The 56,869-nt window shown below is 74.5% G+C and carries 49 protein-coding genes and 1 riboswitch (2 of these 50 running past the window's edge); of the genes, 24 read left to right on the top strand and 25 right to left on the bottom strand.

Annotation, left to right across the window (positions count from 1 at the left end; genetic code table 11):
- The 11 genes from IH25_RS0116050 to IH25_RS0116000 form a co-directional block, all read right to left on the bottom strand.
- Window positions 1–1,131 carry the 5' portion of a putative baseplate assembly protein gene (locus tag IH25_RS0116050; RefSeq protein WP_030609673.1) on the bottom strand. The gene continues 831 nt to the left of window position 1, outside the view, so the window shows 1,131 of its 1,962 coding nt (coding positions 1–1,131); it begins with the start codon at window positions 1,129–1,131; its stop codon lies off the left edge, out of view.
- Entirely contained in the window at window positions 1,131–1,553 is a 423-nt protein-coding gene (locus tag IH25_RS0116045; protein ID WP_030609671.1) for a GPW/gp25 family protein, read from the bottom strand. Before IH25_RS0116045 ends, IH25_RS0116050 begins: the two co-directional genes overlap by 1 nt.
- Window positions 1,553–1,861 (bottom strand): PAAR domain-containing protein, encoded by a 309-nt coding sequence (locus tag IH25_RS0116040; RefSeq protein WP_030609668.1) that lies wholly within the window; start codon window positions 1,859–1,861, stop codon window positions 1,553–1,555. The genes IH25_RS0116045 and IH25_RS0116040 overlap by 1 nt, the downstream gene beginning before the upstream one ends.
- Window positions 1,862–1,907: 46 nt before the next feature.
- A complete protein-coding gene (locus IH25_RS0116035; RefSeq protein WP_030609664.1) occupies window positions 1,908–3,731 on the bottom strand; it encodes a VgrG-related protein in 1,824 nt (607 codons plus the stop codon).
- A complete protein-coding gene (locus IH25_RS0116030) occupies window positions 3,728–4,450 on the bottom strand; it encodes a CIS tube protein (protein ID WP_030609661.1) in 723 nt (240 codons plus the stop codon). Before IH25_RS0116030 ends, IH25_RS0116035 begins: the two co-directional genes overlap by 4 nt.
- A 64-nt stretch (window positions 4,451–4,514) precedes the next feature.
- Entirely contained in the window at window positions 4,515–4,940 is a 426-nt protein-coding gene (locus IH25_RS0116025) for a phage tail protein (RefSeq protein ID WP_030609658.1), read from the bottom strand.
- Between the two features lie 110 nt (window positions 4,941–5,050).
- Window positions 5,051–8,392, bottom strand: coding sequence for a hypothetical protein (locus IH25_RS38570; RefSeq protein WP_157846977.1), 3,342 nt, complete (start codon window positions 8,390–8,392; stop codon window positions 5,051–5,053).
- Window positions 8,393–8,396: 4 nt separating this feature from the next.
- Window positions 8,397–8,555 carry a DUF6760 family protein gene (locus tag IH25_RS41650; protein WP_167346025.1) on the bottom strand — a complete coding sequence of 53 codons (159 nt, stop codon included), beginning with the start codon at window positions 8,553–8,555 and terminating at the stop codon, window positions 8,397–8,399.
- Complete coding sequence (locus IH25_RS0116010) at window positions 8,552–9,055, bottom strand: zinc-ribbon domain-containing protein (RefSeq protein ID WP_030609655.1); 504 nt, start codon at window positions 9,053–9,055, stop codon at window positions 8,552–8,554. Before IH25_RS0116010 ends, IH25_RS41650 begins: the two co-directional genes overlap by 4 nt.
- Complete coding sequence (locus tag IH25_RS0116005) at window positions 9,052–9,492, bottom strand: phage tail protein (RefSeq protein ID WP_030609652.1); 441 nt, start codon at window positions 9,490–9,492, stop codon at window positions 9,052–9,054. The genes IH25_RS0116010 and IH25_RS0116005 overlap by 4 nt, the downstream gene beginning before the upstream one ends.
- A 53-nt stretch (window positions 9,493–9,545) precedes the next feature.
- Window positions 9,546–11,105 carry a phage tail sheath family protein gene (locus tag IH25_RS0116000; RefSeq protein ID WP_030609649.1) on the bottom strand — a complete coding sequence of 520 codons (1,560 nt, stop codon included), beginning with the start codon at window positions 11,103–11,105 and terminating at the stop codon, window positions 9,546–9,548.
- 259 nt (window positions 11,106–11,364) lie between these two features.
- Here IH25_RS0116000 and IH25_RS43210 point away from each other — a divergent pair, with 259 nt between their 5' ends.
- Complete coding sequence (locus IH25_RS43210) at window positions 11,365–13,608, top strand: eCIS core domain-containing protein (protein ID WP_051753953.1); 2,244 nt, start codon at window positions 11,365–11,367, stop codon at window positions 13,606–13,608.
- 33 nt (window positions 13,609–13,641) lie between these two features.
- On the opposite strand, the gene IH25_RS0115990 is transcribed toward IH25_RS43210, so the two are convergent.
- The 4 genes from IH25_RS0115990 to IH25_RS0115975 form a co-directional block, all read right to left on the bottom strand.
- Window positions 13,642–15,720: an AAA family ATPase gene (locus tag IH25_RS0115990; protein WP_030609644.1), complete on the bottom strand. Its 2,079-nt coding sequence runs from the start codon at window positions 15,718–15,720 to the stop codon at window positions 13,642–13,644.
- Between the two features lie 101 nt (window positions 15,721–15,821).
- Entirely contained in the window at window positions 15,822–16,529 is a 708-nt protein-coding gene (locus tag IH25_RS0115985) for a DUF4255 domain-containing protein (RefSeq protein ID WP_030609641.1), read from the bottom strand.
- On the bottom strand, window positions 16,526–19,774 hold the full coding sequence (locus IH25_RS0115980) for a DUF11 domain-containing protein (RefSeq protein WP_209445320.1): 3,249 nt from the start codon (window positions 19,772–19,774) through the stop codon (window positions 16,526–16,528). The genes IH25_RS0115985 and IH25_RS0115980 overlap by 4 nt, the downstream gene beginning before the upstream one ends.
- Window positions 19,775–19,971: 197 nt before the next feature.
- Entirely contained in the window at window positions 19,972–20,694 is a 723-nt protein-coding gene (locus tag IH25_RS0115975; RefSeq protein WP_051753952.1) for a helix-turn-helix transcriptional regulator, read from the bottom strand.
- Window positions 20,695–20,895: 201 nt separating this feature from the next.
- On the opposite strand from IH25_RS0115975, the gene IH25_RS0115970 reads away from it, so the two are divergent.
- From IH25_RS0115970 to IH25_RS0115940, 7 genes are all read left to right on the top strand, one after another.
- Entirely contained in the window at window positions 20,896–22,263 is a 1,368-nt protein-coding gene (locus tag IH25_RS0115970; RefSeq protein WP_078844267.1) for a COG1470 family protein, read from the top strand.
- Between the two features lie 301 nt (window positions 22,264–22,564).
- Window positions 22,565–22,921: a MerR family transcriptional regulator gene (locus IH25_RS0115965; protein ID WP_030609629.1), complete on the top strand. Its 357-nt coding sequence runs from the start codon at window positions 22,565–22,567 to the stop codon at window positions 22,919–22,921.
- Between the two features lie 257 nt (window positions 22,922–23,178).
- Complete coding sequence (locus tag IH25_RS0115960) at window positions 23,179–23,382, top strand: cold-shock protein (protein WP_007383480.1); 204 nt, start codon at window positions 23,179–23,181, stop codon at window positions 23,380–23,382.
- Between the two features lie 214 nt (window positions 23,383–23,596).
- Complete coding sequence (locus IH25_RS0115955; RefSeq protein ID WP_030609626.1) at window positions 23,597–25,099, top strand: DEAD/DEAH box helicase; 1,503 nt, start codon at window positions 23,597–23,599, stop codon at window positions 25,097–25,099.
- An 82-nt stretch (window positions 25,100–25,181) separates the two neighbouring features.
- Window positions 25,182–25,481 carry an SCO5918 family protein gene (locus IH25_RS0115950; RefSeq protein WP_030609623.1) on the top strand — a complete coding sequence of 100 codons (300 nt, stop codon included), beginning with the start codon at window positions 25,182–25,184 and terminating at the stop codon, window positions 25,479–25,481.
- A 62-nt stretch (window positions 25,482–25,543) separates the two neighbouring features.
- Window positions 25,544–26,017: a DUF5994 family protein gene (locus IH25_RS0115945; protein ID WP_245172802.1), complete on the top strand. Its 474-nt coding sequence runs from the start codon at window positions 25,544–25,546 to the stop codon at window positions 26,015–26,017.
- A gap of 108 nt (window positions 26,018–26,125) precedes the next feature.
- Window positions 26,126–27,139 (top strand): sigma-70 family RNA polymerase sigma factor, encoded by a 1,014-nt coding sequence (locus tag IH25_RS0115940; RefSeq protein WP_030609618.1) that lies wholly within the window; start codon window positions 26,126–26,128, stop codon window positions 27,137–27,139.
- A gap of 30 nt (window positions 27,140–27,169) precedes the next feature.
- Here IH25_RS0115940 and IH25_RS0115935 read toward each other — a convergent pair whose 3' ends face one another.
- Entirely contained in the window at window positions 27,170–28,456 is a 1,287-nt protein-coding gene (locus tag IH25_RS0115935) for a hypothetical protein (protein WP_030609613.1), read from the bottom strand.
- A 57-nt stretch (window positions 28,457–28,513) separates the two neighbouring features.
- Window positions 28,514–29,011 (bottom strand): SigE family RNA polymerase sigma factor, encoded by a 498-nt coding sequence (locus IH25_RS0115930; protein WP_030609610.1) that lies wholly within the window; start codon window positions 29,009–29,011, stop codon window positions 28,514–28,516.
- A 285-nt stretch (window positions 29,012–29,296) separates the two neighbouring features.
- Here IH25_RS0115930 and ctaD point away from each other — a divergent pair, with 285 nt between their 5' ends.
- Both ctaD and IH25_RS0115920 read left to right on the top strand, forming a co-directional pair.
- A complete protein-coding gene (gene ctaD / locus IH25_RS0115925; protein WP_030609608.1) occupies window positions 29,297–31,018 on the top strand; it encodes an aa3-type cytochrome oxidase subunit I in 1,722 nt (573 codons plus the stop codon).
- Window positions 31,015–31,365 carry a hypothetical protein gene (locus IH25_RS0115920; protein ID WP_051753951.1) on the top strand — a complete coding sequence of 117 codons (351 nt, stop codon included), beginning with the start codon at window positions 31,015–31,017 and terminating at the stop codon, window positions 31,363–31,365. Before ctaD ends, IH25_RS0115920 begins: the two co-directional genes overlap by 4 nt.
- Window positions 31,366–31,402: 37 nt before the next feature.
- On the opposite strand, the gene IH25_RS37560 is transcribed toward IH25_RS0115920, so the two are convergent.
- Window positions 31,403–32,431, bottom strand: a complete 1,029-nt coding sequence (locus tag IH25_RS37560) for a L,D-transpeptidase (RefSeq protein ID WP_245172801.1) — start codon at window positions 32,429–32,431, stop codon at window positions 31,403–31,405.
- Window positions 32,432–32,572: 141 nt separating this feature from the next.
- On the opposite strand from IH25_RS37560, the gene IH25_RS0115910 reads away from it, so the two are divergent.
- A complete protein-coding gene (locus IH25_RS0115910) occupies window positions 32,573–33,091 on the top strand; it encodes a SigE family RNA polymerase sigma factor (protein WP_030609603.1) in 519 nt (172 codons plus the stop codon).
- A complete protein-coding gene (locus tag IH25_RS0115905; RefSeq protein ID WP_030609601.1) occupies window positions 33,081–33,758 on the top strand; it encodes a L,D-transpeptidase in 678 nt (225 codons plus the stop codon). Before IH25_RS0115910 ends, IH25_RS0115905 begins: the two co-directional genes overlap by 11 nt.
- A gap of 73 nt (window positions 33,759–33,831) precedes the next feature.
- On the opposite strand, the gene IH25_RS0115900 is transcribed toward IH25_RS0115905, so the two are convergent.
- Window positions 33,832–34,779 carry an MIP/aquaporin family protein gene (locus IH25_RS0115900; RefSeq protein WP_030609599.1) on the bottom strand — a complete coding sequence of 316 codons (948 nt, stop codon included), beginning with the start codon at window positions 34,777–34,779 and terminating at the stop codon, window positions 33,832–33,834.
- 489 nt (window positions 34,780–35,268) lie between these two features.
- Between IH25_RS0115900 and IH25_RS0115890 the strand changes: the two genes are divergently transcribed.
- Window positions 35,269–36,648 carry a helix-turn-helix transcriptional regulator gene (locus tag IH25_RS0115890; RefSeq protein WP_051753950.1) on the top strand — a complete coding sequence of 460 codons (1,380 nt, stop codon included), beginning with the start codon at window positions 35,269–35,271 and terminating at the stop codon, window positions 36,646–36,648.
- 3 nt (window positions 36,649–36,651) lie between these two features.
- On the opposite strand, the gene IH25_RS0115885 is transcribed toward IH25_RS0115890, so the two are convergent.
- Complete coding sequence (locus IH25_RS0115885) at window positions 36,652–37,452, bottom strand: hypothetical protein (protein WP_030609593.1); 801 nt, start codon at window positions 37,450–37,452, stop codon at window positions 36,652–36,654.
- Between the two features lie 328 nt (window positions 37,453–37,780).
- Here IH25_RS0115885 and thrS point away from each other — a divergent pair, with 328 nt between their 5' ends.
- The 4 genes from thrS to IH25_RS0115865 all read left to right on the top strand — a co-directional run bounded on the left by thrS (window position 37,781) and on the right by IH25_RS0115865 (window position 42,521).
- Entirely contained in the window at window positions 37,781–39,049 is a 1,269-nt protein-coding gene (gene thrS, locus IH25_RS0115880; RefSeq protein ID WP_030609590.1) for a threonine--tRNA ligase, read from the top strand.
- A 31-nt stretch (window positions 39,050–39,080) separates the two neighbouring features.
- On the top strand, window positions 39,081–40,046 hold the full coding sequence (locus IH25_RS0115875; RefSeq protein WP_030609586.1) for a nucleoside hydrolase: 966 nt from the start codon (window positions 39,081–39,083) through the stop codon (window positions 40,044–40,046).
- Between the two features lie 379 nt (window positions 40,047–40,425).
- Window positions 40,426–41,277, top strand: a complete 852-nt coding sequence (locus IH25_RS0115870; protein WP_030609582.1) for an isocitrate lyase/PEP mutase family protein — start codon at window positions 40,426–40,428, stop codon at window positions 41,275–41,277.
- A gap of 164 nt (window positions 41,278–41,441) precedes the next feature.
- Window positions 41,442–42,521, top strand: a complete 1,080-nt coding sequence (locus IH25_RS0115865; protein ID WP_051753949.1) for a bile acid:sodium symporter family protein — start codon at window positions 41,442–41,444, stop codon at window positions 42,519–42,521.
- Here IH25_RS0115865 and nicT read toward each other — a convergent pair.
- Window positions 42,418–43,500 carry a Nickel transporter NicT gene (nicT, locus tag IH25_RS0115860; RefSeq protein ID WP_030609576.1) on the bottom strand — a complete coding sequence of 361 codons (1,083 nt, stop codon included), beginning with the start codon at window positions 43,498–43,500 and terminating at the stop codon, window positions 42,418–42,420. The genes IH25_RS0115865 and nicT overlap by 104 nt on opposite strands.
- Window positions 43,501–43,529: 29 nt before the next feature.
- A riboswitch (cobalamin riboswitch) is annotated at window positions 43,530–43,713 on the bottom strand.
- Between the two features lie 78 nt (window positions 43,714–43,791).
- Between nicT and IH25_RS0115855 the strand changes: the two genes are divergently transcribed.
- Entirely contained in the window at window positions 43,792–44,142 is a 351-nt protein-coding gene (locus IH25_RS0115855) for an ArsR/SmtB family transcription factor (RefSeq protein WP_030609572.1), read from the top strand.
- 78 nt (window positions 44,143–44,220) lie between these two features.
- Entirely contained in the window at window positions 44,221–45,879 is a 1,659-nt protein-coding gene (locus tag IH25_RS0115850; protein ID WP_030609569.1) for a glycoside hydrolase family 13 protein, read from the top strand.
- 24 nt (window positions 45,880–45,903) lie between these two features.
- Here the strand turns inward: IH25_RS0115850 and IH25_RS0115845 are convergent, their stop codons facing one another.
- The 3 genes from IH25_RS0115845 to IH25_RS0115835 form a co-directional block, all read right to left on the bottom strand.
- On the bottom strand, window positions 45,904–46,635 hold the full coding sequence (locus IH25_RS0115845) for a DUF4142 domain-containing protein (RefSeq protein ID WP_391636046.1): 732 nt from the start codon (window positions 46,633–46,635) through the stop codon (window positions 45,904–45,906).
- 238 nt (window positions 46,636–46,873) lie between these two features.
- Complete coding sequence (locus tag IH25_RS0115840; protein WP_030609564.1) at window positions 46,874–48,205, bottom strand: hypothetical protein; 1,332 nt, start codon at window positions 48,203–48,205, stop codon at window positions 46,874–46,876.
- Between the two features lie 101 nt (window positions 48,206–48,306).
- Window positions 48,307–49,470, bottom strand: coding sequence for a PP2C family protein-serine/threonine phosphatase (locus tag IH25_RS0115835; protein ID WP_209445321.1), 1,164 nt, complete (start codon window positions 49,468–49,470; stop codon window positions 48,307–48,309).
- Window positions 49,471–49,634: 164 nt separating this feature from the next.
- Here IH25_RS0115835 and IH25_RS0115830 point away from each other — a divergent pair, with 164 nt between their 5' ends.
- Together IH25_RS0115830 and IH25_RS0115825 are read left to right on the top strand one after the other, a co-directional pair.
- Window positions 49,635–50,117, top strand: coding sequence for a hypothetical protein (locus tag IH25_RS0115830; protein WP_030609557.1), 483 nt, complete (start codon window positions 49,635–49,637; stop codon window positions 50,115–50,117).
- A 310-nt stretch (window positions 50,118–50,427) separates the two neighbouring features.
- Entirely contained in the window at window positions 50,428–51,354 is a 927-nt protein-coding gene (locus tag IH25_RS0115825; protein ID WP_030609555.1) for a hypothetical protein, read from the top strand.
- Window positions 51,355–51,519: 165 nt separating this feature from the next.
- Here the strand turns inward: IH25_RS0115825 and IH25_RS0115820 are convergent, their stop codons facing one another.
- A complete protein-coding gene (locus IH25_RS0115820; RefSeq protein ID WP_030609551.1) occupies window positions 51,520–52,866 on the bottom strand; it encodes an aminotransferase-like domain-containing protein in 1,347 nt (448 codons plus the stop codon).
- 89 nt (window positions 52,867–52,955) lie between these two features.
- Between IH25_RS0115820 and IH25_RS0115815 the strand changes: the two genes are divergently transcribed.
- From IH25_RS0115815 to IH25_RS0115805, 3 genes are all read left to right on the top strand, one after another.
- Complete coding sequence (locus tag IH25_RS0115815) at window positions 52,956–53,744, top strand: alpha/beta fold hydrolase (RefSeq protein WP_030609548.1); 789 nt, start codon at window positions 52,956–52,958, stop codon at window positions 53,742–53,744.
- Between the two features lie 100 nt (window positions 53,745–53,844).
- Window positions 53,845–55,788 carry an FUSC family protein gene (locus IH25_RS0115810; RefSeq protein ID WP_030609545.1) on the top strand — a complete coding sequence of 648 codons (1,944 nt, stop codon included), beginning with the start codon at window positions 53,845–53,847 and terminating at the stop codon, window positions 55,786–55,788.
- A gap of 555 nt (window positions 55,789–56,343) precedes the next feature.
- Window positions 56,344–56,869, top strand: partial view of a VWA domain-containing protein gene (locus IH25_RS0115805; protein WP_457852766.1) — the start only. The gene runs 1,367 nt beyond the window's last position; the window shows 526 of its 1,893 coding nt (coding positions 1–526); the start codon lies at window positions 56,344–56,346; its stop codon lies off the right edge, out of view.

Raw genomic sequence — 56,869 nt, 5'->3', positions numbered from 1 at the left:
CTGGCGCAGTGTGCCGTCCGGTTCGCGCAGCGCGGGCGGGAAGCCGAACTCGCCGGTGGTGGCGTCGACCCGGACGTGCCGGTCGGCGGGTCCGGAGCGGCCGAAGTGCTCGACCACCTCCCAGCGCTCCCAGCCGTCGGCGGTGGACACCTCCACGACCGGGGGTTCGCGGTCGAGCAGGACCGGCGGGCGGCCGAGCCGGAAGGTCTGCCCGGGCACCCCCTCGGAGGTGCCGAGCGGTACGTCGGTGACGGTCTCGGCGTGCTCCACGGTCATGGTGCCGCCCACGGTGAACACCGCGGCCTCGCGCACGGTCGGGGACTCCGAGTAGAACGGCTGGCCCGGCTCCGGCTCGGTGACCCGGCAGCGCAGCCAGCCGGCCCGGGTGCCGCCGATCACCGAGGCGGTGTGCCCGGCCGGGACGTACACGATGACCTCGCCGGGCCGGTTGAGCCCGCCGGTGGTGTCCGCGCCGGTCTCGCACACCCGCCAGCCGCCGCCGTCCCACGCCTCCCACACCAGCGGGGGCTGGCGCGGGTCCACGCCGACGCCCTCCACCCGGCTGTCCAGGCGGACGGCGACGATGCACCGGGGCACGGCCGTCGGCAGGCCGAACAGCAGGGCGTCGCCCGGCTCGGGCGCGGCCTGGAAGCAGGGGATGTCGCGGCCCTCGGAGAGCGTTCCGGTCCGGTCGGTCTGCTCGCCGGTGCGGTGCGCGGTCACCAGGCGGGTCAGCTCGCTGGGCAGGATGTCCAGGTGGTCGGTGGTGGTGAAGACCACGGACTCGTCGCTCTCGCCGCGCGCGGTGGTCACCTCGGTGCCGGTGGGCAGCTCGACGGTGTCGGGCTGCGGTGCCGACAGCCAGAAGTCGACCTCGGCGACGGCGGCGGCCGGCGGGAACAGCCGGATGCCGAGCAGGTCGAGGAAGGCGGTGTAGTTCTTGTCCGGGACCCGGTTCAGCCGGTACAGCAGCTGGTCCACCAGGTAGGCGAACGTCTCGATCAGGGTGACGCCCGGGTCGGAGACGTTGTGGTCGGTCCACTCCGGCGCGCGCTGCTGCACGTACCTCTTGGCCTCGTCGACGAGTTGCTGGAACCGCCGGTCGTCCAGGTTCGGGGAAGGCAGTGCCATCAGGGCGCGCCCCCGTCCTCGGCCCCCTCCTCGGAGGGGATCGTGTAGAAGGGAAAGACCAGGTTGCGCCGGTCGTTGGTGGAGCGCACGGTGTAGTGCACGTCGATGTAGAGGGTGCCGTCCTCGACGGCGTCGAAGGCGACGACCACGTCGTCCACCGAGATGCGCGGCTCCCAGCGTTCCAGGGCCTCGCGCACCTGCTGGGCGATGCGGCCGGCGGTGGCGCCGTCGCCGGGGGCGAAGACGAAGTCGTGGATGCCGCAGCCGAACTCGGGGCGCATGGGGCGCTCGCCGGGCGCGGTGCCGAGCACCAGGCGGATCGCCTCCTCGATCTCCCGCTCCCGTTCGACCAGGGCGATGCCGCCGGTCGGGCCGACCCGCAGCGGGAACGCCCAGCCGCGGCCGATGAACCGCTCGCTCATCACAGGCCCCCGATCAGGACGTTGGGGGCGCCGGTCACGATCATGGCGCCGCACGCGGTCTTGTCGCGCGCCCGCGCGGCGGGCAGCCCGCCGATCAGGACGGTGGCCGCGACCGGGTTGGGCAGGATCACGTTGGCCGGGCCGGTGAGCGCGTGCGGGGGGATCGGGCAGGTGTGCAGGCTGCCGACGACGGCGGCGGGCCGGCCGCCGATCAGCACGCGGGCCACGGTCGCGGCGGCGCCGGGCGGCGGGGTGGCGATCACCCCGCCGTGACTGGTGGGGTCACCGGTACGGGCTGCGGCCGGCATGCGTTGCTCCTCGGAAGGTTCGGGTTGGACTGCTGCTGGTCACGGGTCAGTTGATGCGGATGAGCTTGGCCTTCAGGACGCCGAGCAGGCCGCCGTCGACGGTGACGTCCGAGCTGCCGGTGACGCTCACCGACCGGCCGCCGACCTTCACGCCGACCCGGCCCTGGATGTCCACGTTCCGGCCCGAGACGCTCACATCGCCCCGGCCCGCGTCCAGGGTGATGCCCTTGGCGTCGAGCACGACGGAGGTGAGGGGCTGCCGGCCCCTGGCGTACACCGTCAGCTCGATCCGGTCCCGCCGGTCGTCCAGGAACACTTCGAGGCGCTCGTCGGCGGTCCGCAGGCGCACCCCGGACGGCCCCGGGGCCCTGGCGTCCAGCAGCTCCACCCGGTGCCCGGAACGGGAGACCAGGGAGCGCCGGTTGACCTTGCCGGTGGTGCCGTCGATCAGCGGGACGTCGTGCGGCGAGGGCTTGTCGACGCCGTTGTACAGCCCGCCGATGACGTACGGGCTGTCCAGCAGGCCCTGTTCGAAGCCGACCAGCACCTCGTCGTTGACCTCGGGGCTCACCACGCCTCCGCCGCCCTTGCCGCCCCACTGCACGGTGCGCACCCAGTCGGTGGTGTACGTGTCGTCCAGCCAGGGGAACCGCAGCGTCACCGCGCCGCTCTCCGCGCCGCCCGGCTCGCGCACGTCCGTGACCACGCCGATCGCCAGGCCGGGCATGCGCGGGCCGCGGCTCGGCGCGTTGGCGCCGGTCACCAGGCCGGTCAGGGAGCGGTCGGGGCTGGCGCTCACCCACACCGTGGTCCGGTACCCGCCGTGCGGCTCCAGGACGTGCTGCACGGCCGTCGCCGTGTACTTGCCGGAGAACGCCGGGCCGACGTTGCCGAGCGCCACCGGCTTGCCCGCCCGCAGCCGGGGGTTGCCCTCCGCGACCGCCTCCAGGTCCCCGAACCCGGCGCTCACCTGCGCGGCCACGGCGTCGGCGACGGCGGTCGTCTCGGCCTGGGTGCGGTACGGGGTGTCGGTGACGGTCAGCTTCGACTGCCTGCCGAACCGGGCGGCGAACGCGGGGCTCAGTCCCGGCACCACCGTGTCGCTGTCCACCGACGGCTGCCGGGCCACCAGCGGGCGTTTCGTGGTGACGTCCCAGCCGCGCACCTCCACCTGCGCGGCACCGTCCGCCGCCGACAGCGAGGCCCGCAGCGCCAGCAGGTTCCGCCCGTACTCCAGCACCATCGGGTCCCGGGTCGCCGAGGTCGACGGCGCGGGCGCCCCGGACGCCTTCTTGGGCTTGGTGAACTGGAGCACGCCCTTGTCGTCCACGCGCACCTGCGCGCCGCTCTCGGCCGCGAGGTACTGCAGGAAGTCCCAGTCGGACACGTTCGCCTGGGACAGCTGCCGGTACGTGACCGGCGCGGCCTCCACGGTGCCGCAGGCCAGCCCGGCCCCGGCGGCCACCTTGCGGACGATGGCCGCCGTCGTCATGTTCCGGTACGCCACCACCTTCCGGCCGCGCTGGAGGCGGTGCGCCTTGGAGTAGGCGCGCACCACCGTGAACGAGCCGGTACGGTCCCGGTCCACCTCCAGGGCGGTGACCTCGCCGTCGAAGAGCCGCTCGCGGGCCTGCCCGTTCACCGTCACCACCGACACCCTGAGCGGGGTGCCGATGGTGATGCCGACCGCCCGCAGGAACTCGTGGTCGGGGTCGCGGAAGGTGAGCTGTGCCGCGTCCGGCAGGCCCACGTTCTCGTCCACCACGCAGCTCACCAGCTGGGCGGCCCAGACCTGCGGCAGCTCGCCGGGCGTCTCGATGACGGGGTCCGCCGCGAACGACCGGCCACCCCGCGCCTCGGATGTGCTCACCGCTCCTCCTCACCGCCGGCGTCCCGCAGCCCCGGCACCACCAGTTCGGTGCCGGGCACGAGCGCCATCGGGTCGTCGATTCCGTTCGCCTCCGCGATGACCCGCCAGGCCGTCGCGTCGCCGTACTCCCGCCAGGCCAGCATCGCCAGGCTGTCGCCCGCCACCACGGTGTGCGTGCTGCGGGCGGTGCGCGCGCCGGAGGTGGGGTTCTGGCCCGCCGGGTCGACGCTCGCCTCCTCGATCGACAGCGCGCAGGTGGCCCGCAGTGGTTTTCCGTCCACGTCGAAGAGGGTGTACGACACCGAGAGGCTGGAGAGCACCCCGTCGAACGAGGTGGTCCGCGCGGTGCCCCACTCGAACCGCACCCAGGGGCTGGCCGGCTTCTTCCGGCCCAGGCTGGCCGGGGTCGGCACACACCCCTTCATCAGCTTCTCCACCGCCTGCTCCACGGAGTTGTCGTGGGTGGCGGTGGCGTCCAGGAACACCTCCAGGCTCAGCTCGCGCGGGCCGCTGCCGACGAACTCGGGCAGCGCCGACTGCCCCGCCATCCGGGACGGGGTGCGCCGCCACTCGGTGGTCTTGCGCAGCTCCAGGGTGGAGGGGTTGAACTGGAGGTTCAGCCGCGCGATCGTGCCGCCGGGCTTGGCGCCGACCGAGGCGGGGGGCTCCATCAGGGTCAGCTGGGCCCTGGCCCGGCTGGAACGGATCGCTGGGGACATGCCGGGACTTCCTTTCTCACGGGCCTTACGGGCACGGACGGGTACGGCTCGACGGGCGGGCGGGTCAGGAGGGGCGCAGTCCCTCGTGGGCGATCTCCAGCGTCTCCACGGCCGGTTCGGGGCTGCTGGGGTCGAAGGAGGGCCCCTGCCAGCGCACCGGGACGATCCCGAACACCTGCCAGCTGATGATCGGGGTCAGGTCCGGCCGCAGCGCGACGATCTCGCCGTCCTTGCGCTCCACCCGCTTCAGCGTCTCGTCCAGCCAGCGGCCGATCTTCACCGTGTCGGCGGTGACCGGCCGGGTGAGCGTGATGTTGGACCAGGTCACACGGCCGGGCAGCTGCCAGGTGAAGCCGTTGTTGCCGCCCTCGGCGTAGCTCTCGATCTCCACCTCGGCACCCATGCCGGAGCAGGTGTGGAAGGCGCCCAGGTCGTCACCGCCGATCGCGAGCCGGAAGAACACGCTCGTCGCGAAGATGTTGTCCGTCATCCGTCCGTCATCCGTCCGTCATCCGTGCCGTGGCCCCGGGCGGGCCTTCTTTCCCCGGCGTGGCGTCGTTCATCGGGTCGCCTCATCCATGTCCGTGGTCTGCGGTGGTCTCAGCGGCGTCCGTCGTGCGGACGGCCGGTACGCTCCCGGCCGCGCCGCAGCTCGGCACGGAGCAGCCGGGCCACCGGGTCGATCAGCCGGCGCGCCAGCTCGTCCAGGTCGTGACCGGGGTCGGGCGGGGTCTCGGCGGACCGCCGGACCGCGTTCTTGCCGCCGGACGACGAACGGGACGACGCAGCGGACGCCGAGCCGGACGACTCACCGGACGACGTGCCGGATGACGTTCCGGGCACGGAGGCCGACCGCCGGTGGCCGCGGGTCGGCGCGGCCGGGGTCGTGGCGTCACCGGTGCGCTGCACCACGGGCGCCTTGCCCCCGGTGGCACCGGCCCGCGCGGGGTTCTGCCACCGGACCACGGGCACGGGCGCCGCCGGTGCCGGGGCCGGCACGGCCGGCGGGCGCTCCGCGAGCGGCGGCGCCTGCGGGCCGGACACCGGGAGGGCCCGCGCGGGTACGGACGCGGAGGGGGCGGAGGAGGAGGCGGAGGTGCCCGGCCCCGGTGCCTGCGCGCCAGGCGGTGCGGGGCGGACGACGGGGACGCGCTGGACCGTGGCCGAGGGCCGCGGGCCCGGGCGCGCGGGGTCGGGGGCTCGTACGGCCGCCGGTCCGGGGGCATGGTGAACGGGGCTCCGCGTAACGGGCGGTGACGCGGCCGGGGCCCGCTGGACGGTGGGGGCGGGGGTGCCGGGACCCTCGTGGTGCGCGGCGGCCGGGGCGCCGGGCCAGCGGACCGGCACCACGGGACGGCCGGCGGGACGGGGGGCGGCGGGCGCGGCCGCTGTCTGCGCGGGCCGGGTGTTCAGGGTGAGCGGGCGCGCGGCGAGCAGGGAGAGGGTACGGGGTGCCGCCGGGGCGGTACGGGTCACGGTGAGCGGGGGCTGCCCGGCCGCTCCCGGACGCCGGACGCCCGGACCGCCGGACGTGCCGCCGGCCACGGCCCGCGCGACGACGACGGGGGGCCCGGCGGCGGAGCCGGCCTGCCGCCGCCCGCCGGAACCCGGCCGGGCACCGGGGGCCGTAGCGGGGGATCGCGTGTCTCCTGCCCGGTCCGGGGCCGCCGTAGGGGCCGACGCGCTGCCCGTGCCGGAAGCCTGGGAGGCGGCGGCCGGGCCCTGGGGTGGTGTCACCAGCGGCGTGGCGGGGCCGTCCGCGGAGTGGGTGACCGTCTCCGGGGTGCTCCCGCCGGCGGAGTCCGCCGTCAGAGCGCGCTGCACCACACCCTTGCCCAGCAGCGGCGTGTCCGGACCGCCGCCGGAGTGCGACGGCGCGCCGGCCCCGGGAGCGCGCCCCTCGGCGGAGTCCTCCGCCGGACGACGCTGTACGACGCCCCTCTCGGCCGACGGCGCGTTCCGAGCACTGCCCGAGCGCGACGGCGTACCGGCCCCGGGAGCACGCTCCTCACCGGGACCTCCCGCCGGACGACGCTGTACGGCACCCTTCTCGGCCGACGGCGCGTCCTGAGCGCCCCCGGAGCGCGACGGCCGGCCGGCCTCCGGGGCGCCCGTGTCCGTCCCCGCGCTTCGCCGCACGGTGGGCTTCTCCACCAGGGGCGCGTCGAGGCCGCTTCCGGGACGGGTACCGGCCGCCGGGTCCGCCGCCGCACTCCGCTGCACGACGCCCTTGTCCGACAGGGGTGCGGCCAGGCCGTTTCCGAGGTGAGCACCGGCTTCCGGGGAGCCCCCGCCGGCGGAGTCCGCCGCCAGGCCGCGCCGCACCGGGCCCTCGCCCAGCAGCGGCGCGTCCGGACCGCTTCCGGGGTGCGCCGGGGTACCGGCCCCCGGCCCGCTCCCGTCGGCGGGGTCCGCCGCCGGACGGCGCTGTACGGTGCCGGGGCCCGCCGGCGGAGCGCCCGTGCCGTTGCCTCCGGTCGCGGGCGACGCGGCCCCGGCGGGCGTACGTCCCTGGTCAGGCGTGGCTCCGGGTGCCCGGTCCTGTCGTACCCGAGTACGCCGGTCGCCCCGGCCGCCCGGGATGTCGGCGCTCGGCGGCAGCTCGGGCAGCGGCGCGCCCAGGCCGCCGCGTGCGCGTGCCCCGCTGCGGGCGGGGGTACCGGCGGGCGTGGCGGGGCCGCCCGGGGTGCGCCGGGCCGTGCCCTTCGGCCCGCCGTCGTTCGAGCCCGGCGTGCCGGACGCGCCCTCGGCCTGGCGCTGGACGACGGGGAGCGCCGGGCCGCCCGTACCGGTCGTGGCGCGCTGGACCGGGTTGCCGTCCGTCAGCGGCCGTGCGGTGGGCGGGAGTTCGGTGAGCGGCGCGCCGAGGGGCGCCCGGGTCGCCGTACCCTGCGCGGGGCCGGCCGGGCGGGCCCCCGCCCCGGTGTCGGCGGGCGTCTCGGGGGCCTTGTCCGCGGTGGGGCGGACCGGTGCCTGGGCACCCCTGTCCGGAGCCGGAGCCGCGGCCGGGGCCGGGGCCGGGGCCGGGGCCGGGGGACGCAGTGCGGGGACGCGGCGCACGGGGCCTGCCGGGCGGCGGGCCACGGTCAGCGAGGGGCTCGTCGGACGCGGCCGGACGGCCGGACGGGGCACGTCGGACACGTCGGGTCCGGGCGCACGGGACGCCTGCGGCTGCGCGACCGCGCCCGGGACCGCCGTCACCCGCCGCACCACCGGAATCTCCGGCGCGGTGGGCCGGCTGCCGGGGCCGGCCGGAGTCACCACCGGAGCGGCGCCGGGCTCGGCCGCCCGCTGGACGACGGGAGAGGGCGAGGACAGCACGGCGGGCGAATCGGTGGACGTGAGGGCACGGCTCGACGGGGCGTCACCCGTACGCCTCGCCCCCGCGGCCCCACCACGGGACGCACGGGAAGGCCCTGCGACCGGACCAGCCGGACCGGAGGACATCGCACCGGAGGACGCCGAACCGGAGGACGCTGAGCCGGAAGAAGCGGAATCAGCCGGCACCGGAGCCGGCCCCTCCGGCGCCTCCCCGTCCCCCTCCCGCCGCAGCGCCCGCAGCAGCAGCGGGCCGCCTTCGACGCCGGCGGCCCGAGGGGTGGCCGGGCGGTGGGTGACGCCGTGGACCAGGCCCGTCGGGGCCGTGGGCAGCAGGGCGTGGGCGAGGCCGGAGTCGAACGACGGGTTCTGCCAGGCGGCGAGGCCGGACCGGAAGGCGAGACCGTCGCTGACGCCGAGCGGCGCCCGGGACACGGTCAGCTCCGGCGGCGCGGTACGCCGCCAGCCCCCGTCCCAGTCGGCGGGCACGGAGGCGGCCGGAGCGTCCGGCGCGGCGGCGGCCGGGGCACCGGGCACGGCGGCAGCCGGGGCGCCGTCACGCTCCCCGCGCCGCACGCCCCCCGTCCCGGCGGACCGGCGGCGCAGCCTGTCCCGCCATGCCATGTGCTCAACCGCCTTCGTTCACGCGGGTGTTGATACGGGCGATCTCGGCCACCCACTGCCGTCGTTCGTCATGCGTCAGGTCGAGGATCTCCTCCCTCGACCAGTGGAAGTGATAGGCGATGTACGCGACTTCCTCCCGGAGCCGGGGAAGGGCGTACGTCACGATTCCCCCAGGCGCCCACCCGAGAGGTCGACCTCGAAGCCGCCTTCGCAGTGCGGGCAGGTCACCGCCGCCCGGGTGTGGCCCTCGCTGTTCACGCGGCGGTAGAAGTCCTGGAGGAAGGCGACGTCGGTGGCGTACATCCGTTCCACGATCCCGGCGTGCACATCGGTGATGGTGCCGAGCCGGGTGATCACCTGGCTCAGCAGCACCACGCTCAGGTACGCCGGGTTCTCCTTGACCCGCAGGTCGATCTGCGGCCGCAGCTCGTCCCGGGCCGTGGCCAGGCGCATCGCGCCCTCGCGGTGCACCGTGCCCGCCTCGTCGACGTAGCCGCGCGGCAGCACGAACTCGAACTCGGTGCGCAGCCCGTGCGGTTCCTCGCGGGGCGGCGGGGCCGGGGCGGCGGCGGGGGGCGCCGCCGCCTGCTCGGTCGCCGGGGCGGGCGTGGTCAGCTGGAGGATCTCCTCCAGGTTGCCCGCCGTCACGGTACGACGCCTCATTCGACGATGATCTCCTCGAACACGATGGTGACGGACTCGGTGGCCGCGGCCGACTCGCCGGCCTTGAGGGAGGGGCCCTCCCACTTGGAGGCCCAGCCCTGCATCAGCTGGATACGGCGGACCGTGTTGCCCTCGCTGTCCTTGATCTCGATGGTGAGGTTCTGCCGGGCGGTGTTGACGGCCCCGTTGTTCAGGGTCTCCTTGATCCAGTTGGTGAACTCGCTGCTCTGGTCGAGTCCCCGGGTGATCGTGATCTCACCCGCCTGCCGGCCGCCGGGCTGCTTGCGGATGATCTGCTTGCCCTCCGCGGTGACCTGCTTGACCTCGACGACGTCCTCCTCGACGGTCAACCCGCTGATCTCCTGGATCGACTCGACCAGGTAGCCACCGAGCTGCACGCCGAAGACGTGGGTGGAAAGAGCATCGCCCGTTGCCATGACTGTCTGTCACCTTCCGTTGCTGGACCCGCGGGTCACTGGTCTGGCTCGTCTCACTCGTCGATGAGACTGGTGCTGTCGGAGAACTGGGCCAGCCGGAACACCACGAACTCCGCGGGCTTGACCGGCGAGACGCCGATCTCGCAGACGACCCGGCCCTGGTCGATGGACTCCTGCGGGTTGTTGTCGCGGTCGCACTTGACGTAGAACGCCTCGTCGGCGGTGCGGCCGAACAGCGCGCCCCGGCGCCACTCCTCGGTGAGGAACGCGGTGACGTTGCGCCGGATGCTCGACCACAGCCGGTCGTCGTTCGGCTCGAAGACCACCCACTGGGTGCCCAGGAGGATCGACTCCTCCAGGTAGTTGAAGAGCCGGCGCACGTTCAGGTAGCGCCAGGCCGGGTCGGAGGAGAGGGTGCGGGCGCCCCACACCCGGATGCCCCGGCCCGGGAAGGCGCGTACGCAGTTCACGCCGATCGGGTTGAGCAGGTCCTGCTCGCCCTTGCTGAGCCTGAGCTCCAGGTCGACCGCGCCGCGGATCACCTCGTTGGCGGGCGCCTTGTGCACACCGCGCTCGGCGTCGCTGCGCGCCCACACACCGGCGATGTGACCGCTCGGCGGGACCGTGGTGTTGCGTCCGGCGGCCGGGTCGAAGACCCGCACCCACGGGTAGTAGAGGGCGGCGTACCGGGAGTCGTAGCCCGCCTCGTCGTTGCGCCAGGTGCGCACCTGCTGGGCGTTGAGCCCGGGCGGGGTGTCCAGGACGGCGACCCGGTCGCCCATCTGCTCGCAGTGCGAGATCACGGCGAGCTGCACGGTGCGCACGCCCTCGGCGTCGATGTCGCCGCGCTGGTAGGCGCTCATCAGGTCCGGCACCGCGACCATGGTGATCTCGTCGATGGTCTCCAGACCGCCGAACCCGGTGCGGGCCCCGGCGTCACCGACGTACTCCGACGGGTCGAGGCGGGCCACCGCGCCGTTGCCGGCCGGGGCGGGCGCGGCCGGGGCCTCGGCGAGCGGCACGGTCTGGTTGGCGGGCCGGGTCTGGGTGGCGCCCTGCTGCTCGCTCACCTCGATCAGCCGGGAGCCGCGGGCCTGGGTGACCAGGTAACCCTTGACGTTCTTCCGGGTGGAGGCCTCGTACGTCTCCGCGACCTGGTCGCCCTGGCGGACCAGCACCTTGAAGCGGTCCTCCGGCGGGTTCTCGCCGTCGGCGTCGGCGATCTCCACCGACACGCCGGTGGCGCCCGGCCGGGCCGCGATCAGGAAGCCGCCGAGCTCCACGGGCTGAGCCGCCCGGGTCCCGGGCCGCCCGCCGGCGGCGGCCGCCGGGGCGGAGGCGTCCTCGGCGCTGCCGCCGATGCGCACGATGTACGCGGCGCCGCCGCCGTTGGAGAAGTAGCCGTAGACCGAGTGGGCCAGGTAGGTGCCCTCGGTGAAGCCGCCGAACAGCTGGGTGTACTGGTCCCAGCTGGTGACCAGCGTCGGGGTGTGGAACGGGCCGGTCTCGGCGAACCCGACGAACGCGGCGACGGCGGTGCCGACCCCTTCGATCGGTCGGGCACCGGACTGCACCTCCTCCACGTACACGCCCGGGGTGAGGTACGTCGGCATGCTCGCTCCTTCGGGGTCCTTGCGGGTGGGTCACCTGTGTCCAGGCCGAGTCTGCGGGGCGGACGTGCCGGGGGAACAGGGACGTGCGGACCCGACCGGGGGCAGGACCGCTGCCTTTCCCAGCCCGCCCCGACCGCCCGTCCGCCCTCCGGCCTTGCCCCCGCTCTGCCCCTGCGCCCCTGGACATGCCGGACATCCGGGCGGTGCACTGGGGCCGCCGACGGAGCGGTGCCGGGCCGCGTCAACGAGGGGGCAATCGATGCGGACGTCGAGTTCACGTGCCGAGCAGGCCGAGAACGAGCAGGCGGCGTCCGTTCCGGCCACCACTCGGCAGGTGCCCCCGGCGGGCGCGTCCATGCCGCTCCCGCTCACCGCCGGAACCCTCCTCGCGGTCCAGCGCGGCGCGGGCAACGCCGCGGCCACCGCCATGATCTCCCGCCGGGCCCGTCCGGAGGGCGGAGCGGAGCAGTCCGATCCCGGGGTGCACGAGGTGTTGCGCTCGTCCGGCAAGCCCCTGGCGGCGCCGGTGCGTCAGGACATGGAGGCGCGTTTCGGCACGGACTTCTCCGACGTACGCCTGCACACCGGGCCCGTCGCCGCCCGCTCGGCCCGGGCCATCGGGGCGCGTGCCTACACCTCCGGCAGCCATGTCGTCCTCGGTGACGGCGGCGGCGACAAACACACCCTCGCCCACGAGCTGACGCACGTCGTGCAGCAGCGCCAGGGCCCGGTGGCGGGCACCGAGCACGGTCACGGGCTCAGGATCTCCGACCCGTCGGACCGCTTCGAGCGCGAGGCGGAGGCCAACGCCACCAGGGTGCTGCGCGCTCCGGCCGCGCTCCAAGGGCGCTCGGCCGGCCCGGACGCGCAGGCCCCGGACACCACGTCCGCGCCCGCCGTCCAGCGGATGGAGGCGTCCTCCGGCGCGGGGCCCGCCCCGGACGCGCGGCCGAAGCCCGGCAAGGTGCTCCACCAGCCGGCCTACGCCTCCGGGGACCAGTTCGCCGTCGCCGCGATGCTCATCGCCGACCCGGAGGTCCGCCTCTACGTCACCCACACCCCGGACGAGGAAGGCGTCGCCCGCAAGCTCCAGGAGTTCTACACGCAGTCGGGCATAGCCTCCTCCCGGATCACGCCGGTTCCGGTCGCGGAATCGGACAGCCGCATGACGGCCGTGAAGAAGGCCTCCGGACAGAAGCCCATCGGCGTCGGCGACGCGACGAAGTACGTCGGCGAGAACTTCAGCGAGGAGATGCGCGAGAAGATCCGGGCCGGCTGGGGGCTCGACGGAGACGGGGCGGACCGGGCCGCGGACCCCGTCGAGGAGTGGCTGAGGCTGAAGAACGTGGACGCGAAGGGCAAGCGGGTCGCGGTCCTGTGGTCCAGGTTCAGCGGCAAGGGCGGCGAGGTCCACATCGAGCACGATTCCAGCTACCTCGGCATGGCGCAGATCATCGCCGGACTCGGCAGCCTGGACCTGGTGCTGATCGTGGGTGACGCGGCGCCGAAGAACCGGCAGGGGAGCGCCGCGGGGGGCGAGAAGTCGAAGTACGCGTCCATCGCGGACGCCTACGCCCCGAAGCCCGAAGAGGACGACGCCCACGACGAGGAGATGGGGAGCTTCAACGCCAAGGTCGTCGACCTCACCCAGTTCTGGACCGACGGCGACTTCAAACGCCTCGTCGGTACCACCCGCAACGACCAGTTCCAGGTGTTCGACTACTTGGACCGCAACGCGACCACGCGTCACCTGGGCTTCCGCAGCGGGAACCTCGAAGCGATGGCCCTGATGGGATTCACCGTCCGGTACATGGAGGAGCCCGACAGCTTCGCCGGGGGCAGCCGCATGGAGGCGTGGCACGCCGACGGCGACACCGGCCGCACGCAGACCGGCGGCCTGGCTCCCGGTTACGAACGCATCCGGGTCAGCGCGCCGCCCACCCGCTCCGGCAAGCACCAGAAGTCGCTCCCGGCCGAGGAGCAGACCGAAGCGCAGAAGCACGCCGCATGGCACCAGCAGGACAAGGACGCCTACGGGCCCTTGAAGAGGGCCGGGCAGAGCCCGGAGGGAAGGTCGCTGCCGAAGGGGTTCGCCGAGGAGGACCTCGCGAACATCGACGCCTACCTGCGCACCGGAAAGAGCGAGGAAGGGCTCGCCCCCGAGCTGATCACCGCCATGAAGGAGATCGCCCGGGATTACACCGACGCGCTGAAGGAACTGGACCGGGCCGAGAAGGCGGCGGCGCAAGCGGTCAACGCCGCCAGGAAGGCGGCAGACGACCCCAAGAAGTCCGCCCAGGCCAAGAAGCTCTCACAGCAGAACGCGGAGAAGCGGCTGAGCGAAAAGGACAGCGCCGAGGAACAGTCGCGCACGGTCACCGAAGCGGTGGAGAAGCGATTCCGCGAGCTGTGTGACACCTACGGCCTGCTCGACACCCTCCGGGCACGCAACCTCTTCGCCCAGAACCACGCCCACCTTCTCCCGCCGGACGCCCAGGGCTGACCCCCTCCGCCGGCGTCCGGTCCGGCGTCGCCCTCAGGCGCCCACGGCCTCCGGCAGATAGGGGCCGAACTCGGTCTCCAGGACCAGGCGGCCCAGCTTGCGGTACTCCTGGGCGATCGCCGTCACCACCTGGCTCATGGTGAGCGGTGCCCCGGACTCCGCCGCGAGGTAGGCCGCGGTCACCGCGCAGGCCCGGATCGAGCCGCCGGCCAGCTCGAAGCGGTCGGCGCAGAAGCCGAGGTCCAGGTCGCCGGCCCGGGGCAGACGGTCGCCCAGACAGCGTTCCCACAGGGCGAGCCGCTGGGCGGCGTCGGGCACCGGGAAGTCGGCGATCACGTCCAGCCGGCGGGTGAACGCCTCGTCCAGGTTGGCCCGCAGGTTGGTGGTCAGCACCGCGATCCCGTCGAACGACTCCATGCGCTGGAGCAGGTACGCCGACTCGATGTTGGCGTGCCGGTCGTGCGCGTCCTTCACCTCCGAGCGCTTGCCGAAGATCGCGTCGGCCTCGTCGAAGAGCAGCACGGCGTTGACCGCCGACGCCTCCGTGAAGATCCGCTCCAGGTTCTTCTCGGTCTCGCCCACGTACTTGTCGACCACCGTGGACAGGTCCACCACGTACAGGTCCATGCCCAGGTCCGCCGCGACGACCTCGGCGGACATGGTCTTGCCGGTGCCCGACTCGCCCGCGAACAGCGCGATCACCCCGCGTCCGCGTCCGCCGCCGGGCCGCATCCCCCACTGCCCGAGGACCTGCTCGCGGTGGCGGGCGCGCAGCGCGAGTTCACGCAGCCGCCGGTGGGTGAGCGGTGGGAGCACCAGGTCGTCCCAGCCGACCGAGGGCTCCACCCGGCGGGCCAGCCGGTCCAGGCCCGCGCCGTTCTGCGCGCGTACGGCGGTGCGCAGGTCGTCGGGGTGGACCGGGCGGCCCGCGAGGGCGGCCGTGCGCACGGCGACGTCGGCGGCGCGGCGCACCTGCCCGGAGTCCAGGCGGTGCGCGGCCACCGCCCGGGCCAGTTCCCCGGTGTCACCGGGTACGGAGCCGTCACCGGCGGCCCGCTCCAGGGCGTGTCGCCAGCGGGCCGCCTGCCGCTCGGGCGAGGGCGCCGGCACGGTCAGGACGACGGGGGTGTCGGCGGCCCAGGCCGGGTCCCAGCCGAGGGTGCCGTGCATCAGCAGGGGGATGCCGCGCAGCGCCGTGCACAGCGTGCGCAGCGTGCGGGCCCGTTCGGCGGGTTCGTCGGGCAGGGCCTCCAGCGGGCCGAGGACCACCCCGGCGCCGGTCAGCCGGGCCTCGCGGGCGGCCACCCGCGCCAGCTCCGGGATGTCGCCGGAGCGCCGGGCGAGCGCCGCCGCGTCCAGCACCAGGGGGCGCAGGTCCGCCGCGCCGAGCGCGGCGACGGCCAGGCCGGCGGTGTCGCCCCGGCCGCGCAGCTGGACCAGGCCGCTGCCGGTCCGGGCGGCCGCCGCCGTGCGGCGCACCGCCTCGGGCTCGGCGGTCGGGTCCGCGCGGGCCTCGTCGAGCACGCCCGCCAGCCGGGCGTCGGGCCAGGCGTTGCCGAGGAGATGGGCGGTGACCCGGTCGGGGACCACCAGGAGCCGGGACAACGGCGGCCGTTCCGGCTCGGTGACCTCCACCAGGCCGCCCGCGACCAGCGGGGCGCCGGGGGCGAGCCGGAACCGCGCGGGGGCCGCCCCGGCGAGCCCGCACAGCTCCAGGGCGAGTCCGACGGTGGGCCGGCGGCGGGTCAGGTCGTCGTTGAGGTAGCCGTAGAGCCGCTCGAACCGCGCGTCGAGATCGGGCGCCACCGCGACCAGGAGCAGGTCCAGGTCCAGCGGTGACAGCCCGAACCGCGCGGCGAGGCCGGCGAGGACGGAACCGGCCGGCGGCTGCCAGGGGTCCGGGTCCGGTAGGCCGAGCCCGCCCGGCTCGTCCAGGATGCGGGCCGCCGCCTCGGGGGTGAGGTACTGCCCCCGGTACGGGTCGTCGGGATCGGGATCCCCGGCCCGCCGCACCTGAACGGCCCACCGCACCCGCTCCTCGACGTCCCGCAGCCGCTCCCACAGGGGGTCCACCCGGGTGCCCGGCTCCCCGGCGGCGGCGCGGTCGGTCACGGACGTCCCGGTGGTCTCGTTCGTCTCGGCGCTTTCAGCGCTTTCCGAGGTGTCAGGTGTTTCAGGCGTATCGATCGTCTCGGTCGTCCCGGTCCCGCGGGTCACGGCTGGCGGTCCCCCCGGTGGCGGCGGCGGGCGGGGGCCGGGCCCCGTTCGCGGGGGCCGGCGAAGCCCTGCGGGCCCGGGTCGCTCACCTCCGTGTAGCGCAGCCGCCGCCCGGAGTCCGCCTGCCCGTCGGCGCGCCGGGCGGCGGACCGTACGACGAGTCCCTCGGTGACCGGCGGCGCGACGGCCGTGACCGCCCCGGCGAGCGGCGCCCGCACCCGTACCCCCAGCGACGCCTTCAGTTCGCCGCCGAGCGCCGACCACACATCGGCGGCGGCCGGTACGTCGGCGGCGGCCCCGGCGACGTCCAGGCCCACGGTCAGGCCCAGTTCGGCGAGCGTGCCGGTGAGCAGCCGGGCGGGCAGCGTGTCGACGGCCACCAGGCAGGAGAGCACCTGCGACAGCAGCCGGTGTTCGTCCTGCGGGCGGCTCGCCCACGCCGTGACCAGGTACGTCAGGTCGAACCAGCGGGGCGGGGTGCGCCGCCCCACGAGCTGCCCGTCCGCGTCGTACACCTCCCCCGCGCCGCTGCCGCGCCGGGTGGCGTCCTCCCGGATGTCGTACAGGAAGGCGCAGACCGTGGGCGCGCTGCGGCGCGCGGCCCAGTCCCGGGTGGGGGCGTCGAGGACGACCTCGACGCCCGACGCCTCCAGGCCGGACTCGGCGAGCAGCCGGCGCAGCGCCTCGTCGACCTCGTGGATCACCGGCGGGTCACCTCGTCGGGCGGCTGGATGCTGCCGCTGACCACCAGGAAGTCGGTCTGCACCGGGGAGAATCCGGGGCCCTTGGCGATGATGACGCGGGGCCCGGTCTGGTCCTTGGCGAGGATGAGCAGCTGGCCGATGAACGTGCCGTCGGGCTTGGGGACGGTCGGCGCCGCCGCCGCGGTGATCCCCGGCTTCCAGGTGAACCGGACCGGCACTCCGGGCGGGAAGTCCTTGCCGCGCACGGAAGTGACGAAGCCGGGCTTGCCGATGGGCGGTACGGCGATGATGCGCGGCTGGAGGATGCGCAGCCGCTGCCGGGCGGTGTTGTCCCCGCGGTCGGCGTCCGTGCCGGTGGTGGTGAGCACGCCGGTGACCTGGCCGGTCATCGCCTTCTTGGGGCTGAGGACGACGCGTACGACGGTGCTCGCGCCCGGCGGGAGGTCCGGCAGCGCGCACAGCCAGGAGGCGTCGCAGCCCGGCGGCGGCCCGCTGTCGGGGATCCCGGCGGGCAGCCCGATGCGCAGCCGCAGGCCGGTGGCCAGCGCGTTGCGGCCGTTGCGGACGGTGTACGTCACCACGACCCGTCCGCCGACGTAGCCGGGGTTCGGCTGGGCCGTGACGCGCACGCTGGGCCCGGCCTTCGGCGCCGGCGGCTGCGGCGGCACCGGCGGCACGGTGGGCGGCGGTGTCGGGGCCGGAGTGGCCGGCGGAGGAGTCGGGGTCGGCGTAGGGGTGGGAGTGGGAGTGGGCGTCGGGGTCGGCGGCGGGGCCGTGCGCACCGGCACCACGGTCCGGCCGTCGTTGTCGCTGGGCCGCGGGTCGAGGACCGTACCGGTGACCGACCAGCCGACCGGCGCGTCACCCGGGGTGACCCCGGTGAGCGTGACGTCCACCGGAACGGTCTTGCCGGGCCGCACCACGCCGAGGCCGCACTGGAGGGTCGTGGGGACGCAGGAGCCGTCGGGCCCGGTGATCCGGGTGACGGTGACCCCGGCGGGCGGGGCGATGGTCAGCCGGGTGCCGGGAGAGGCGGCGGGGCCGTTGTTCACCACCTCGACGCGGACCGTGGTCGAGTCGCCGACGGTCACCTCCGGGACGGTGCCGGGTGCCCGGACGGCGAGGTCGACGGACTGCTGGACGCTGGGCTCCTTGTGCCGGCCCGGCAGGTCGTTGGTGAGCTTGGTCAGCTCGCCGGTCACGACGTTCAGCACCTTGAGCTTCTCCGGGCTGTTGACCGGCCGGCTGGGGCGGGAGCTGAGCACCAGGGAGGTGCCGTCGGGCGTCCAGGCGGCGTCCCGGGGCTGGAACGGCCCGGGGTTCTCCGGCAGTGCGCGCAGGCAGGCGTCGGGCACGTCGCGGGCGGAGCCGGGCAGGAGCACCCGGCAGTCCTTGCCGTCCACGGAGGTCACGATGATGCCGTTGTGCTCGCCGGTGTCGACCACACCGCCGCCGTTCTTCCGGTTGAAGGCGATGCTGAGCCCGTCGGGGGAGAACGCGGGGCTGTCGTCGATGACCGCGCAGGTGCCCGGGCAGATCCTCTCGCTCAGGTCGATCTGCTGGGCCGGTTCCTTCACCTCATTCACGGGCACGGTCCAGATGTGCTTGTTGCCGCCGACGCCGTAGACCAGCTTGTTGCGGGTGAAGGCCAGCATGGTGCCGTCGGAGGACCAGGTGGGCTGGGCGTCCTGGCCCGGGAGCTCTGCGTCGGGCCGGACGATCTCGCCGGTGATCTTGCCGGAGGCGACCTCCGCTATGAGCACCTTGCTGGTCGCCGCGGCCCCGTCGGTGCCCGGCGTGATCCGGGTGAAGGCGAGGTACTTGCCGTCCGGGGAGAACGCCGGGTCGGTGTCCCGGACGCCCGGTCCGCGTCCGTCGAGCTTCAGCGCCTCGGGGTGCGTGCCGTCGGCGTCCGCCAGCCAGATCTCCTCGACGCGGCTGCCGGGGTCGCCCAGGAAACGGGTCACCACGATCCGGCGGCCGTCCGGTGTGTAGCTCTGCCGCTCGGTCCACGGGTCGTAGCCGGGCCGGGGCTGGAAGAGCGGGTCCTTGCCCGCGTCGGTGTTGGTGTCGGCCTCCGGATCCTCGTTCAGGATCGTCAGGTTCAGGTCGCGGGGGTCGGCCCCGTCCGCCCGGATGTCCTGGAGCGTCACGGTGTGCGGGCCGTCGGCCGTGATGTGCTCCACCACCGCCCGGCCGCCGTCCAGCGGGCCGAGCCAGGTGGGCGAGGAGACCTCCCGGTTCTCGTCCAGCACCAGTCCCGGTGTCCCGGTGCCGTGCCGCTTGGCGCGGAACACGTGGTCGTAGTTGCCCTCGCACTGGCAGGTGATCTCGGGGCTGAGGAACAGCACCTCGTCCCCGCCCGGCATCCAGGCCGGCGCGTGCGCCCGCCACTCCTCCCGGCCCCCGCCGAGCAGCGGCCCGTCGGTGGTGCCGAGGACGTTGGTCTCCCGCAGCTGGGACCGGTCGCCCTTGGTGGCGGTGTACGCGATGAGGCCGCGGTGGGTGTCGTCGTTCACCGGGTTCCACACCGGTTCGGTGGCCGTGCCGTTCACGGGATCGGTGACCCGGGTGGGGGCGTCCTGGGTGGGGAGGCCCTGCTCGTCCAGCGACCGTACGTAGATCTGCGCGCCGGCCGCCGAGCCCTCGCTACTGGAGTACGCGAGGTGCTTCCCGTCCGGGGAGACCGTCGGGTACGTCTCGTCGGCGGAGGTTTTGGTGAGCTGGGTCGGCCCGGAGCCGTCGGTGCCCACCCGCCACAGATCGCGCTGGGTCTTGCCGTCCGGGCCGCCGGGCGTGGCCGCGTCGAAGACCACGGAGGTGCCGTCCGGCGTCAGCCGGGGGTGGGCCGCGTCCATGCCGAAGGTGAGACGGCTCACGGAACCGTTGGCGGCCCGCAGATAGATCTGCGGGTCCTTCTCGTCGCGGCGGCTGGCGAAGACCAGCTGGTCGCCCAGGGCGGACGGCTGGATGTCGTTGTGGACCGGGACGTCGTTGTAGACCGGGCCCTCGTCGAACAGCGGGACGCTCTTCTTGTTGTCGGAGGTGGGCACGCCGAGACTGCGGTGCCGGGTGCCGGCGAACGCGATCCGGGTCTCCGGGGCCGTGGTGGCCACCCGCGGCGAGGCGTCGGCGGTGCCGTTCTCGCCGGAGGCCGCGGTCGCGACGAGCAGGGGGATCAGCAACAGCGCCGACGCGCCGAGCCGCCCCAGGCGGTACCGCCCGCCGGGGCCAGCGGTTCCCATCAAGGTCCCCCTCGCAGTCTGGTGCGGCAATCCGGGTGTGCCCCCGCCACCCTGTCCCGGGCGCGCGCGAGAACGGGAGGGCGGCGGGGCTATACCCGGGGGAAACGCGCGGTGCGCTTTCGGGCAGCGCGCGTTGCCCGGCCGGACCGCGCCCGTGCCGCCCCGCCGACGCGCGCCGCCCAGGCCGGGTCCTCGTGTCAGATCAGCCCGTTGCGCAGCGCGTAGCCGACCGCGTGGGCCCGGTTGCGCAGCTGGAGCCGGGTGATGACCTCGTGGAGGATGTTCTTGACGGTCCGTTCGGAGTACGAGGTCTTGCGGGCGATCTCGGCGGTGTCCAGGCCCTCCGACACCATCCGCAGCATGTCCGCCTCCCGGGTGGTCAGCGTGGACAGGGACAGCCCCCGCGGATCGAGCGCCGACCGCTGGAGGCCGCCCACGTGGCTGAGGAGCTTGCCGAGCAGGTCGCCGGGCAGGACGCCCTCGCCGTTCGCTATGGCCAGCACGAGCCGCAGCAGCTGGTCCTGGTCGGCCTCGGCGCGCCGCAGCACCGCCGCCACCCCGCACTCGATGACGCGTTGCAGCGAGCCGGAGCCGAGGGTGGCGACCACCAGGCCGGTACGGGTGGCGGTGTTGTGCCGCAGCCGGTGCAGCAGCGCGGCGACGTCGTCGTCGACGTGGTCCACGACCACCAGCGACACCTCGGCCCGCTCGGCGTCGGCGTCGGCGAGCAGGTCGATCTCGGGGCGCTGGCGCAGTTGCTGGACGACGCCCAGGCGCAGCACCGGGTCGGCGGCGTACACGGCCACGGTGACCCGGTCGGGACGGTCGGCGGAAGGGGCCCGGTGCGAGGCCCAGGCCGGGGCCGGCCCAGGGGAGGTGGCGGCGGGCACGGCCGGCCCGCCTTGTTCGAAGCTGGACATGAGGGGTACCTGTCTGATGAGTGCTGGTCGGGTGATGCGAGGGCGGGGACGAGCGCCGCGGGGCGGCGCACCCGGGACAGCGGCCGGTCAACGGTCCGCTGTCCTCGGGGAGTTGATGGGTGACCGCAGGGGCACCACGACTGCCCGGGCATTGCCCTCGCGCTTCTCGCGGGGCGCCCGGGCCCGGTCTACCGTGCTGGCGTGACGCCTTCTGCAGCCTCTTCCAGCCCCGGCGCTCCCGGCCTCGACATTCCGGAAGTGACCGTGGCGCCGGGAGACATCGCCACGACCACCGTGACCGTGCGCAACGACAGCGACATCGTCGAGGCGTACAGCCTGGAGATCGTCGGGGACTGCGCCGCCTGGACCACCGTGGAGCCCGCGCGGGTCTCCCTGTATCCGGGCACCTCGGAGACGGTGACGCTGCGGCTGGAGCCCCCGCGGTCCCCGGAGGTGCGCGCCGGTGCGGTGCCCCTCGGGGTACGGGTGCTGCCGGCCGAGCACCCCGAGTCGGTGCGGGTGCTGGAGACCACCGTGCACATCGGGGCGTTCCACGAGCTGCACAGCGAGCTGGCCCCGCGCCGCCGGCGCGGCTGGCTGCGCGGACGGTACCGGCTGGCGGTGCGCAACCAGGGCAACACCCCGGTGCGGGCCGGCTTCACCGCCGGACAGGCGGGCGAGGAGCTGGCGTTCGCCTTCACGCCGGCGGAACTGCCGCTGGAACCCGGCGAGTCGGCGGAGATCGGCCTGCGGGTGCGCACCGGCAAGCCGGTGTGGTTCGGCGCACCGGTGGTCTGGCCATTCACCGTGGACGCCGCCGAGACCGGCGAGCAGGACGCGCCCCGGCCGGACGAGCCCGCCGTACGGGCGCCGCTGGACGCCGAGTTCGTCCAGATCCCGATCTTCCCGAAGTGGCTGCTCGCCCTGCTCGCGGCGCTGCTCGCGCTGTTGCTGGCCTGGTTCATGCTGGTCCGCCCCGCGGTGCGCAGCGCCGCCAAGGAAGCGGCCACCGAGGCGGTCCAGCCGCGGCCGACACCCGCCGGGGAACAGGGCGGCGACGGGCAGACCCCGGGCACTTCTCCCGGCACGGGTACGGGGACGGGCAAGGGCACGGCGCCCGGCGCCGGTTCCGGAGGCCAGGGCACGGGCGGTCCGGGCGCGACCGGCGGCGACGGCACGTCGGTCGACGACGGGACCGGGCTCGGCGGCGGGCGGCAGACCTCGCAGACCATCGACGTGCAGTCGGCCGGCGGGGAGACGAAGCCGGGCACCTACCAGGTGCCCAAGGACAGCGTCTTCGGGGTCACGGACATCGTCATCGCCAACTTCCAGGGCGACGAGGGACTGATGACGATCACCTTCGGGGACCGCAAGATCACCACCATCGCGCTGGAGACCTTCCGCAACCAGGACTACCACTGGGTGACCCCCATCAAGATCCCCGAGAACGACACCGTGACCGTCGAGGTGACCTGCGAGAAGCCAGGAACTCCGGCGACCGGACGCCAGGCGCAGGGGTGCCACGAGGTCGTGAACGTGAGCGGGGTACTCAGCCGTACCGCCCGGTAACTCCAGCCTCATGCTCTGAGGCATTGTGGCCCGATATTGGGTGTATCTGCCAAGAGTTTGATCTTGTTGCGTCCGGAAACAGCCAGCATGGGACCGAAAACCGCCGCTCCAGGGACCGCGAAGCCGGTCCGGGAGCGGCGGTTCCGTCATGCGCGGCCCGGTGTCCGGTGAGCCGGGCGCCGGGCGCGGCGGGGCCGCGGACGGCGAATCTGTCACGGCGGCACCACATACGCGTACGCGTCGCCCTTAGGGTTGAGGGGACCGGGGACCACACGGACCCTGCCCCCCGACCGAAGGCGCCATGCCCGACAACCCACCCGCCGGCCATCTGGACGACGACGACTACCCCGCCTACACGATGGGCCGCGCCGCCGACCTGCTCGGCACCACGCCCGCGTTCCTCAGGGCCGTCGGCGAGGCGGGGCTGATCACCCCCCTGCGCTCGGAGGGCGGCCACCGGCGCTACTCCCGCCGCCAGTTGCGCATCGCCGCCCGCGCCCGCGAGTTGGTCGGCCAGGGCACCCCCGTCGAGGCCGCGTGCCGCATCATCGACCTGGAGGACCGGCTCGGCGAGGCACTGCGGCACAACGAGGAGCTGCGGCGCGACGAGGAGCCGCGGGGCCGGCCGGACGGGCCCGCCACCGGCGACGGCCGCTGAGCACGGGCGTAAATCTGTTCCCGCCACTGGAGAATTGCCCACGGGGTGCCGAAAGGTTTCCCTACGGAAGCGCGCCAGAATATCGCCCCCACCGGAACCGGGCGACAAAAAAGCCGGGCAGGCGGGGCCGGACCGTGTTACCGTGATAACAGTTGCAGTTTTGATTGCCGGACTTTCCGGGCCCCTTAGGGGTGATCATCGCGGCGACTCGGGATCCGCACAGTGCGGGTCACGGCATGCCCCTAGGGAGATTCAATATGGCATCTGGCACCGTGAAGTGGTTCAACGCGGAAAAGGGCTTCGGCTTCATCGAGCAGGACGGCGGCGGCGCCGACGTGTTCGCGCACTACTCGAACATCGCCACCTCCGGCTTCCGCGAGCTTCAGGAAGGCCAGAAGGTTACCTTCGACGTCACGCAGGGCCAGAAGGGCCCGCAGGCCGAGAACATCGTTCCCGCCTGACGCTGACGCGTTCTACGAGGACGGGGCCCGCGCTCTTGGGGTGCGGGCCCCGGTCCGTATGTCCGGCGGACGCCGGGCCCTTTTACCCGCCGACCAGTCCTTCTACGGCCTTTCGGCTTCTTCTTCGGCTCATTCTTGTGAATTCTGCCGCGGTTGTGCACCGCCGAGAGGAATTCCTCGACACGTGCCGTGCACATCGAGGAGGTTCCTCATCATGAACCGCACCCGTCCTACCCGTGGCGCCGGCGGTACCGGTCGCCGCGGCGGCAACGACTCCGCCCCGTTCCGGTCCGCACGGACCAGCACGCGCGGAAAGGGCCCCCAGGGGAAGAGCCCCGGTGCCCGCCGGGCCCCCAGCGGTGAGTTCGCCCTGCCCGTCACCCTCACCGAGGCGCTGCCGCCGGTGGAGAGCTTCGCCGACCTGGACCTGCCCGCGCCCCTGCGGGACGCGCTGCGCGCCGAAGGCGTGACCGAGCCCTTCCCCATCCAGGCGGCCACGCTGCCGAACACGCTGGCCGGCCGGGACGTCCTGGGCCGCGGCCGTACCGGATCGGGCAAGACCCTCGCCTTCGGTCTCCCCCTGCTGGCCCGCCTGGCCGGACAGCGGGCCGAGCCCCGGCAGCCGCTCGCCCTGATCCTCGTACCCACCCGGGAACTGGCCCAGCAGGTCACCGACGCCCTCGCCCCCTACGCCCGGGCACTGCGCCTGCGCTCGGTCACCGTGGTCGGCGGCATGTCGATCGGCCGCCAGACGGCCGCGCTGCGCGCCGGTGCCGAGATCGTCGTGGCGACCCCCGGACGGCTCAAGGACATCATCGACCGCGGCGGCTGCCTGCTGGACCGCGTGTCCGTCACCGTCCTGGACGAGGCCGACCAGATGACCGACATGGGCTTCATGCCCCAGGTCACCGCCCTGCTCGACCAGGTCCGCCCGGACGGCCAGCGGCTGCTGTTCTCGGCCACCCTCGACCGCAACATCGACCTCCTGGTGCGCCGGTACCTGCACGACCCCGTCGTGCACTCGGTCGACCCGTCGGCGGGCGCGGTCACCACGATGGAACACCACCTGCTGCACGTCCACGACGACGACAAGCACGGCACCGCCACCGAGATCGCCGCCCGCGACGGCCGCGTGATCATGTTCCTGGACACCAAGCACGCGGCGGAGCGGCTGGCCAAGCACCTGCTGTCGGTCGGCGTACGGGCCTCGGCGCTGCACGGCGGCAAGTCCCAGCCGCAGCGCACCCGCACCCTCGCCCAGTTCAAGGACGGCCACGTCACCGTCCTGGTGGCCACCAACGTCGCCGCCCGCGGCCTGCACATCGACGACATCGACCTCGTGGTGAACGTCGACCCGCCCGCCGACCACAAGGACTACCTGCACCGCGGCGGCCGCACCGCCCGCGCCGGCAAGTCCGGCACGGTCGTCACCCTCGTCCTGCCGCACCAGCGGCGCGCCGTGGACCGCCTCATGAACGACGCCGACATCACCGCCCGCACCACCCGCGTACGCCCGGGCGAGCCCGAGCTGAACCGGATCACCGGCGCCCGCACGCCCTCCGGAGTGCCCGTCACGATCGCCGTACCGGCCGCCGAGCGCCCCCAGCGCACCGGCGCCTCCGGAGCCGGCGGACGTGGCCGGGGCGGGCGGTCCCGGCGGGCCCGCGGCCCCCGGCGCGCCCCGACCGGGCGTCCCGCCGCCGAGGGAAACCGCTGACCCGCACGCACCCCGTGACCGCCGGGCGGCCCCGCGCCCCCCGGCGGCCCGTCCCCACCCCGACCGCTCCGCTGGAGGCACCATGCGCTGTGTCATCGCCCGTTTCCCCTTCGACCTGACCAAGTCCGAGGTCGAGCAGTCGATGGAGGGCGTCTCCCCCGAGCCCGCCGTCGGCATCTGCGCGACCGTCGGCGGCCGGGTCTACCCGGTCAAGCAGATCGGGCAGATCATCACCGGACAGGACCGCCGCGACTTCACGGCGGCCGAGGTGAGCCGGGCGCTGACCAGGCTCGGCTTCACCTGCCACGAGGCCGCGGCGGCCCGCCCCCAGGAGTCCCGCGAGTCCTCGGCACTCCCCTGGGCGGACAGCCCGCTGGGCTGACCCACTCCGGCGCCACGACGCAATCGGGCGGCCCGCGGTCCGTCCGGGACGGGATCGTACGCATGGACAGGAACGACAGCTCCGCCGGGCACCCCTCGCCGGCCGGGCCGCACACCTACCGGATGCCCCTGCCCCGGCTCGCCCTGGCCCCGGACGGCGGCCACGGCCCGCTGGACGGCGCCTGGTGGCCGCGCTGTGACGCGCTGGAACTGGAACTGCCGGCCCTGGCCGGCGCCCTGGCCGCCGGTCTCGGCGCGGTCGTCCATGTCACCGTGGACACTGCCGCCTGGCCCGACGTCCCGCACCGGGTGCCGGTCCCCGGCCACCTCATCCTGGTCTCCCTGTCGGCCGTCGACACCGAGGCCCACACCATCACCCTGGACACCGGCGCCGGGGAACAGCGGGCGCTGCTGGTGGTACCGCCCGGCGAACCCGCCGACGCGGCGCGCTGGCTGCTGACCACCGCCGCCGATCCGTGGAACGCCCTGTCCGCCCCGCACATGCTGGCCCTCGCCGACGCCACCTGGGAGCGCTGAGGCGCGCCCGGTGCGCATCCCGGGAGCGGGGCCGGGTACCCGGCGGTCGCTGGAAGCCCGGGCTCTGCGCACAGAGCCGAAGCGACAGGAGTCGGAGGCCGGAAGACCATGCCTGGTCCGGCACGCACCACCACGGCCGACCCGCGGCAGCGCCGCCGCAGCGCGGCCCGGTCCGCCCGCCCGCGGAGCCGGGTCCCCGAAACCGGCGACGAGGCCGATCTGCTCGGCCAGTACCTGAACCAGATCGCCGCGACCCCGCTGCTCGACGCCGAGGACGAAGTCCGCCTCGGCGGGCTCATCGACGCCGGTCAGTACGCCGCCGGGGAACTGGAGCGGGACGACGCGCACCGGCTGCCGGCGCACCGGCGCCGGGAGCTGGAGGCGGCCGTACGGGACGGCCGGCACGCCAAGGACCACATGATCCGGGCCAATCTGCGGCTCGTGGTGTCGATCGCCAAACGGCACGCCCACCGCGGGGTGCCCCTGCTGGACCTCATCCAGGAGGGCAACCTCGGGCTGATACGGGCCGTGGAGAAGTTCGACCACACCAAGGGCTTCAAGTTCTCCACGTACGCCACCTGGTGGATCCGCCAGGCGATCGAGCGGGGCCTCGCCCAGCACGCCCGTACCGTCCGGCTGCCGATGCACGTGGTGGAGCAGTTGCAGAAGCTGGCGAAGGTCGAGCGGCAGCTCCAGCTGCGCATCGGGCACGAGCCGACGGACGACGAGGTCGCGCGGGAGAGCGGCCTGGCCGAGGACCGGGTCGCCTGGCTGCGCCGGGTCGGCCGGCAGACGATCAGCCTGGACACGCCCGTGGACGACACCGGCGAGACCGTGGTCGGCGACCTCATCCCGGCCACCGACATCCTCCAGGCGCCGCAGGTCGCCGAGTACCGGGCGCTCGCCGAGGACCTCCGGGACGCGCTGGGCGTGCTCGCCCCGCGCGAGGCCATGATCCTCAGCCTGCGCTACGGGCTGCACGACGGGCATCCGCGCACCCTGCAACAGGTGGCCGAGCAGGTGGGGCTGACCCGGGAACGCGTACGCCAGCTGGAGAAGGAGTCGCTCGGCCGGCTCCGGGCGCCCGAGACGGGCGAGCGCCTGCTGGACTGGGCGGGCTGACCGCACCCGCCCCCGGCCCACGCGTCCGGGTCAGCCCGTGAAGAACGCCTTGTCGAGCGCGATGCCCCGCAGCAGCTCCAGGCTCAGCGCGGGCCGGGGCCGGGTCACCGGGCCGGCCTCGGCGTAGGAGTTCACCTCGCGGGCCACCACCCGCCGGCCGTCCGGGTACAGCACGTCGACCTGCCACACCTGGGCCGAGCCGCCCTTCTCCGACCGTCCCCGGACCGTCTTGACGCGGGTCCCGTCGCCCAGCGTCTCGGACCGGCAGTCACCGGCCACCCCGGCGCAGCCCATGTGCCCGGCCAGGGCGTCGGCCATGTCGTACTGCGCGTCGGCCTCGACCATGGTCCGGCCGTGGCCGTCGTCGTGGACGAGCTGGACCAGCCCGTCCCCGGCGTTCACGTCGGAGACGGTGCCGCCGCGGGGGAGGTGGGACTTCAGCACCCGGGTCATGCGGTCGCCGGGCACCCCCTCGCGGCCGGTGTCGGGGGCGCGCGGCGGGGTGGGCAGCGCGGCGAGCGCGCTCTCCCAGCGGGGGCTGCGCACGATGGCGGACAGCTCGGCGAGGGACAGCAGCGGATCGGCCGGGCCGGACGCCTCCTTCTCCCCGCCGCCGGCGAACTCCTGCACCGTCACCTCGGCGCCGTCGGCGGTGGTCAGCACGGCGTACCAGCGCTTCTGGCCGGTGTCCCGGTTGGGGTAGGTGAACGACTGGACGATGGTGAGCACCGCTCCGCCGGGGAGCTTCTCGGTGGCGCACCGGTCGTAGGGGCGCACCTGCACCGGCAGACAGCCGCCCTGGCTCTCCTGGTCGGCGGGGATGCCGGGGGTCGGGCGGGTGAGGGTCACGTCCAGGGCGGTGCTGCCCCGCGCGGTGGTGTAGGTGAGCCGGGCCATCGGCCAGACGATGCCGGGCCCCGTCTGGGTGTCCCGGCCGGTGGCGGCGGAGACGGTGCCGCCGGGCGGAAGCAGTGCGGTGAGCGTGCGGATCATCTCCGCGCCGCTGGGGGGCGCGGGCTTCGGGGACGACGGCTGCCCGGTGACGCGGGCCTGGGTGCCGGTGCGCAGCCGCTCGGGGGTGCCGTCGCCGTGCCCGCCGAGCGGGCCCACGGCCAGCAGTCCGCCGCCCGCCGCGACGACGGCGGCGGCCGCGGCGGTGGTGCGGACGGCGGCGAACAGCCGCTTGCGGCGGCCCCGGCCGACGGAGCGCCGCACCAGGTCGGGGGCAGGCGGCGGGAACTCGCCGGCGGTCCGGCGCAGGGCGCGGGCCAGCCCGGTCTCGAAGTCCTCGTCGCGGGACGTCTCGTCGCGGGACATGCGGGGTCTCCGTTCTTCACGTCGGCCGCGGCGCCGGGCGCCGGCGGGCCGCGCTCCTCAGGTGGTCAGGTCGGCCAGCTCGGCGCCGAGCAGATCGCGCAGCCGCCGCAGGGCGCGCGTGCTGCGGGTGCGGACGGCGCCCGGCGACAACCGCAGCGCCTGCGCGGTCTCCTCCACCGAGCGGTCCTCCCAGTAGCGCAGCACCAGGACCGCGCGGTCCCGGGCCGTCAGCCGCGCCAGCCCGTCCAGCAGGGCCATCCGCAGCTCCGCGTCCGGCGCCGGCCCGGCCGTGTCGGGCATCCGGTCGCTGGGGCGCTCGGTGGAGCTGCGGCGCCGGCGCTGGGAGACGAAGGTGCGCACCAGCACGGTGTCGGCGTAGGCGACCGGGGACTGCGCGCGGTTGATCCGCCGCCACGAGCGGTACATCTTGGCGAGGGTCTCCTGGACCAGGTCCTCGGCGAGGTGCCAGTCGCCGGTGAGCAGGCAGGCCGTCCTGAACAGCGGACCGCTGCGGGCGACGGCGAACTCCAGGTAGTCCGCGGGTGCTTCCCTCACCGTGTGTCCTCTCGTGGCCGGCGTCATCTCTTACACGCGGTGGGGGTGCGCACGCGTTACACCCGGGACGGATCCGGTGTCCGCCACCGGCTCCCCGGCGCCGGCGCGACCCTGCCGGGCGGGCGTGCGCCGTCCGGTGCGCTGCTGCGTCCGGGTGTATCGCTCACCCGGACGGCCGCACAACGAACCCTTTGGGACCCCCTGGTGCGGGCCCGGACGGTGAGGATGGCGGGTGGACCGCCGTCACCGCACGGGCGGACGCGAGCATCGGGAGACGGACGACTTGTGAGCATCCTGAACGAACCCCAGGGCGGAGGCGCGGCGGCCGAGGACTCGTACGAGAACGAGCTGCCCATCCGGCGCAAGCAGCCCGGCAATGTCGTGGTGAAGTGGCTGACGACCACCGACCACAAGACGATCGGCACCCTCTATCTGACGACGTCGTTCGGGTTCTTCCTGGCCGGCGGGGTGATGGCGCTGCTGATGCGCGCCGAGCTGGCCCGCCCGGGCCTGCAGATCATCTCCAACGAGCAGTTCAACCAGATGTTCACGATGCACGGCACCGTGATGCTGCTGATGTTCGCCACCCCGCTGTTCGCCGGGTTCACCAACTGGATCATGCCGCTCCAGATCGGCGCGCCCGACGTGGCCTTCCCGCGGCTGAACATGTTCGCCTACTGGCTGTACCTGTTCGGCTCGCTCATCGCGGTCGGCGGCTTCCTCACCGCGAACGGCGCCGCCGACTTCGGCTGGTTCGCGTACACCCCGCTGTCGGACGCCACCCGCACCCCCGGGCTCGGCGGGAACCTGTGGATCCTGGGCCTGGCCTTCTCCGGCTTCGGCACGATCCTCGGCGCCGTCAACTTCATCACCACGATCATCTGCATGCGCGCCCCCGGCATGACCATGTTCCGCATGCCGATCTTCACCTGGAACGTGCTGCTGACCGGTGTGCTGGTCCTGCTGGCCTTCCCGGTGCTGGCCGCCGCCCTGTTCGCCCTGGCGGCCGACCGCATCTTCGGCGCCCATGTCTACGACCCGGCCAACGGCGGGCCCCTGCTGTGGCAGCACCTGTTCTGGTTCTTCGGGCATCCCGAGGTCTACATCATCGCCCTGCCGTTCTTCGGGATCATCACCGAGATCATCCCCGTCTTCGCCCGCAAACCGATCTTCGGCTACATGGGCCTGGTCGCCGCGACGATCGCCATCGCCGGCCTGTCGGTCACGGTGTGGGCCCACCACATGTACGTCACCGGCGGGGCGCTGCTGCCCTTCTTCGCCTTCATGACCTTCCTCATCGCCGTGCCGACCGGGGTGAAGTTCTTCAACTGGATCGGCACGATGTGGAAGGGCAGCCTCTCCTTCGAGACCCCGATGCTGTGGGCGGCCGGCTTCCTCGTGACGTTCCTCTTCGGCGGGCTCACCGGCGTCATCCTCGCCTCGCCGCCGATGGACTTCCACGTCTCCGACACGTACTTCGTCGTCGCCCACTTCCACTACGTGGTCTTCGGCACGGTCGTCTTCGCGATGTTCGCCGGATTCCACTTCTGGTGGCCCAAGTTCACCGGCAAGATGCTCGACGAACGCCTCGGCAAGATCACCTTCTGGACGCTGTTCGTCGGCTTCCACGGCACCTTCCTGGTCCAGCACTGGCTGGGCGCCGAGGGCATGCCGCGCCGGTACCCCGACTACCTGGCCTCCGACGGCTTCACCGCGCTGAACACGCTGTCGTCCATCAGCTCCTTCCTGCTGGGCCTGTCCATGCTGCCGTTCCTCTACAACGTGTGGAAGACCGCGCGGTTCGGCACCCCGGTCGGCGTGGACGACCCGTGGGGCTACGGCCGGTCCCTGGAGTGGGCCACCTCCTGCCCGCCGCCCCGGCACAACTTCGTCACCCTGCCCCGTATCCGCAGCGAGTCCCCGGCCTTCGACCTGCACCACCCGGACATCGCGGCGCGGGAGCAGGAGGGCTACGAGATCGCCACCGGCGACCGGCCCCGCGGATGAGCGGCCTGCGCAAGCGGGGGACCGGAGCGGGCGGCGACCTCGGCAACGAGGTCGAGGGTTATCTGCTGTGGCAGGCCCGGGTCGCGGAGGCGGAGCAGCGCGCCCGCGAGTTCACCGGCCCCCTGGACTGGCTGACGACGGCCCAGCGCGAGGAGATCGAGCGGCAGTACACCGCCGACAGCCTGCGCCGGGCCCGCGCCGACCTGGAGCGCGTCGCGGCCCGGTGCGTGTCGCTGCGGGCCGAGTACGAGCACCGCTACCAGGAGCTGCGGCGGCGCTGCCTGGCCGTGGTGCTCGCGGTGTGCGCGGGCTGCACCGCGCTGACCGCGCTGCTGCTCACCCTGTGACGCCCGCCGCGCCGGAGCACCCCGGCGCCCCGGCGCCTCAGCGTCCGCCGTCGGCGTGCCGGGTCGCGCTGTGGGCGAGCCACTCGGACCAGGTGAGGTTCCAGTCGCCGTAGCCGTTGCCGGCCTCGACCGTGTCCTTGGAGCCGGTGACGCGGATGACATCACCGGGGATCACCCGCCGGTAGAAGCGTTCGGCGGTGCCGTCGGTGGCGAGGCCGACACAGCCGTGGGTGACGTTGGCCCGGCCCGCGTAGGTGTTCGCGTTGGGGTTCTGGTGGACGTAGGTGCCGGAGGTGGTGGTGTGCACCGCCCAGGCGTAGTAGCCGTGGTAGGCGTCGCCGAGGCCGACGGTCCGGGAGTCCATGTAGACCTTGGGCTGCTTGTCCATCACCACCATCGTCCCGTTCCAGGTGTCCAGGCCGGGGCGGCCGGCGGTGACCGGGATCCGGGTGTCGGGCCTGCCGTCCTCCGTGACGGTCATCGTGTGGGTGCGCACGTCGACGGTCGCGGTCAGGGAACGGCCGATGGAGAAGTGCCGTACGGCGTGGCCGCCGACGCGCAGGGTGACGCGCGTGCCGGGCTTCCAGTAGGCGGGCGGGCGGTAGTCGACGCGCTGCCCGTCGAGCAGGTTGCGGTCCTTGACCCAGCTCCAGGCGCCCGTGACGGCGGGCTCGGTGCGGACGCCGAGCCAGTGCTCGACCGCGGCCCGCTCCGCGCGCGGCACCGGGCGCGGGAAGGTGACGGATATCGGCATGCCGACCCCCACGGTGGCCCCCTCGGCGACGTTGACCTTCGCGTCGGCGAGCGCGGCCGGCTCGGGGACGGCGGGCGCGGCGGAGGCGGACGCGGTGGACGGGTGCGCGCCGGACGGGGCGGCCGGCCCGGTGGCGGCCGTGGAGGTGGCCGCGGAGGTGGTGGCCGCGCAGCCGGTCGCCGCGAGCACCAGCGCGCAGGCCGCCGCGAGGGCACCGGCGACGGCTTTCGGGCGGCGGCCGGGCGGGCGGCCGGAAGCCGGGTGGGCCGGCGGGTCGTGCGGGATGCGGGTGCGAGGCGCGTGCGTGGACACGGAAGTTCCCCCCTGGGATGCGTACGGACATCGTCTGTACGCACGGCGCGGCGCCCCGGTTGCACCGGTACCGGGAACACTTCCCGGGCCCTCGCCCGCCGTAGGATGCAGCCCTTCGGGACGAGGAGCACGGGGGCGGGGATGACGGAGGAGGAGTTCGACGCCTTCTACACGGCTGCCTTCCCGCGGCTCGTGGGACAGCTCTACGCCTTCACCGGAGACCACGGCGAGGCGCAGGACGTCGTCCAGGAGGCGTTCGTACGGGCCTGGGACCGGCGGACGTCCTTCGACGCGGCGCAGGCTCCGGAGGCGTGGATCCGCACGGTGGCCACCCGGCTCGCGGTCAGCCGGTTCCGACGCGCCCGGCGCTGGCTGGAACTCGTCCGCGCGGACACCCCCCGGGAGCAGGTCCCGGGGCCCGGCCCGGAACACGTCGCCCTGGTCGCCGCGCTGCGCGAACTGCCCCCGGCACAACGGCTGGCCGTGGTCCTGCACCACGTGTGCGACCTGAGCGTGGAGCAGATCGCCGCGGAGACCGGCGCGCCCGCCGGCACGGTCAAGGCACGGCTGGCCCGGGGCCGCGCCGCGCTCGCCCGCCATCTGTCGCCCGAGGAGGCCGAGACCATGACCGGGACGAAGGAGGCCACGCATGCCCCATGACCCGACGGGCCCGGCCGCGCCCGGGGAGGGCGCCGACCGGCTGACGAACGCCCTGCGCGAGGTCGCCGAGCAGGGCCGGCGCCCCGCGCCCGGCCCGGGTGCCGCCGTGCGCCGCCGGGCCGTGCTGCGCCGCCGTACCCGCCGGGCCGGGCTGGTGTCGGCGGGTCTCGTCGTCGCGGGCGCGGCCGTCCTGACCGCCACGACCCTCCTGGACGGCGCGAAACGGCCCGCGCCCCCCGCCGCGACCGCCACCACCACCGCCCCCGCACCGCCCCCGTCCCCCGACGGGGACACCGCCGTCGACGACATCCGGATCGACCTGTCCACGCTGGAACTGCGGGCCGGAGGAAGGACGTTCCCCGTCTCCGCCCCCGGTATGAACCAGCCGTTCCGCGGCGACGCGGTCACCCGGGTCACCGAACGCCTGCGGCACGCCCGGTTCAGCGTCTCCCCGACCGGCGAGATCGAAAGCCACGACTGGGTGCTGGCCTTCGGCCGCCCCGAGCGCGAGCCGCACTACCTCTACGGCGCCGGCACCGCCACCGACGTCCCCGGCCGCCGCCCGTCCACCCTGAGCGTGATCGGGCTGCGCACCGCCGACGCCCGCTGGCTGTACGAACACACCCCCGTCGGCACCCGGATCACGATCACCGGCACCGGCACCTAGCCGGCCGGGCCGGCCGTCTGGTCGGCAGCCGGTCACCGGGGCCACGCTCACCGCGTCGCGCTCCCGGGTGAGGTCATTCCTCGGGGCGGGTGCGGGTCGGGGTGGAGCGGCCCGGTGGGGGCAGTTGGGCCAGTTCGGTGCGGGCGAGCAGGATGTCGCCGATGAAGAGGTCGTAGAGCAGGATGCCGATCGCGCCGCCGATCAGCGGGCCGACGATCGGGATCCACCAGTAGCCGCTGAAGGCGCCGGACACGCTGCCCGGGAAGGCCAGGCTGCCCCAGCCCGCCGCGTAGGTGAACAGGCGGGGGCCGAAGTCGCGGGCCGGGTTGATGGCGTAGCCCGCGTTCGCGCCGTAGGACATGCCGATGGCGGCGACGACGAGGCCGATGATCAGGGGGCCGAGGTTGGCCTGCACGGCCTGGTTGCGCAGGTCGATGACGGCGGCGATCAGCATGAGCAGGAAGGCCGTGCCCACGATCTGGTCGATCAGCGGGCCCCAGACGCCGCCGTGGAAGTAGGGGGCCGGGAAGGTGGCGAAGATGGAGAAGGTGGTGTTGGTGTGCCCGTTCACCTTCGGTCCGGCCACGGTGCGGTCGAAGGTGTTGATCGCGTCGTGGTAGACGAGGTAGACCAGCGCCGCGCCGGTGAGGGCGCCGACGACCTGGGCAACCCAGTACGGCAGCACCTTGGCCCAGGAGAAGCCCCGGCGCAGGGCCATGGCCAGGGTCACCGCCGGGTTGAGGTGGGCGCCGCTGATCCCGCCGGCGACGTAGACGCCGAACATGACGGCGAAGGCCCAGCCCCAGGTGATGAGCAGCCAGTCGCCGGCCGCCAGGAAGATCGTGGTCGTGGTGGCGGCCCGGCCGGAACCGGGCAGTGCGGCGACCGCCATCGCGACCACGCCGCAGCCGAAGGAGATGAGGACGAAGGTCCCGAGGAACTCCGCCAGGCACTCGCCCAGCAGACCGCCCCGGCTTCTGAGCCGGGACGTCTTGACGAGCGGTGGGATGTCCACAGCCATGGAGGCCCCCTTAGAAGAGAGCAATGCGGCCAATGTCACCATATTGGCTCACAACGTCACTCCCCGCAGGGTGAACGCTCCCCGGCCACCCGCAAGGGCGACCGGCGAGGGCGACCAGTCGGGGCGCCCGGGGGGCGACCGACGGGTACCACCGGCGAGTGCGGGTACGGCGGTCTCAGCCGCCCGTCTGCCGGACCACCGACGCCGGTGCCTGCGGGGTGTCGGCGGCGCCGGCCGGGCCGACGTTGGCCGCCAGCAGCAGCCCGGACGCGGCGATCACGGCCGCGACGACGCCCCGGGCGGCGGAGGCCCGGCCGGACGGGCGGGGGCAGGGGCGGACGGGGGGTGCGTAAGGTGCGGATGTACGTCCGGACACGGCGACCTCGCAACACAACAGCGGAGTGTTAAGCATGCTTAATCCGCCGTTTAACCTAGGTGCTGTCGCCGCCCAACGGCAAGGGCGGCCGGGGGAGTTGGGGGCACGCGAGGATGCGGGAGCGGGACGAACCCGAGGTCGTCGGGCGGCGGGTGCAGCGGCTGCGCGCCCAGCGGGGGCTGACCCAGCGGCAGCTGGCGGAACCGGCGTACACCCCCGCCTACATCTCCACCCTGGAGGCGGGCCGGGTCCGGGCCTCGGACGAGGCGCTGAGGCATATCGCGGACCGGCTCGGGGTCACCTTCGAGGAGCTGGCCGTCGGCCGCCCCGCCCACCTCGCCACCGGCCTGAGGCTGCGGCTCACCGAGGCGCAGCGGCTCCTCGCCGACGGCCGGGCCGAGGAGGCCGCCGTCCAGTACGGTCTGGTGCGCGCCGAGGCGGAGGCCCACGGGCTCGGCTGCGAACAGGCCGCCGCGCTGCTCGGCCTCGGCGAATGCGCCCTGGAGACCGGTGCGTTGAGCGAGGCGCGGGAGTTCTTCGAGCGGGCCGAGGAGCAACTGGACGGCCAGACGCTGCCGATGCGGGTGCCCGCGGTGCGCGGCCGGGCCGTCGCCCACTACCTCGCCGGTGAACTCCGGTACGCCGTCTATCTGCTGGAGTCCACGCTCGACGAACTGAACCGCGGCGGGCTGCACGACCCGGACGCGCTGCTGCTGCTCTACGCCAGCGTCATCGGCCCGTACATGGACATGGGCGCCCACGCCCGCGCCGCCCAGGCCGCCGAGTTCGCCCTCGCGCTCGCCCCGCGGGCCGGCGATCCCGCGCTGATCGCCCGGATGCACCGCTCGGTCGCCCGCACCCTGCTCGCCGAGGGCCGGATCGCCGAGGCCGACGCCTCCCTGGCCAAGGCGGCCGAGCTGTACGCCCAGCTGCGGCTGCGCACCGAGCTGGCCAACTGCCACTGGATGCGCGGCTACGTCTACGCGCAGAACGGCGAACTGGATCGCGCGGAGGAGGAGTTGCGGCAGGCGCACACCATGCTCGCGCGGACCCGGGCCGCCCTGTACCGCAGCCAGGCCGCCGTCGAGCTCGCCGACGTGCTGCACCGCCGGGGCCGCTCCGAGGAGGCCGCCGAGCTGCTTCAGGGCGTCCTCGGGGACTTCTCCTCCGAGCGCGGCGCCGTGCACGCCGCCGCCGCGCACCGCCTGCTCGGCATCATCGCCGAGGACGCCCGGGACACCGAGGCCGCCGAGGAGCACTACGTCCGCGCCCTCAGCCTCCTGGAACGCGCGGGCGCCGCCGGCGACCTCGCCGACCTGTGCCGGCTGCTGGGCGACCTGCTGCGCCGCACCGGCCGGACCGAGGCCGCCCTGGACGCCTACCGCACCGGCCTGGGCCACCGCACCGCCCCCGGCACCACCACCCTGGGCCCGGCCCCGGCCCAGCCCCCGCTGTGGCCCGTACCCCCCTCCCCGGTTCCTCCCCCGCTGTGACCCTCACACCTCCGCCCGGCCCTGCCGGCGGATGTCCGCCAGCCTCAGGGCGCCGATCTGGACGGCGGCCTGGGTCGCCTCGTTCGGTACGTCGCCCAGGCCGCCGTTGGTGAGCGCGAAGGCGTCCTCGCCGACCCGGACGGCGGCCACGTCCATCGTGAGCAGGAACCGCTGCCCGTCCGGATCGGTGGCGGCGCAGGTGACGCGCAGTCCCTGGCGCGCGTCCCCGACCTCGGGCAGCGGGGCGTCGCGCACCTGCACGTCCTCCAGCAGCCCCAGCTCCGTGGTGGCCGTGAACCGGGCGCAGCGCACCGGCATCTCCCGCAGCCAGGCCAGCGTGGCGTCGACGTCCGCCGGGCGGCGGGCGCCGATCTGGAACCGGAGCTGGGCCTCGGTGTCGGCGTCGTCCAGGCCGACGGCCACGCGCGCCGGGGCGCCGAGGAGTTCGTCGCTGTAGAGGGCGTCCAGCAGCCGCTGGCACTCCCCGGCCGTGGTGCGGCTCTTGAGCAGCCCGTCCCGCCAGGTGGCCGCGCCGCGCGTGGCGGTCCAGGGGGCGCCGAGGTCGGTCTGGGTGATCAGCGCGGCCTGCGCCTGCTCGTCGCTGAGCGTGGAGCCGTCGGCCCGCCGGGGCGCCTTGGACACCGGTGCCGGCCGGTCGAGCGTGGGCAGCGGGTGCGGGGCGCTCGCCGGGTGGTTCAGCCCGAGGGCCGCGCAGCCGCCGCCGAGCAGCAGACCGGTGGCGAGCAGGGGGAGCGCGACGGCACGGGGGAGGCGGGGGACGCGCGGGGATATCGCGGGGGACATCGGTGCCTCCTGGACTGCGTGGCGGCCGGGGTGCCTGGTCTCACGGCACCACCGGGCCGGGCGGCCCACCAGCGCTCGGAGCCGTACGGGTGAGGGCTACGGCCGGGTGGCGCGGGGCGCCGGCGGAAATTCCGTGGAACGGCCCGTACGGCCGCTGTTACCGTCCCGTCCATGCAGCGCGCCCCGCAGTGCCCGTCGAGCACGACGACGCCGGAGACCGTCCCGGCGCGCTGACACCTGACCAGCATCGAAGCCCCGGGGCGCACGCCCCGGGGCTTCGCCGTGTCCCGGGCCGTCCGCCCCCGTCCACCCCGACGGAGGGACACCCATGGACCGCCACCCCGGCCACCCCGACCAGCCCGATCACCCTGACCGCCCCGACCACCGCCGCCTCGGCCGCGAGCTCGGCCTCTTCGGCACCGACCCGCTGATGGGCGCCGGACTGCCGTACTGGCTGCCCGACGGCGCGGCCGTCCGGCACGCCCTGGAGGAGTACGTCCGGGAGGCCGAACGCCGGGCCGGCTACCGGCACGTGTACTCGCCCGTGCTCGGCAAGCGGGAGCTGTACGAGATCTCCGGGCACTGGGACCACTACCGCGACGACATGTACCCGCCGATGCGGCTCGGCGGCGAGGAGGTCGTCCTGCGGCCCAGCCTCTGCCCGCACCACGCGCTGATCTACCGCTCCCGCGCCCGCAGCCACCGGGAACTGCCGCTGCGCATCGCCGAGCTGGGCGCCATGCACCGCGCCGAGCTGTCCGGCGTGCTCGGCGGCCTGACCCGGGTGCGCGCCATCCACCTCAACGACGCCCATGTCTTCTGCACCCCGGAGCAGGCGGTGGCCGAGGCCCGCGCCGCCCTGGAACTGATCGGCCGCGCCTACGCCGACCTCGGCATCAAGGCCGTACGCCACCGGCTGTCCCTGCCCGGCGCGGGCGGCAAGTACGTCGCCGACCCCGCGCTGTGGCGGCGGGCCACCGCGATGCTGCGGCAGGTCCTGGCCGAGGCCGGGGTGGCGTACGAGGAGGCGGCGGGCGAGGCCGCGTTCTACGGCCCGAAGATCGACGTGCAGATCGCCGACCCGGCGGGCCGCGAGTCCACCTTGTCCACCGTGCAGATCGACCTCCACCAGCCCGCCCGCTTCGGCCTGCGCTACACCGGTCCCGACGGCGCCGCGCACCGGCCGGTGATGGTGCACCGCAGCGTCGTCGGCAGTGTGGAGCGGGCCGTCGCCCATCTCGTCGAGACCCACCGCGGCGCGTTCCCGGCCTGGCTGGCGCCGCTCCAGCTGGTCGTGCTGCCGGTGGCCGACGACCAGCTGGAGCAGGCGGCCGAGCTGGTCCGGGAGGCCGTCGCGCTCGGCCTGCGCGCCGAGCTCGCCGGGCCCGCCGAGGGCACCCTCGGGGCCAGGATCCGGGCCGCGCGGCTGGTGCCGTACCAGGCGGTGGTCGGCGCCCGGGAGGCCGGCGCCGGGCTGGCCGCCGTACGCCTGCGGGACGGGCGGCGGCCGGGCCCGCTGCCGGTGCCGGAGCTGCTGCGCCGGATCACCGCGCGGGTGGCGGCCCGCTCCAGCGCCCTGTGGGACGAGGCGCCCTGATCTAAGGTCGGCTGGACGGAAGGAGACCGCCGTGACCGGTCAGCCCGTGCCCGTGATCATCGACTGCGACACCGGTGTCGACGACGCCCTCGCCCTGCTGTTCGCCGTGCGCCACCCGGGGCTCGACCTCAGGGCCGTGACCTGCGTGGCCGGGAACACCGACGTGGACGGGGTGGTCCGCAACACCCTGACCGTGCTGGAGCGGGCGGGCGCCCCCGCCGTCCCGGTGGCGCGGGGTGCCGGGCGCCCGCTGATCGAGCCGGCCCGCCACGCGCCGGTGCACGGCGCCGACGGCATGGGCGACCTGGGGCTGCCGGCACCCGCCCGGGGCCCGGCGGACGTGGACGCCGTCACCCTGCTGCGCCGGGAGATCCTCGCCTGCCCGCGCCCGGTGACGCTGATCCCGACCGCCCCGCTGACCAACATCGCGCTGCTGCTGCGCACCCACCCGGAGGTCACCCGGAACATCGAGCGGATCGTGTTCATGGGCGGGGCGGTGACCACCGGGAACGCCACCCCGGTCGCGGAGTTCAACGTCTGGCACGACCCGGAGGCGGCGGCGGTGCTGCTGACGGCCGGGGTGCCGATCACCATGTACGGCCTGGACGTCTTCCGGCGGGTCGTCGTGCCCGGCGCCGAGGTGCGCCGGCTGCGCGCGAGCGACGAGCCCGGCACCCGTCTGGCCGGGGAACTCCTCGCGTGCCGGCCGGCCAGGCAGGGCGGCGAGCCGGGCGCGGAGGACGCCGGTGGTCTCGGGGACGCGGGCGCGGTGTGCGCGGTGGCCGATCCGGCGGGCCTCACCACCCGGCTGCTGCCGGTCGAGGTCTGCCTGGCGCCCGGCCCGGCCCGCGGCCAGACCGTCGTGGATCTCAGACCCGGCCCCGGCGAGGCCGAGTTCCACGACGACGGCTCCGAACGGGCCCTGGTGAACGTGGCGTTGGACGTGGACGTGGACCGGTACGTGCGGCTGTACCTGGAGACGGTGGAACGGCCCTAGCGTCCGTCGCCCCGGAAGGTGCCAAGGCCCTTGACAAAAAGGGTGTCCGGCTCGTCGGCGAGACCCGATCCGGCCATCGTGCGGACCCTCGGTCCGGTCGGGAATCACTCGGTCACATGGGTGAGCATGCGTTCACGTGCCTGAACCGGCGTTCCGGAACGCCACGTTTCGGACCGCCATCGCAAAGAGATGGTTGTGACTCGGCAAAGTGTTTCCTAATCTGCGGGCCACCGGGCTGGACAGCTGTCGACCGGGCGCCTCTCACAAGGAAGGGCACCCGGCCGGTCTGGTGCGGAACATGCCACGCGGCCAACAGCTTTGGCGGGCAGACGGTCGCAGCGGCACACAGCCCACGCAACCAGTAACCACGGAGGATACCGTGAGCCACCCCAACCGGCTACGCGATGCCGTCCACGCGGACGGCACGACCCCTCTGATCGGCGTCTTCGACATGTTCTCCGCGTCCGTCGCGGCGCAGCACTACGACGGGATGTTCGTCTCCGGCTTCGGCTTCGCCGCGTCCCACTACGGCCTGCCCGACATCGGCTTCATCGCCTGGCCCGACATCATCGCCTTCGTCCAGCGCCTGCGCATGGCGTTCCCGGCGCAGCACCTGCTGGTGGACATCGACGACGGCTACGTGGACCCGGAGACCGCGTGCCACGTCGTACAGAACCTGGAGGCCGTCGGCGCCTCCGGCGTCATCCTGGAGGACCAGAAGCGGCCCCGGCGCTGCGGTCACGTCGACGGCAAGCAGGTGCTCCCGCTGGAGGAGTACCTGGAGAAGCTGGAACTGGTCCTCCAGTCCCGCCGGGACCTGGTGGTGGTGGCCCGTACCGACGCCACCGAGGAGGACGAGATCCTGCGCCGCGCCAAGGCGCTCGCCGCGACCGACGCCGACGTGGTGCTGGTCGACGGGGTGCGCAGCGTCGACTGGATCCACAAGGTGCGCAAGGTCATCGGGGACAAGCCGCTGCTGTTCAACCAGATAGCCGGGGGCAAGTCGCCGCGGCTGTCGCTGAGCGAGCTGTCCGCGCTGGGCGTCGACGTCGCCATCTACAGCACGCCCTGCCTGTTCGCCGCCCAGACCGCCATCGACCGCGCCCTGACCGAGCTGAAGGAGGCCGACGGCCGCCTGCCGCAGACCGGCCCGGACAGCGTGGGGGTCGCCGAGTGCCTGGCACTGCTGGAGAAGAACATCAGCCGCCACCACGTCCACGCCCCCGCGTGACCTGAACCACCCCAGGGGCCCGCGCGCACCCGGCACGCGGGCCCCTCCACGCGGGCCCCTCGGCGGGCGAGGGGCGGGGTCCGGGCTCCGGCCCCCGCACCGGACCCGCACTCGCACTCGCACCGACCCCCGTCCCATGCCACCCGCTTCCAAGGCAGGAGCGCATGTCTCAGACGCTCATCGGACCGGTCCGCGGTCTGGCGCGCCGTGTCGACTGGTACATCGTCGCACTGTTCGGCGCGATCGGGATCGCCGCGCTCGTCCCGGCCGAGGACACCGCGGCCGAGGCCGTCTCCTGGCTGACCAAGCTGGCGATCGGCCTGCTGTTCTTCCTCTACGGCGCCCGGCTCTCCCCGCAGGCCGCGCTGGACGGCGTACGGCACTGGCGGCTGCATCTGCCGGTGCTCGCCCTGACGTTCGCCGTCTTCCCGCTGCTCGGCCTGGCCGCACGGCTGCTGCCGGACGGGCTGCTCGGCGCCGAGCTGACCGCCGGCGTGCTGTTCCTCGCGGTGCTGCCGTCCACGGTGCAGTCCTCCATCGCCCTCACCTCCCTGGCCCGCGGCAACGTGGCCGCGGCCCTGTGCTCGGCGTCCTTCTCCACGGTGCTGGGCGTGGTGCTCACCCCGGTCCTGGCGGTCGCGCTGATCGGCGGCGGCGAGGGCGACGGCATCCCGATCGGCATGGGGCAACTCGGCGACATCGCACTTCAGTTGCTGCTGCCGTTCCTCGCTGGGCAGGCGGTGCGGCGGTGGATCTCCGGCTGGCTCGGCCGGCACCGCAAGGTGATCGGGCTCTGTGACCGGGGCTCCATCCTGCTCGTCGTCTACGCCGCGTTCAGCCGGGGCATGACCACCGGCATCTGGCAGCGGGTCTCCCCCGGCCGGCTGGTCCTGCTCGGGGTACTGGTGGCGGTGCTGCTCGGCGCCGCCCTGCTGCTCGCCGACCGCTCCGCGCGGGCGCTCGGGCTGCCCCGCGAGGACCGGGTGACGGCGGTCTTCTGCGGGGCGACCAAGAGCCTGGCCAGCGGGCTGCCGATGGCTTCCGTGCTGTTTCCCGCGGACGAGGTCGCCATGACCGTCCTGCCGCTGATGCTCTACCACACCCTCCAGCTGGTGGTCTGCGCCGCGCTCGCCCGCCGGCTCAGTCGGACGGCGCCGCCCGCACCGACCAGCGCTCCTCCACCCGTGCCAGCCGCCAGTACGCCAGCGCCGCCGCCCACACCGCCACGAACAGGCCGACGATGAGATAGCCGACGTTGTCCAGGTCCAGGCCGGCCACCCAGTCCGTCACCGGGTCACCGAGATCGAACTTCTCGTGCAGCACGCCGACCAGTTCGATGGTGCCGATGAAGAAGGCCACGGCGATGGACAGACCGGTGATGGCGAGGTTGTAGAAGACCTTGCGGACGGGGTTGGCGAACGCCCACTGGTAGGCGAAGTTCATGAACGTGCCGTCGAGGGTGTCGAACAGGCTCATCCCGGCGGCGAACAGCAGCGGCAGGCACAGGATCGCGTACCAGGGCAGGCCGGCCGCCGCGCCCGAGCCGGCCATCACCATCAGGGTGACCTCGGTGGCCGTGTCGAAGCCGAGGCCGAACAGGAAGCCCAGCGGGTACATCTGCCCCGGCCGGGACACCGACTTCGTCAGCCGCCCCAGCAGCCGGTTCATGAACCCCCGCGAGTCGAGGTGCCGTTCGAGCTCCGTCTCGTCGTACCCGCCCGCGCGCATCGCCCGGAAGACCTTCAGGATGCCCACCAGGGCGACCAGGTTCAGGGCGGCGATGAGGTAGAGGAAGGACCCGGAGATCGTCGTACCGAGCACCCCCAGGACCTGGTGGGTGGTGGAGCCCTCGTTCATCACCTTCCCGGCCAGCGAGGTGCCGCCCGCGATCAGCAGGGCCAGCAGCACGACCACGCTGGAGTGCCCGAGCGCGAACCAGAACCCCACCGACACCGGCCGCTTGCCGTCGGCCATCAGCTTGCGGGTGGTGTTGTCGATCGCCGCGATGTGGTCGGCGTCGAAGGCGTGGCGCATGCCGAGGGTGTAGGCGGTGATCCCCAGCCCCACGCCGAACACCTGGGAACCGACCTGGTAGTGCCTCGGTGCGACCAGCAGATAAAGGATTCCGAAGGCGACGACGTGCAGGGCGAGGATCACCACCAGCAGCCCCGCCGTCTTGACGGTGTCCTCGCGTCGCCAGCGGAAAGTAGCGGCATCAGCCATCGGGTTCACGCTCCAGCACCTCGTGGATCACTTCGTGAGCTGCCGTGGCCGGTCTCCTGGCTTACGGGTCACACGTCCGCCGTTCCTGCCTTCCCGGCCTTTCGGCCAGTGGCCCGGCGGTTGCCGGACGGAACGGGAACTCCCCGATCACAGTGGCGAGGGCCGCTCCGGTCTCACACCGGCTTCCCGAACACCACGGCCCGCCCACCGTAGAGGGGCACGCGGTTTCCTGCATAGCTGCACACCTGAGCAGGTATGCAAGATCACATCGGGGCCTGCCAGGATGGGACCATGCATCTCGTTCCTGCCGACCGTGCCGATCGTCGGACCATCGACGGTCACCGGGTGTGCGAGGCGATCGCCGCCATCGGCGACGCGGGGCGTCTGCGCGCCTGGGCCGACCGCTTCTCGCTGCTGGCCGACGCCAACCGGCTCGCGCTGCTGCTCGCCCTGCACCGGACCGGGCCGCTGGCCGTCTCGGACCTGGCGATCGCCACGGGCATGAACGACCCGGCCGTCTCCCAGGCCCTGCGGCTGCTGCGCGCGGCGGGGGTCGTGGCGGGGGAGAAAGAGGGGCGCGTGGTGCGCTATCGGGTGGTGGACGAGGACGTAAGGGGCCTGTTGGAGCACTGCGCCGCCTGAGCGCCCCGGAAAAGGTTCCCTTTCGGGCAATGTGGACAGATACAGATTCCGTACTCTCGTCCGTCCCAGGGAGCCCGTATGGCAGACCGCCCGCCGGACCTCTCGTCCAAGAACCCCGACTGGTGGCGTCAGGCCGTCATCTACCAGGTCTATCCCCGAAGTTTCGCCGACGCCGACGGCGACGGCCTCGGTGACCTGAGGGGCCTGACCCAGCGGCTGTCCCACCTCGCCGCGCTCGGCGTCGACGCCCTGTGGCTGAGCCCCTTCTACCCCTCCGAACTCGCCGACGGCGGCTACGACGTCATCGACCCGCGCGGGGTCGACGAACGCCTGGGCACCCTGGACGACTTCGCCGCCCTGGTGGCCGAGGCGCACCGGCTGGGCCTGAAGGTCGTCGTGGACATCGTCCCCAACCACACCTCCCACCTGCACCGCTGGTTCCAGGAGGCGCTGCGCGCCGGGCCCGGATCGGCCGCCCGCGAGCGGTACGTCTTCCGGCCGGGGCGCGGCACGCGCGGCGAACTGCCGCCCACCGACTGGCAGTCCGTGTTCGGCGGCAGCGCCTGGCACCGGGTGGCCGACGGCGAGTGGTACCTGCACCTGTTCGCCCCCGAGCAGCCCGACCTGAACTGGGACGACGAGGAGGTCCGCGCCGACTTCCGCGCCACCCTGCGGTTCTGGTCCGACCGGGGTGTGGACGGCTTCCGCGTGGACGTCGCCCACGGCCTGGCCAAGGACCTCACCGAGCCGCTGCGGGACCTCGGCGCCCTCGGCGCGAGGGGCGAGGAGGCGCTGCGGCACCTGCCGCCGGGCAGCCACCCGTACTGGGACCGGGACGAGGTGCACGAGATCTACCGCGACTGGCGCAAGATCTTCGACACCTACCGCCCGCCCCGCATGGCCGTCGCCGAGGCCTGGGTCCCGGGCGACCGCCGGGCCCGGTACGCCCGCCCCGACGAGCTCGGCCAGGCCTTCAACTTCGAGTACCTCCAGGCCGGCTGGGACGCGGCGGAGCTGCGCGCGATCATCTCCGGCGAGCTCGCCACGGCCCGCTCGGCCGGTGCCTCCGCGACCTGGGTGCTGTCCAACCACGACGTCGTACGGCACGCCTCCCGGCTCATGCTGCCGCCCGGCACCGACCCGGAGGCCTGGCTGCTCACCCACGGCACGGCACCCGCCGTCGACCCGGCGGCCGGGCTGCGCCGGGCCCGGGCGGCGACCCTGCTGATGCTGGCGCTGCCCGGCTCGGCGTATCTGTACCAGGGCGAGGAACTCGGCCTGCCCGAGGTCGCCGACCTGCCCACTCAGGTGCTCCAGGACCCGATCTGGGAGCAGACCGGCCACACCCGCAAGGGCCGCGACGGCTGCCGGGTGCCCCTGCCGTGGACGACGACCGGGCCGTCGTACGGCTTCGGGCCCGGGGCCGGCTGGCTGCCGCAGCCCGCGTCCTTCGCCGCCTACGCGGTGGAGGCGCAGAGCGGCACCGAGGGCTCCACGCTGGAGCTGTACCGCACGGCCCTGCGGCTGCGCCGCAAGCTGCTGGACGGCGAGACGCTGACCTGGACCCCGGACGCGCCGGACGGCGTACTGGACTTCACTCGCACCGAGGCCTGGCGCAGCGTCACCAACCTGGGCACCGAACCGGTGCCGCTGCCCGCCGGCGAGGTCCTGCTGAGCAGCACCCCGCTGCCCGGCGACGGGGTGCTGCCTCCGGACACCACCGTGTGGCTGGCCTAGGCACTCCGGCGCTCCCGGGGGCGGCTAGCCGGCCGGCGGGGCCGGGCTCGGCCCCGCCCCGGCGGTGCCGCCGCCCGCGATGCCGTCGATGTCCACCGGGGTGGAGGTGGCCGACGGCGGCGGGGTGAGAACCACCTGCGGCCGGCCGGCGGCCGGGGGCGGCGGGGTCAGGTCGGAGTCGGGCAGCTTGGGCGGGGTGGTCTGCTGGAACAGGGTCTGGTCGAAGTCCACCAGGCCCGTCCGCTCCATCACGGAGATGTGGTCCAGCACGGTGTCGTTGGCCTGGTCGGCCAAGGCCCGCACCAGCGAGTTCTTCGTGGTGGAGCGGATCTTCGCCACCGTGTTGAAGATGGAGCCGTGCGTCATCCGCAGGATGTTGGCGAAGTCGGTGTCGAACTGCCTGCCGCTCTCCCCGTTCAGCTGCCGCACGAAGCCCTGCTGCTGGGGGCTCGCCTCGTCGGGCAGCGTGATGTTCAGCATCGGGGCGATCTTCCGGCAGGTGGTGTCGAGCGCCGCGTGCCCGTCGACCAGGTGCCGGCTCGCCGTGATCACTCCCTTGGAGCCGCCCTTGCGCAGCCCGATCTGCCCGACCGGGTACTCCCACAGCCCGGCCGCCCGCACCTTCACCACGAAGTCCCGGTCCTGCTCGGTCAGCGGCCCCCACTGGGTGCTCGCGATGACACGGTCCTGCGCACCGGAGACCTTGCTCAGGCCGAGCATGCCCGGGTAGGCGAGCGCGGCGAGGGTCAGGGCCATCGCACCGCCCACGAACACCGTTCCCGTCGCGTTCCGCGAAAAGCGCACCGTGCCTCCTGCCGGGGATCTTCCGTCGTCGGTCCGGACGCGCGGCGGTACGCGGGCCCGGACACCCAAGCGGTACGGACACGGGGCCGGTTCGTATCAGCGCACGCGGGTAAAGAATCGGCCGGGTGCCTCGGCCGTGGCCCTCGTCAAGGCGCGGGCCCGTATCCGGCCCGGCCGACGGCCGCCCTCGCTACGGCGCGGCCTGGAGCCGGCCCAGCTGCCGCTGGACGTTCTCCAGCGCGCCGCGCCGGCGCCCGGGCACCGTGAGACGCAACCGCGCGAGCGCGAGGCCCAGTTCGCGGGCCCGCGCGGGGTCCTCGACGCGGCCCCACTGGTGGTGGGCGCGGTCCACGGCCGCCTCCACGGCGGGCGCGTCCGCCGGCTGCCCGGCGGCCAGCCGTGCCTCGGCCACCGCGAGCCAGGCCCGGCAGCTGCGTACCGGGTCCCCGGCGAACATCGCCAGATCGGCCCGCACCTCCCGCCAGTGCAACGCCTGCTCGGACCCGGCGCCGTGGGCCCGCACGGCGGCCTCCTCGTACCGCGCGGCCAGCCCGTCCGCCTCCTGGTGCAGGCCACCGCGAACGGCGGCGCTGATGGCGGCATGCGGATCCGGATCGGGGTTGGGATCGGGATCGGCGGGCTGCCGGCCGGGCGACTCGCCGGGCCGGTCCGCGAGGGGATCACCGGAGCGGTCCGCGAAGGAATCCCCGGACCGGTCGGCGGCCGGGCCCCACGGCGCCGGCGGCTCCGGCGCCGACAGCCCCGGCACGGGAAACCCTGGTGCCGGAAGCCCCGTCGCCGCCGCCCCCGGTACCCCACCGGCCGGCCCCGCGCCGAGCGGTACGGCGGGCCCGGCCGGGGCCGCCGGCGCTGTCCCTCCCGCCGGCGCCGTCCAGCCTCCCGCGTGTGCCAGCAGCAGGTTTCCCCGGGTCTCCTCCGGGATCCGGCCCAGGGCCTGCTCGTGCAGGGCCCCCAGCGGGGGGCGGTGGCCGCTGCGCAGCAGGGTGGCGACCGTCTTCATGTACGCCGGCTCGGCCAGGCCCCGCCGGGCGGGCGGGGCGACACGGCCGTAGACGGCGGTGTACGGGCCGCAGTCGAGGCCGTGCTCGGTGATGTGCTTCCAGGCCTCGGCATCGGCGTGCAGATCGACCACCAGCGCGGTGTCCGCGGCCGAGCGCAGCCGCAGTTCCTCGCGGATCCAGTGCCAGGGCAACGCGGTGTAGCGGACGGTGGCCGCCGTGGTGCGGGCCAGGGCCAGATGGGGCCGGTGCTGGCGCCGGTCCAGGTGCAGTTGCCCGGTCAGGTACACGGTGAGCGGTCCGGGCGCCGCCGCCGCGGCCCGCAGCCGGGTCAGGACGGCCTGCGGTTCCAGCGGGTCGGCGAGCTCCACGACGTTCGCGGTGTCGGCGCCGGACAGCACGGCGGGGGCGACGGCCGCCAGCACCGGCAGGACACCGGCCGCGTCCACCAGGCGCCCCCGGCCCACCGGCGAGGCCGCGAGCAGCAGCACGGTTCCGGGCATCGTGCCTCCCCCTGTCACCCCGTGGGCCCCGTCGGTCCCGAGGGCTCCGTAGATCCGCTCTCCAGCCAGCACCGTAACCGCTGGCGCCGCGCACCGGGGCCTCAGTACCGCAAACATCCCTGTTCGAGGTCTTTCCCCGGCGGGCCCCCGCCGCCGGGCAGCCGGCGCACCGCGAAGATCGTGGTGTCGTCCGCCAGCCGGCCTCCGCTGTGCCGCAGCACGCCGTCGCGGACCCGGCGCACCAGCCGGTGCGGGGCGGCCCGGCGCGGATCGGCGCGGACCGCGCGGGCGACCTCGCGGGTCAGGTCGTAGAACTCGCCGGGCCCGTCGCGGGCCTCGGTCACCCCGTCGGTGACCAGCAGCAGCGTCTCGTCCATCGCCAGCGGCACCCGGCGCACCGGCGGCAGCAGACCGCCCGCGAGGTCGGCGCAGCCCAGCGGCACGCCCTCGCCGCTGGGCAGCTCGCGGACCCCTCGCGGGCCGACGACCAGCGGCGGTTCGTGGCCGAAGTTCACCAGTTCCAGGGTCTGCGGCGTGTCAGCGGGGAAGGCGATCAGGACGGCCGTGGCGAACCGGTCGCCGTCGGCCCCGCCGAGCGCGACGGTGTGGGCGCGGTGCCGCAGCATCCGGATCTCCAGCCGTTCGGCGACGGTCGCGAGATCCTTCTCGTGGTACCCGGCCTCGCGGAACGTGCCGAGCAGCGCGGCGGCGGCCTCCACCGCGCCGAGGCCCTTGCCCTGCACATCGCCGACGAGGACGCGGGTGCCGTGCGGGCTGGGCTGGATGTCGTAGAAGTCGCCGCCGACCCGGGCCTCGGTGTCGGCGGCCAGGTACACCCCCGCCTGTTCCAGCCCGGCCCAGTCGGGCGGCAGCGGGCGCAGCACGGTGCGCCGGGTGGTGTCGGCGATGTCCCGGATGTGCAGCACCTGCCGTTCCCGGCGCACGCGCACGGCGGCGGCGAGGGTGGCCAGGGCGCCGCCGACGGCGACCAGGATGAAGTCGCCGAGCCCGGCCTGGTACTGCTCGGGCCAGGCGCTGTCCACGAAGACGTACGCGGCCACCGCCAGCAGTCCGTACCCGGCCGTCGTCCACGCCCCGCAGATCGCCGAGGAGATGCCCGGGACCAGCACGATCCAGGAGATCATCCGCAGTCTCTCGCCGGTGGAGAAGTCCGCCACGACGACGCCGGCGAGGAGCAGCAGCGGGGGCAGCCAGGCGACGCTCCGACCGCCCACCCGCAGCAGCGGTCGCCGCCCGTACTCCATCCACGTCACGGCCGGCAGCCCTCCATGCCCTCAGCGAAGCACGGGGGAGCACCGCACGCATCCGGGCACCCGGCGATCCTCCCGGCCGAGTTGCCGGGCCCTGCGCCCCGGTGTGCCCTGGTAGCGGAGGCAGATCGGGGGCGAGGAGAGAGAGGAGTGCTCTCATGGCTCAAGCGGCACCCGCACCCGGCGGCATGTCCCGGCCCGGCCGCACGCCCGAGGTGGAGGGCCGGGCGACCGATGTGCGCGCCCGCCCGCCCGACGTCTTCGACGCCCGCACCCACCGACTGGCCCGGATCGGCGTGCCGGTCGTGCTGGGCCTGGTCTACGGCTACTGGGTGGCGGCCAACAACCGTTCCGGCAGCCCGATCACCGGCTGGAACCTGCTGCTCGGCTTCGTCAGCGCGCTGGTGTTCGCGGTGCTGTGCATGGCGCTGCTGGCGCTGGCGCCCCGGATGCTCCGGGAGGTGCACGCGCTGCTGTGGACGGCGTTCGTCGGCTGCGCGTTCGGCTTCCTGTACGCCCAGTCCGGCAGGCCGGTGCTCCGGGCGATCATGATTTCCCTGCTGGTCGCGGCGGCCACCTTCGCCGCGTTCTTCTACCGCTACTACACGCGGGAGGACGCCTTCGGGCGCCGGATCCGCTGAGCGGCGCGCGTACACCGAGTGGCGCCCGTCCGCTGGGCGCCGTACACCGGCGCGCGCGGGCGTGGTTCCGGGCCCGGTCCGGCTCCACGACCCATGAGAAGCCGGCCGCGCCGGAACCACCCAGCACCAGCAAACACCCGTACGGGTGAACGCTCCACCGGAGAGCGGGACGCAGCGGAACCTCTCCGTCCCGTCCCGCGGGTCCGGCGTTCCGCCAGGTGGGTACACGATTGCGCCGAGCGGGTGCCCCCGCCGCCCGAACGCAGGGCTCCCGCTCGCGCCCGGCCCCCCGGGGCCCTTGGCTGGACCTGTGCCCTCACGACGCCTCAGGAGCGCCCTGTCGGCCGTACTGATCAGCCTGTCCTGCCTCCTCGTCCCGTTCGGCGCGCTGGCGGGCTGGGCGGCGTACGGGCTGGCCGACACGGGCCGGTACGTCACCGCCATGGCGCCGCTCGCCGCCGACCCGGCCGTGCGGGAGGCCGTCGCGGACACCATCGGCGACGGCCTCCTGCGCGCGGTGGACCAGCGCCTCGACGGCCGCCCGGCACCCGGCCCGGTACGCCCCTTCGTCCGCGACGCGGTGCGCTCCTTCACCCAGACCCGGGCGTTCCGGCTGGCCTGGGACACCGGCAACCGGGTCACCCACGACGCCGTGCTGCGCGCCCTGCGGGCCCGGGACGAGGGCACCGTCACCGTCGACCTGGCACCCGTCACCGCCCAGGTCAAACGTCAGCTCGCCCGCGACCACGTACCGCTCGCCGCGCGCATCCCGGTGGAGCACACCGCGGTCGCCGTGCTCCCGGCGCACCGGCTGGCCGCGTTCCGGAAGGGGTTCCACGTGCTCGAAGTCGCCGGTACCTGGCTGCCGGCCGCCTCCGTGGCGTTCGCCGTCGGCGGGATCGCGCTCGCCGTCCGCCGCCGCCGGGCGGTGGCCGCCACCGCCCTGGGCACGGCCCTGGGCGGCGCGCTGCTGGTCCTCGCCCTGCGCGTCGGCCGCGCCCTGACCCTGGCCGACCTGCCCGCCGGTGTGTCGCACGGCGCCGCGGGCGCGGTCTACGACGCGCTGACCGGCTCCCTGCGCACGGCCGCCTGGCTGCTGCTCGGCCTCGGCGTCGCCGTCGCCCTCACCGTCTGGCTCACCCGCCGGCTACGCCTCCCCCGCCCCGCCCGACACCGCCAGCCGTCCCCGGCACCCGCCCCGGCCTCCGCCCCCGCACCGACCCGGGCCCGAGCCTGACCGGCACCGGCGCCGAAGGCCGTCTCGCCCCGTACCCGGGCCCGCCCCGGCCCCCATCCGGCACCGACAGCGAAGGCCCTCCCCGACCGGCCAGGCCCCCGGCCCGGCGCGACACCCACGAACGCCCGCGACCACCCCCGCACACCCGCGAGAACACCCACCGCCTCACCCCCCGGCCCCGGCCGCCCCCTCCCGCGCGAGGCCGGCCAGTGTCACCAGGGCCCGTGCCAACTCCCGTTCCGGCGCCGACCCGAGGCCGATCCTGACCGCGTCCGGGGCCCGGCCGGTGCCGACGGCGAAGGCCGTACCCGGGGTGACGGCGATCCCGTGGTCCAGCGCGGCGGCCGTGAAGGTGTCCGCCCGCCACGGCGCCGGCAGCTCCCACCAGGCGAAGTAGGCGGCCGGGTCGGAGCGTACGGCGAACCCGGCCAGCTTCTCGGCGAGCAGCCGCTGACGGCGCCGCGCGTCCTGCCGCTTGGCGACCACCAGCCGGTCCACGGTGCCGTCGCCGAGCCAGCGCACCACCGCCTCCAGCGCGAAGCCGCCCGCGCTCCACCCGCCGGACCGCACGGCCCGCGCCACCGCCCCGGCCCGGTCGTGGGGCGCGACGACGAAACCGGCGGTGAGGCCGGGCGCGATCCGCTTGGACAGGCTGTCCACCAGGTGCACCAAGCCGGGCGCGAGCGCGGCGAGCGGGGGTGTGCCGCCCGGCTGGAGGAAGGCCCAGATCCGGTCCTCCACGACCGGTATCCCCAGCCTGTGGACACAGTCGGCGAGCTGCCGCAGCCGCCCGGCGCCCGTGGTCAGCGAGGTCGGGTTGTGCAGGGCGGTCTGGAGGTAGAGGGCGGACAGCGGCGCGGCCCGGTGGGCGTCGGCCACCGACTCGGGCACCGGCCCCTCGGCGTCCGTGGCGAGCGGCACGAGGACCAGGCCCAGGCGCGCCGCGATCTCCTTGACCAGCGGATACGTCAGCGGCTCCACCCCGACCCGGCCGCCGGGCCGCACCAGCGAGGCGAGGGCCGCGGCGATCGCCTGGCGGGCGTTGCCGGTGAACACGATCCGCTCCGGCCCGGCCCGCAGCCCGCCCTGGGCCAGCAGCGCGGCGACCGCCTCCCGGGCCGCCGGGGTGCCCGCGGCGGCGGCCGGCCGCAGCGCCTGGCCGAGGGCGTCCGGCCGCAGCAGGGTGGCGAGGGCCGGGGCCAGCAGCTCGGCCTGGCCGGGCGCGGTCGGGTAGTTCAGCTCCAGGTTCACCAGCGGGGCGCCGGCCGCCTCGGTGAGGGCGAGGCCCGGCTGCCCGTCCGGCGCGGTGGCCCGGACGAACGTGCCGCGCCCGACCTCGCCCACGACCAGCCCCCGGCGCACGAGTTCGGCGTACACCCGGCCCGCCGTGGAGGGCGCGATGCCCCGCCGCCGGGCGAACGCCCGCTGCGGTGGCAGCCGTTGGCCGGGGCGGAGCCGCCCGCCGGTGATGTCGGCCGCGATCCGGTCGGCGATGCGCCGGTAGTCGTCCACAAGTCCCCCTCTTTCTCCGGCGCGTTGGATTGCACCGAGGGCAAAGATCTTATTGCGCCGAGCGAAGGGCCGCGCCTAGGGTCGTACGCATGCCCCCCTTCCTCGCATACGCCGACAAAGGCCCCGAAAACTCCGACCGGGTTCCCCTCGTCCTCGTCCACGGCCACCCCTTCGACCACACGATGTGGGACCCGCAGCTGGCGGAGTTCTCCGCCGGCCGCCGGGTGATCGCCCCCGACCTGCGCGGCTACGGCGCCTCCCCCGTGACCCCCGGCACGGTCCCCCTCTCCCGGCACGCCGAGGACATCGCCGAGCTGCTGGACCATCTGGCCGTGGACTCCTTCGTCCTGGCCGGCCTGTCCATGGGCGGCCAGATCGTCATGGAGTGCCACGACCGCTTCGGCGACCGGATCCGCGGCCTGGTCCTCGCCGACACCTTCCCCACCGCCGAGACCCCCGAGGGGAAGCGGGGCCGCAACGCCATGGCGGACCGGCTGCTGGCCGAGGGCATGCGGGGCTACGCCGACGAGGTGCTGGAGAAGATGGTCGCCCCCTACGCCGATGCCGGGGTCAAGGCGCATGTGCACCACATGATGACGGCCACCCCGCCCAAGGGTGCCGCGGCGGCCCTGCGCGGCCGGGCCGAACGCCCCGACTACCGCGCCCTGTTGACGCGGGTCACCGTGCCCGCCCTGGTCCTGGTCGGCGCCGACGACACCTACACGCCGGTCGCCGACGCCGAGGAGATGCACGCGGCCCTGCCCGACTCCGCCCTGCACGTCATCGAGGGCGCCGCCCATCTGCCCAACCTGGAGCGCCCCGAGGAGTTCAACCGCCACCTCGCCGCGTTCCTGACCCGGCTGGACGAGGACGCGTAGCCCGCCGCCTCCACGGGCCCCCACCAGAGGTCCCCCGGGCCCCCGGGCCCCCGCCCGACGGGAAACGCCCCAAAATTCACCACTCCCCCATAATGGGCCCATGCCCCGAGAGTTCCCCATCGGCCTGACCCCTCCCGACTGGCTGGTGCGGAACCTCAGACCCCAGCAGGCGCCGGTCAACTGGGCCGCCGTGGCCCGCGCCGCCGTCGCCATGGCCGTCCCGCTGGCGGCCGGCCTCGCCGCGGACCGCCCGGCGTACGGCGCCCTCGCCTCCATGGGCGCCCTGTCCGGGGTCATCGGCGACACCGCCGACGCCTACCGGATGCGCATCCTCAACATCGCCGTCCCCCAGCTCTTCGGCGCGGTCGGGGTGACGCTGGGCACCCTGGCGTACGGGCACGGCTGGTACGCGGTCGCCGCGGTCACCGGCGTCGCGCTGGTCTCCGGCATGATCTCCACGATCGGCGCGGTGGCGTCGGTCTCCGGTCTGCTGCTGCTCCTGAACTGCGTGGTGGGCGCGGGCCTGCCGATGCCCTCGCCCTGGTGGCTGGCCCCGGCCCTGATGACCGGCGGCGGCCTGCTGGTCCTGCTCCTCGCCCTGCTGGCCTGGCCGCTGCGCGCGGGGATCCCCGAGCGGACCGCGGTCGCCGCCACCTACCGCGCGGTCGCCGACCTGCTCGCCACCGCCGGCACGGACCGCGCCGAGGCGTACGAGGAGGCCCGCCGCGCGGTCACCCAGTCCCTGAACGAGTCCTACGACCTCATCCTCGCCCGGCGCGCCCGCCACCACGGCCGCAGCCCGGACCTGACCCGGCTGCTGGCCCAGCTGAACGCGATCACCCCGGTGATCGAGGCGGCCCCCGCCGCCCATCTGGCGGCCCGCCCACTGCCCCCGCAGATCCCCGAGGCGGTCCGCGCCCTGGCCCGCGACGTGGCGGCGGGCACGGCTCCCGAGCCCGCCCCGGAACTCCCCGTGCCCGCCACGGAGACGGCCCGGGCGGTGGACCACGCCCTGCGCCACACCGCCGAGGTCGTCGCCGCGCCCGACGTGGACCCCCGGGGCATCGACGACCGCCTGGGCAGCCCGGCCACGCTCGGCGTCCGCACGGCCCGGGCCGCGCGCAACGTCATGCTGTCCGCCAGCTCCTGGCGCTACGGCGTCCGGCTGGCGCTGTGCATCGGCCTCGCCCAGGCGCTGGTCTCGCTGGTCCCGGTCCCCCGCTCCTACTGGGTAGCGCTCACCGTCACCTTCGTCCTCAAGCCGGACTTCGGCTCGGTGTTCTCCCGCGCCCTCATGCGCGCCGTGGGCACGGTGGCCGGCCTGGTGGTGGCGGCGGTGGTCCTCGCCGAGGTCCCCCTGGGCTGGTGGGACGTGCCGGTCCTGTTCCTCCTCGCGCCGCTGATCCCCGCCCTGACCCCGCGGGGCTACGGCCACCAGACCGCGGCCATCACCCCGGTGATCCTCCTGCTGTCCGACGTCCTCAACCGCCAGGGCACCGCCCTGCTGCTGCCCCGGCTGAACGACTCGCTGCTGGGCTGCGCGATCGCCCTGACGGCCGGCTACCTGTGCTGGCCGGAGAGCTGGCACACCCGGGTCGGCGACCGGCTGGCCGACGCGGTGGCCGACACGGCGGTCTACGTCGAGCGGGCGTTCGGTCCCGGCACCGACCCGGCCGCGCGGGCCCGGATGCGCCGCCGCCTCTACCGCGACCTGTCCGTCATCCGCACGGAGTTCCAGCGGGCCCTGACCGAACCGCCGCCGACCGGCCGGCGGGCCGCCGCGTGGTGGCCGCTGGTGGTGGCGGTGGAGCGCATCGTCGACGCCACGACGGCGGCCCGGGTCCGCGTCAAGCACGGCGCGGCGCCCCCGTCACCGGCGGAGATCGCGCAGGTGACCCTGCAACTGCGGGAGCTGGCCGAAGGCGTACGGCGGGCGCGGACCCTGACCGCCGTACGCACCGATCTCACCGGGCCCGCGGACAGTGTGCTGGAGCCGTTGCGCCAGGAGGTGGCGGCGGCCCGCTCGATCACGTCGCCGCGTTGACCGGTCCGGCCGCAGGGGGCCGCTAACCTTACGTGTCCGTCCTGGCCAGCGATCGACGGGCTACAACTCACGCGAAGGGTTGCGCACATGGGCATTCTCACTCTCCTGCGGAACGCGTTCGGCCGCTCACGCAAGCCACGAGCCACCGAGCCGGAGGGTGCCCCCGAGACCCCCGAGCAGCCCCCCTTCCCCGAACCCCGCCACTCCCCCACCGAGGAACACGACCTGGTGGCAGCCGCCTTCGACAACGTCAAGGTCCCCCACCAGACTCCTCCGGAGACGACGGCGGAGGCGACGGCGGAACCGGAGACGGCTAAGCCGAAGCCGACGGCCGAGCCGGGAACGTCGGAACCGAAGGCGGCGGCGGAGCCGGAGGCGGCGCAGTCGAAGACGACGGCAGAGCCGGGAACGGCGGAGCCGAAGGCGGAAGCCGACGCAGAGCCGACGGAGCCGGAGGTGACGGCGGAACCGGAAACAGCGCAGTCGAAGGCGGCGGCGGAGCCGGGAACGGCAGAGCCGAAGGCGGAAGCCGACGCAGAGCCGACGGAGCCGGAGGTGACGGCGGAGCCGGAGGTGACGGCGGAACCGGAAACGGCGGAACCGAAGGCGGTGGCCGAGCCAGAAACGGCAGAGCCGAAGGCGGAAGCCGACGCAGAGCCGACGGAGCCGGAGGTGACGGCGGAGCCGGAGACGGCTAAGCCGAAGCCGACGGCCGAGCCGGGAACGTCGGAACCGAAGGCGGCGGCGGAGCCGGAGGCGGCGCAGTCGAAGACGGCGGCCGAGCCGGGAACGGCAGAGCCGAAGGCGGAAGCCGACACCGCCCCGAAGGCGGAACCGGCAGCCGACGCAGAGGCGGAGGCGACGGCGGAACCGAAGGCGGCGGAGCCGAGGCTGACGGCCGAGCCGGAAACGGCAGAGCCAAAGGCGGCAGCGGAACCGGAAACGGCAGAGCCGGAGGCGACGGCCAAGCCGGAAACGGCGGAACCGAAGGCGGAAGCCGAGCCGGAAACGGCGCAGTCGAAGACGGCGGCCGAGCCAGAAACAGCGGAGCCGAAGGCGGAAGCCGACACCGCACCGAAGG

Source organism: Streptomyces achromogenes subsp. achromogenes, from assembly GCF_000720835.1.
GTDB lineage: Bacteria > Actinomycetota > Actinomycetes > Streptomycetales > Streptomycetaceae > Streptomyces > Streptomyces achromogenes.
This window is presented reverse-complemented; position numbering and strand designations above follow the sequence as displayed.

Excerpts from the sequence above, each read along its gene's own strand:
- IH25_RS0116045 (WP_030609671.1), bottom strand. The coding sequence starts at position 1,553 with ATGAGCGAGCGGTTCATCGGCCGCGGCTGGGCGTTCCCGCTGCGGGTC.
- IH25_RS0116040 (WP_030609668.1), bottom strand. The coding sequence starts at position 1,861 with ATGCCGGCCGCAGCCCGTACCGGTGACCCCACCAGTCACGGCGGGGTG.
- IH25_RS0116030 (WP_030609661.1), bottom strand. The coding sequence starts at position 4,450 with ATGTCCCCAGCGATCCGTTCCAGCCGGGCCAGGGCCCAGCTGACCCTG.
- IH25_RS0116025 (WP_030609658.1), bottom strand. The coding sequence starts at position 4,940 with ATGACGGACAACATCTTCGCGACGAGCGTGTTCTTCCGGCTCGCGATC.
- IH25_RS38570 (WP_157846977.1), bottom strand. The coding sequence starts at position 8,392 with ATGGCATGGCGGGACAGGCTGCGCCGCCGGTCCGCCGGGACGGGGGGC.
- IH25_RS0116010 (WP_030609655.1), bottom strand. The coding sequence starts at position 9,055 with ATGAGGCGTCGTACCGTGACGGCGGGCAACCTGGAGGAGATCCTCCAG.
- IH25_RS0116005 (WP_030609652.1), bottom strand. The coding sequence starts at position 9,492 with ATGGCAACGGGCGATGCTCTTTCCACCCACGTCTTCGGCGTGCAGCTC.
- IH25_RS0116000 (WP_030609649.1), bottom strand. The coding sequence starts at position 11,105 with ATGCCGACGTACCTCACCCCGGGCGTGTACGTGGAGGAGGTGCAGTCC.
- IH25_RS43210 (WP_051753953.1), top strand. The coding sequence starts at position 11,365 with ATGCGGACGTCGAGTTCACGTGCCGAGCAGGCCGAGAACGAGCAGGCG.
- IH25_RS0115980 (WP_209445320.1), bottom strand. The coding sequence starts at position 19,774 with ATGGGAACCGCTGGCCCCGGCGGGCGGTACCGCCTGGGGCGGCTCGGC.
- IH25_RS0115975 (WP_051753952.1), bottom strand. The coding sequence starts at position 20,694 with ATGTCCAGCTTCGAACAAGGCGGGCCGGCCGTGCCCGCCGCCACCTCC.
- IH25_RS0115965 (WP_030609629.1), top strand. The coding sequence starts at position 22,565 with ATGCCCGACAACCCACCCGCCGGCCATCTGGACGACGACGACTACCCC.
- IH25_RS0115960 (WP_007383480.1), top strand. The coding sequence starts at position 23,179 with ATGGCATCTGGCACCGTGAAGTGGTTCAACGCGGAAAAGGGCTTCGGC.
- IH25_RS0115955 (WP_030609626.1), top strand. The coding sequence starts at position 23,597 with ATGAACCGCACCCGTCCTACCCGTGGCGCCGGCGGTACCGGTCGCCGC.
- IH25_RS0115950 (WP_030609623.1), top strand. The coding sequence starts at position 25,182 with ATGCGCTGTGTCATCGCCCGTTTCCCCTTCGACCTGACCAAGTCCGAG.
- IH25_RS0115945 (WP_245172802.1), top strand. The coding sequence starts at position 25,544 with ATGGACAGGAACGACAGCTCCGCCGGGCACCCCTCGCCGGCCGGGCCG.
- IH25_RS0115940 (WP_030609618.1), top strand. The coding sequence starts at position 26,126 with ATGCCTGGTCCGGCACGCACCACCACGGCCGACCCGCGGCAGCGCCGC.
- IH25_RS0115935 (WP_030609613.1), bottom strand. The coding sequence starts at position 28,456 with ATGTCCCGCGACGAGACGTCCCGCGACGAGGACTTCGAGACCGGGCTG.
- IH25_RS0115920 (WP_051753951.1), top strand. The coding sequence starts at position 31,015 with ATGAGCGGCCTGCGCAAGCGGGGGACCGGAGCGGGCGGCGACCTCGGC.
- IH25_RS0115910 (WP_030609603.1), top strand. The coding sequence starts at position 32,573 with ATGACGGAGGAGGAGTTCGACGCCTTCTACACGGCTGCCTTCCCGCGG.
- IH25_RS0115905 (WP_030609601.1), top strand. The coding sequence starts at position 33,081 with ATGCCCCATGACCCGACGGGCCCGGCCGCGCCCGGGGAGGGCGCCGAC.
- IH25_RS0115900 (WP_030609599.1), bottom strand. The coding sequence starts at position 34,779 with ATGGCTGTGGACATCCCACCGCTCGTCAAGACGTCCCGGCTCAGAAGC.
- IH25_RS0115890 (WP_051753950.1), top strand. The coding sequence starts at position 35,269 with ATGCGGGAGCGGGACGAACCCGAGGTCGTCGGGCGGCGGGTGCAGCGG.
- IH25_RS0115885 (WP_030609593.1), bottom strand. The coding sequence starts at position 37,452 with ATGTCCCCCGCGATATCCCCGCGCGTCCCCCGCCTCCCCCGTGCCGTC.
- thrS (WP_030609590.1), top strand. The coding sequence starts at position 37,781 with ATGGACCGCCACCCCGGCCACCCCGACCAGCCCGATCACCCTGACCGC.
- IH25_RS0115865 (WP_051753949.1), top strand. The coding sequence starts at position 41,442 with ATGTCTCAGACGCTCATCGGACCGGTCCGCGGTCTGGCGCGCCGTGTC.
- nicT (WP_030609576.1), bottom strand. The coding sequence starts at position 43,500 with ATGGCTGATGCCGCTACTTTCCGCTGGCGACGCGAGGACACCGTCAAG.
- IH25_RS0115855 (WP_030609572.1), top strand. The coding sequence starts at position 43,792 with ATGCATCTCGTTCCTGCCGACCGTGCCGATCGTCGGACCATCGACGGT.
- IH25_RS0115850 (WP_030609569.1), top strand. The coding sequence starts at position 44,221 with ATGGCAGACCGCCCGCCGGACCTCTCGTCCAAGAACCCCGACTGGTGG.
- IH25_RS0115845 (WP_391636046.1), bottom strand. The coding sequence starts at position 46,635 with ATGGCCCTGACCCTCGCCGCGCTCGCCTACCCGGGCATGCTCGGCCTG.
- IH25_RS0115840 (WP_030609564.1), bottom strand. The coding sequence starts at position 48,205 with ATGCCCGGAACCGTGCTGCTGCTCGCGGCCTCGCCGGTGGGCCGGGGG.
- IH25_RS0115835 (WP_209445321.1), bottom strand. The coding sequence starts at position 49,470 with ATGGAGTACGGGCGGCGACCGCTGCTGCGGGTGGGCGGTCGGAGCGTC.
- IH25_RS0115830 (WP_030609557.1), top strand. The coding sequence starts at position 49,635 with ATGGCTCAAGCGGCACCCGCACCCGGCGGCATGTCCCGGCCCGGCCGC.
- IH25_RS0115815 (WP_030609548.1), top strand. The coding sequence starts at position 52,956 with ATGCCCCCCTTCCTCGCATACGCCGACAAAGGCCCCGAAAACTCCGAC.
- IH25_RS0115810 (WP_030609545.1), top strand. The coding sequence starts at position 53,845 with ATGCCCCGAGAGTTCCCCATCGGCCTGACCCCTCCCGACTGGCTGGTG.